At 33.8% G+C, this 53,889-nt stretch carries 32 protein-coding genes and 1 pseudogene; 10 read left to right on the top strand and 23 right to left on the bottom strand.

Annotation, left to right across the window (positions count from 1 at the left end):
* Nucleotides 1-199: 199 nt before the first annotated feature.
* Nucleotides 200-802 (top strand): hypothetical protein, encoded by a 603-nt coding sequence (locus DKT72_RS16795; protein WP_111309911.1) that lies wholly within the window; start codon nt 200-202, stop codon nt 800-802.
* A gap of 91 nt (nt 803-893) precedes the next feature.
* Here the strand turns inward: DKT72_RS16795 and DKT72_RS16800 are convergent, their stop codons facing one another.
* The gene (locus DKT72_RS16800) at nt 894-2,471 is read right to left on the bottom strand and encodes an IS1182 family transposase (RefSeq protein ID WP_235841753.1); all 1,578 of its coding nucleotides are present in this window, start codon (nt 2,469-2,471) and stop codon (nt 894-896) included.
* Nucleotides 2,472-2,710: 239 nt separating this feature from the next.
* Between DKT72_RS16800 and DKT72_RS16805 the strand changes: the two genes are divergently transcribed.
* The gene (locus DKT72_RS16805) at nt 2,711-3,016 is read left to right on the top strand and encodes a hypothetical protein (RefSeq protein WP_111309912.1); all 306 of its coding nucleotides are present in this window, start codon (nt 2,711-2,713) and stop codon (nt 3,014-3,016) included.
* An 859-nt stretch (nt 3,017-3,875) separates the two neighbouring features.
* On the opposite strand, the gene DKT72_RS16810 is transcribed toward DKT72_RS16805, so the two are convergent.
* Together DKT72_RS16810 and DKT72_RS16815 are read right to left on the bottom strand one after the other, a co-directional pair.
* A complete protein-coding gene (locus DKT72_RS16810) occupies nt 3,876-5,408 on the bottom strand; it encodes a PepSY-associated TM helix domain-containing protein (protein WP_111309913.1) in 1,533 nt (510 codons plus the stop codon).
* 3 nt (nt 5,409-5,411) lie between these two features.
* Nucleotides 5,412-5,714: a hypothetical protein gene (locus tag DKT72_RS16815; protein ID WP_111309914.1), complete on the bottom strand. Its 303-nt coding sequence runs from the start codon at nt 5,712-5,714 to the stop codon at nt 5,412-5,414.
* A 138-nt stretch (nt 5,715-5,852) separates the two neighbouring features.
* Between DKT72_RS16815 and DKT72_RS18310 the strand changes: the two genes are divergently transcribed.
* Nucleotides 5,853-6,011: a hypothetical protein gene (locus DKT72_RS18310; RefSeq protein WP_162623350.1), complete on the top strand. Its 159-nt coding sequence runs from the start codon at nt 5,853-5,855 to the stop codon at nt 6,009-6,011.
* A gap of 62 nt (nt 6,012-6,073) precedes the next feature.
* On the opposite strand, the gene DKT72_RS16825 is transcribed toward DKT72_RS18310, so the two are convergent.
* Both DKT72_RS16825 and DKT72_RS16830 read right to left on the bottom strand, forming a co-directional pair.
* Complete coding sequence (locus DKT72_RS16825) at nt 6,074-6,790, bottom strand: DUF4198 domain-containing protein (RefSeq protein WP_111309939.1); 717 nt, start codon at nt 6,788-6,790, stop codon at nt 6,074-6,076.
* A 190-nt stretch (nt 6,791-6,980) separates the two neighbouring features.
* A complete protein-coding gene (locus tag DKT72_RS16830) occupies nt 6,981-9,320 on the bottom strand; it encodes a TonB-dependent receptor (protein WP_220628147.1) in 2,340 nt (779 codons plus the stop codon).
* Between the two features lie 78 nt (nt 9,321-9,398).
* On the opposite strand from DKT72_RS16830, the gene DKT72_RS16835 reads away from it, so the two are divergent.
* Nucleotides 9,399-10,382 (top strand): helix-turn-helix domain-containing protein, encoded by a 984-nt coding sequence (locus DKT72_RS16835; RefSeq protein ID WP_111309916.1) that lies wholly within the window; start codon nt 9,399-9,401, stop codon nt 10,380-10,382.
* 416 nt (nt 10,383-10,798) lie between these two features.
* Here the strand turns inward: DKT72_RS16835 and DKT72_RS16840 are convergent.
* The 11 genes and pseudogenes from DKT72_RS16840 to DKT72_RS16890 all read right to left on the bottom strand — a co-directional run bounded on the left by DKT72_RS16840 (nt 10,799) and on the right by DKT72_RS16890 (nt 29,913).
* A pseudogene (locus DKT72_RS16840) lies at nt 10,799-11,345 on the bottom strand (IS6 family transposase).
* A 538-nt stretch (nt 11,346-11,883) separates the two neighbouring features.
* Nucleotides 11,884-14,046 carry a family 43 glycosylhydrolase gene (locus tag DKT72_RS16845; RefSeq protein ID WP_111309917.1) on the bottom strand — a complete coding sequence of 721 codons (2,163 nt, stop codon included), beginning with the start codon at nt 14,044-14,046 and terminating at the stop codon, nt 11,884-11,886.
* Between the two features lie 30 nt (nt 14,047-14,076).
* Nucleotides 14,077-15,054, bottom strand: coding sequence for a bifunctional Delta(1)-pyrroline-2-carboxylate/Delta(1)-piperideine-2-carboxylate reductase (gene lhpI / locus DKT72_RS16850; protein ID WP_111309918.1), 978 nt, complete (start codon nt 15,052-15,054; stop codon nt 14,077-14,079).
* An 85-nt stretch (nt 15,055-15,139) separates the two neighbouring features.
* Nucleotides 15,140-17,824 carry a DUF5695 domain-containing protein gene (locus tag DKT72_RS16855; RefSeq protein WP_111309919.1) on the bottom strand — a complete coding sequence of 895 codons (2,685 nt, stop codon included), beginning with the start codon at nt 17,822-17,824 and terminating at the stop codon, nt 15,140-15,142.
* A 16-nt stretch (nt 17,825-17,840) separates the two neighbouring features.
* Nucleotides 17,841-19,547, bottom strand: coding sequence for a DUF885 family protein (locus DKT72_RS16860; protein ID WP_111309920.1), 1,707 nt, complete (start codon nt 19,545-19,547; stop codon nt 17,841-17,843).
* Between the two features lie 41 nt (nt 19,548-19,588).
* Nucleotides 19,589-22,648 (bottom strand): beta-L-arabinofuranosidase domain-containing protein, encoded by a 3,060-nt coding sequence (locus tag DKT72_RS16865; protein ID WP_111309921.1) that lies wholly within the window; start codon nt 22,646-22,648, stop codon nt 19,589-19,591.
* Nucleotides 22,649-22,701: 53 nt separating this feature from the next.
* Nucleotides 22,702-24,951, bottom strand: coding sequence for a DPP IV N-terminal domain-containing protein (locus DKT72_RS16870; protein ID WP_111309922.1), 2,250 nt, complete (start codon nt 24,949-24,951; stop codon nt 22,702-22,704).
* 186 nt (nt 24,952-25,137) lie between these two features.
* Nucleotides 25,138-26,352 carry a M24 family metallopeptidase gene (locus DKT72_RS16875; RefSeq protein ID WP_111309923.1) on the bottom strand — a complete coding sequence of 405 codons (1,215 nt, stop codon included), beginning with the start codon at nt 26,350-26,352 and terminating at the stop codon, nt 25,138-25,140.
* A 119-nt stretch (nt 26,353-26,471) separates the two neighbouring features.
* Nucleotides 26,472-27,716, bottom strand: coding sequence for an NAD(P)/FAD-dependent oxidoreductase (locus tag DKT72_RS16880; RefSeq protein ID WP_111309924.1), 1,245 nt, complete (start codon nt 27,714-27,716; stop codon nt 26,472-26,474).
* A 109-nt stretch (nt 27,717-27,825) separates the two neighbouring features.
* A complete protein-coding gene (locus DKT72_RS16885) occupies nt 27,826-28,833 on the bottom strand; it encodes a 4-hydroxyproline epimerase (protein WP_111309925.1) in 1,008 nt (335 codons plus the stop codon).
* 168 nt (nt 28,834-29,001) lie between these two features.
* Nucleotides 29,002-29,913 (bottom strand): dihydrodipicolinate synthase family protein, encoded by a 912-nt coding sequence (locus DKT72_RS16890; protein WP_111309926.1) that lies wholly within the window; start codon nt 29,911-29,913, stop codon nt 29,002-29,004.
* 137 nt (nt 29,914-30,050) lie between these two features.
* Between DKT72_RS16890 and DKT72_RS16895 the strand changes: the two genes are divergently transcribed.
* The gene (locus DKT72_RS16895) at nt 30,051-30,896 is read left to right on the top strand and encodes an AraC family transcriptional regulator (RefSeq protein WP_111309941.1); all 846 of its coding nucleotides are present in this window, start codon (nt 30,051-30,053) and stop codon (nt 30,894-30,896) included.
* Nucleotides 30,897-30,937: 41 nt separating this feature from the next.
* Here DKT72_RS16895 and DKT72_RS16900 read toward each other — a convergent pair whose 3' ends face one another.
* The 7 genes from DKT72_RS16900 to DKT72_RS16930 form a co-directional block, all read right to left on the bottom strand.
* On the bottom strand, nt 30,938-32,344 hold the full coding sequence (locus DKT72_RS16900; RefSeq protein ID WP_111309927.1) for a DUF6055 domain-containing protein: 1,407 nt from the start codon (nt 32,342-32,344) through the stop codon (nt 30,938-30,940).
* A gap of 431 nt (nt 32,345-32,775) precedes the next feature.
* A complete protein-coding gene (locus DKT72_RS16905; RefSeq protein ID WP_111309928.1) occupies nt 32,776-36,861 on the bottom strand; it encodes an FG-GAP-like repeat-containing protein in 4,086 nt (1,361 codons plus the stop codon).
* A 141-nt stretch (nt 36,862-37,002) separates the two neighbouring features.
* Complete coding sequence (locus DKT72_RS16910; protein ID WP_162623351.1) at nt 37,003-38,436, bottom strand: DUF1735 domain-containing protein; 1,434 nt, start codon at nt 38,434-38,436, stop codon at nt 37,003-37,005.
* Between the two features lie 34 nt (nt 38,437-38,470).
* On the bottom strand, nt 38,471-40,153 hold the full coding sequence (locus DKT72_RS16915; RefSeq protein WP_162623352.1) for a RagB/SusD family nutrient uptake outer membrane protein: 1,683 nt from the start codon (nt 40,151-40,153) through the stop codon (nt 38,471-38,473).
* 17 nt (nt 40,154-40,170) lie between these two features.
* Nucleotides 40,171-43,218 (bottom strand): SusC/RagA family TonB-linked outer membrane protein, encoded by a 3,048-nt coding sequence (locus DKT72_RS16920; RefSeq protein WP_162623353.1) that lies wholly within the window; start codon nt 43,216-43,218, stop codon nt 40,171-40,173.
* A gap of 32 nt (nt 43,219-43,250) precedes the next feature.
* Nucleotides 43,251-45,023 (bottom strand): RagB/SusD family nutrient uptake outer membrane protein, encoded by a 1,773-nt coding sequence (locus tag DKT72_RS16925; RefSeq protein ID WP_162623354.1) that lies wholly within the window; start codon nt 45,021-45,023, stop codon nt 43,251-43,253.
* A gap of 16 nt (nt 45,024-45,039) precedes the next feature.
* Complete coding sequence (locus DKT72_RS16930; RefSeq protein ID WP_111309933.1) at nt 45,040-48,267, bottom strand: SusC/RagA family TonB-linked outer membrane protein; 3,228 nt, start codon at nt 48,265-48,267, stop codon at nt 45,040-45,042.
* 991 nt (nt 48,268-49,258) lie between these two features.
* On the opposite strand from DKT72_RS16930, the gene DKT72_RS16935 reads away from it, so the two are divergent.
* The 5 genes from DKT72_RS16935 (at nt 49,259) to DKT72_RS16955 (ending at nt 53,656) form a co-directional block, all read left to right on the top strand.
* Nucleotides 49,259-49,990: a helix-turn-helix transcriptional regulator gene (locus tag DKT72_RS16935; RefSeq protein WP_111309934.1), complete on the top strand. Its 732-nt coding sequence runs from the start codon at nt 49,259-49,261 to the stop codon at nt 49,988-49,990.
* A gap of 41 nt (nt 49,991-50,031) precedes the next feature.
* On the top strand, nt 50,032-50,442 hold the full coding sequence (locus tag DKT72_RS16940; RefSeq protein ID WP_111309935.1) for a VOC family protein: 411 nt from the start codon (nt 50,032-50,034) through the stop codon (nt 50,440-50,442).
* Between the two features lie 811 nt (nt 50,443-51,253).
* Entirely contained in the window at nt 51,254-51,748 is a 495-nt protein-coding gene (locus DKT72_RS16945) for a TPM domain-containing protein (RefSeq protein WP_111309936.1), read from the top strand.
* A gap of 155 nt (nt 51,749-51,903) precedes the next feature.
* The gene (locus DKT72_RS16950) at nt 51,904-52,344 is read left to right on the top strand and encodes a hypothetical protein (protein WP_111309937.1); all 441 of its coding nucleotides are present in this window, start codon (nt 51,904-51,906) and stop codon (nt 52,342-52,344) included.
* 400 nt (nt 52,345-52,744) lie between these two features.
* A complete protein-coding gene (locus DKT72_RS16955; RefSeq protein ID WP_111309938.1) occupies nt 52,745-53,656 on the top strand; it encodes a phage exclusion protein Lit family protein in 912 nt (303 codons plus the stop codon).
* Nucleotides 53,657-53,889 lie beyond the last annotated feature (233 nt).

The following is a 53,889-nucleotide window of genomic DNA, read 5'->3' on the forward strand; positions in this document are numbered from 1 at the left end:
AAAATAAGAACTTTCATCCAAAACTTAAAATTTTGAATTATATTTGAGAGGTTGTGCAACAGGCACATTGTATAAAAATAATGCGTAAGTTTATTCCTAAATCAAAAGTTAGTGCTTGTTTGCTTGCATCTGATTTTCCTTCGGAAAATCCTCGCACTCAAACTACGCACTATTCTTATACGAAACCGTTACCACACATTTGAGAAAAACAATCGTCATATCAATTATCTTTCTGACTTTATTAGTTGGATGTGGAACTTCAAAAAAAGTATTCCAAAATGAACGGATTTTTAATTATGAAAATCTGAATCTGAATTACGCACTAGAACTTGAAAAAAAACTAAAGTCCGAAGATATTACTCGAACACATAAAGTTGGACTTGGAGAAAATATTTATCCGAATAAGGACAATTATGAACTTGAAATTTCTCGAGATTTTAAGCGAATTATAAAACCGAATTTCTCACTCGAAGTTGGTTACTATTTCACAAAGGACAGTATAATCCGAGTTACTACTTACGAGTGGAATGACTTAAAAAAGAAAAGTTTCAAAACGGAGAAACAAAATTTGAGAACAAAAAAAGCGTTTAAGAAAAAATTTGCCGAATTGACTGAAATGCTAACTGAAAAGTACGGAGAACCAACCTTTTCGGAAATACAGTCTGAAAACCCAAAAGATGATGGAACTTATCGAGACGGAATAAAATGGCTGAATAAAAACGGAATGAATGCATATTTATTTGCTTTTGGAAACCCTAAAGGTTCTTATAATCAAATAAGATTATCGATTTATCCGAATTAAAAACGTGGCACAAACACAGGTAACCGTTGCACAAGCCCATAAATTATAAAAAACAGACTTCCATAGTTGCCTTTTAAGGCAGTTTCTTTTTTTACGTCACTTTATAATTAGGTGTTTTAAGGTTCATTAAAAACAACTTTTCGAGCTTGTATACACTCTTTTTTACTGAAAAAAATAAAGCTAGCATTCCTGCTCCACTTTTCACTCTTTTTTGGGTGAATTTCAGATACTTTTTCAGGTTATAGGCAATGGCAGATAGATGCATTACTTTGTTAGCCTGTTTTATTCCCAATGTATTTATTTTTCGAAGCCCCAGAAACTGTGTGAGCGTTCCAAATACGGGTTCTACCGTGCTTTGTCGTTTGCCCTTCATGTAGCGTCCTCTAGCACTGTTTACTCTGGTGTTATTTCGTTCGTACTCTTCTACATAATAGGTAATTGTAATACGCTTTTCTTGACTCTTTTTTAAACAAGAACTTCTTAATGGACAGTCAATACAGACTTTTTTTGAGGCTCGATATTCTTTCTTTTTATTATTATTTACGCCTTCATAAAAAACCTTTTTAAAGGGGATGATTTTGCCCTGAGGACATACGTAATGATCCTTCTCCTTGTTATAATTAAATCCATCTGTACCTCCTTTGTAAGTGCCATGGGGTGGAATATAACTCCGTAATCCCTTTGCTTCTAAATAAGCATAGTTCTCTCCACTACTATAGCCGGTGTCTGCTATACAATTATGCCATAATAAACCGTGCTTATGAAGGCGTTTTTCTAAGCGTTTACATATATCTGGTAGATACTGACTATCTCTTGAGTCTGCATGATACGCCTTGATATCCGTTATCACATGGTGGCCTGTATCCACACTTAACTGACTCATATAATTAAGCTTTCTTGCCTTGCCCGGTTTTACACTAATTCGGGCATCGGGGTCTGTTGGGCTGTAATGGGTTTTATTGGAAGTGTACTTGGAGCCTTTATTACCCGCACCTGGTCGCTGGTCTTGATCTTTACTCCATTTTTTATTTCTACTTTTTATGGATTGTAATTCACTAGCACTGGCACTTATTTCTTGTTGCGATTTGGGGGCTTTATTAGCTTTGCTTTGTCTTATAGGTGCAGCATCTTTATCCATAGCGCTCATATGCCTGATTCGATGTAAATGCAGATCTAAATCTTCTTTAGGGACCTTTAGTTCTAAAGTGTCCATCGAGGCATTTGCTTTTACTGGGGCGGAATCTATCGCTTGGGTATGGCCACTTACCATCCCTTTAGCTACACACATACCGAATACTTTTGTGAAAACTGATTCAAAAACCGGTTCTGGATATAATTGGCGGATCCTACTTATCGTGCTATGCCATGGTAGGGGCTCATCTATATCATAGCCCAAGAAATAGAGAATATCCAACCGCATGCTGCTATGTTGGATCAAATCTCTATCGCTGATGAGATTCTCTAAATAACCAACCAAGCACAGCTTAAAGAAAACAACAGGGTCAATGCTTTTTTGTCCGCTATCCCCATAATAAGGACGCGTGAGTTTATATAAAAATTCTAGATCTAGCTCCCCTTTTAATCGTCTGTAAAAATTGTGCTCGGGAACGCGTTCGCTAAGCTGAAAATGTGCGAATAGTTTCTCTTGATAGTCTTTTTTTCCTTGCATAAATAAAGATATGAAATTTATTAATATCTTAGTCTTGTGCAACAGGCACATTGTATAAAAATAATGCGTAAGTTTAATCATAAGTAAAAGTAAAGGGAACCGTTGTGCATGATATGAAAAAAACGAAATTACTGTTTATAATATTGAGTTTAATCGGATTAAATTCTTGTGCTCAACAACTGACTTGTGAGGATTTCAAAAATGGAACTTTCTATGTCCCAGAGGACGAATAAACACTTTTGACCTATAAAATAATTAGAAACGGAAATGAACAAAGAGAAATAGTAGAAGACCCTGAAAATACTCTTGGTACGGATTTTAATAAAAGTCCTTATGAAATAATCGAATGGATTGACGACTGTACTTACCGAGCAAAATATGACGAAACAAAAATGGAATTGTCTGAATATCAAAAATTCGTAAATGACAACAATGGAATTTTGACTGAAATGGTAAAAATAGAAGGAAAATGCTTTTATTTTAAAGCAACTTTAGACGTAAATGGACAGATTCAAGTTATGAATGGAAAAATCTGTAAAGAATAAATACTATGTACAACTCAGAACTGAGTTGAATTTTATATATTTTATAATGAGAAAAGTGCTTTCATAAATTCAATAGCCATTTACCTTGCTTTGGTTCTAAATAATATTTATCTTTATAAAACCAGTAAGTAAAGTGATTTACTTTAAGTTCATTTATAATAGCGTCAACAAATCGGATAACAGTTTGTTTTTAAAATTTATAAATGATTGATATATAATTCTTTATGGGATTAAGTGGTCTACCTGTCATCCCGACGAACCCTATTTTTATAAAATTAAAATACTGTTAATTATATGATTTTCAGTATTTTAATTTTTTTTGGTTTCAAATGAAATCAATTAAAATCAAATAAAAGGTGTACAATTCGGTGAATGGATTCTTATTAGAATTGTCGTAATTTCAAATAGCTTTTAAGAGCAATTTGACTTTAAATTTTTTACCGTAAAACTCGTAAAATGTAGACAAACAGTACGTTTTTAGTGAATTTATACATATGGGAGTTATAAAATTCCCTTTAAATAATTGCTGTGGTAGCTAGAAAAATATAAAAAGGGATTCCTTGAGATTTAAATAAGCAATTACCTTATTCTGGTAATATTTTTTAAGTAGCTTTTCTAAATACTCAATTTTATCCTTTTTCAGATTTTAAGAGTCTTCATGAAGTTCTACAACTTTATATAAAGGATTAAATAGCATTAATAGTTGAGCTATCGTTACTTTTAAATGTGTTTGAAATAATATTTAAGACAGGTTTATCCTAAAAATTCTCGACACCTTCTTTAGTAAGGCTTAGCATGTTTACGATCTGTTTCAGTTTGTCATCTTCAATGGTTTCTGACTGTTCAATTTTAGATATAACTACTTTCTTATTTTGAAAGTTATCCAAAGTGTTGTCAAAGATAAAATTATCCAAAAGGCATCAATAAAAAATATTTGAAACTGTCCATTGATAAATGAGTTCCATATCCAATTTTTAGTAATCAAACCATTAACGATAGGGATTAAAAAACCTATAATGCTCCCAGAAAGTAAACTATATTTATTGGTGACATGTATATTTTTTTTCAATATGAAGAAAAGGGTAAGTATGAGCCATCCAATAAAATAAAAACCATAAATAAAGTATTGTACTGCCGGATGCCAAATTTTAACGGCAATAAATGACAAGGCCGTAATGGGATACATACTCAAGCAAATAGCTAAGTAAATATTGATAACACCATTATTGAAGCGCCTTTTCTTTTCGGAAATGTTTGTTTTATCACGGGCAACTAACCAAATCATGACCCCGGATATGATAACAAAACAGGTCGCAATACCCAAAATAAAACTGATTATTTTTAAGGGATAACCTCCGTAATCTCCAAAATGCAGTCTTGATAGGGTGTTCTTTACACCATCCAAATAAGAGGTGCTTTCTGGACTTTTTTTGTAAATCAATTCATTTGTCCCCACCTTATAAATCGCCTCACCAATACCTGTGAACCTATGGTTATAATTTAAATGCCCATTAATCAATACATGCATGTTTTCATTACCATAATTAAAAATATGTATTTCTGTAACATTGAAATCCTGCCACATAGATTTGGTTTTTTCTATGTATGTAGCTAAATCAAAATCCGTTTCCAGGGTATCCTTTCCCAACTCATAATGTGGATGGCCATACCCTAAATCTTCATAAAATTTATCTTGGTCATTGTTGTATAAAAGCATCATACTCGGGGCGGCCAAAAAAGCATTAATCATAAAAAAAGCTCCCGTAATGGCATATACAAACTGAAATGGCAAACCAAGTATACCAAGTGCCGTATGTGCATCCGTCCATAACGTTTTCAATTTGCCAAAAGGCCTGAATATAAAAAAATTTGATATAATTTTTTTCCAATGTACCAACACGCCTGTTATGATGGCAAATAGAAAAAAGAATGCCACAAGCCCCGATAAATAATATCCAAATGGATATGGAATTTGTGCCAAGAAATGAAGCCTATATAAAAACTCACCTAGAGAATACGATTCCAAATACGTCTTTTTGGATTGATCTTTCGTGTTTAAATAAAAGAATTGCGATGCCCTAGATGCAGCAGGAGCTAAGGTGTCTTTTGACTCTGAAATAGACACGGCAACCCTTTGTTCCACATAATATTTACTAAACTCGATATCCCTGCCATATAAATCGTCTTCGGCATTCAGGGAATCCAAAACTTTATTGAAATTTAATTTTATATCATCTGTAACCTGTACAGATTCATTGCGTTCCCAATTAACTATTTCGTCCCTAAAAAAGGAAAAAGATCCCGCGAAAAAAATAACGTATAACACTACGCTGATAACAATACCACTCACCGTATGGGTGTGAAAAAGTATGTTGTAAATTCTATTGTTCATCGTTTAGTTTATTGTTATAGGGTAATACATTTTTCCTAGATAAATTATAAGAGAAAAAAACAGACCCAATAGAATGTATATGCCCCAAATTTTCCAGCCATTTTTAGACAAAAACGCTACAATCATTAAAGTGACCCAGAGTATGAATCCCGTAAAGGTTGAGGTAATCATGACATTCACATGGTCTAACCAAAAAGTTAAGGACAAATGACATGTTATTGTAACAAAATAACCTCCTAAAAATCCGGCAGTTATCTTAGCAAATTGTTGCCAGTTTGAAGATAAATATTTTGGGTTTGCAGGCATCGGTGTACTATTTAAAAAATTAAGAATTCGAAACAAAGAGACAGTATCAATATGATTAAGATAGATTTGGGGCTTAAAATTTTTACAGGCGTTAACAAGAGGACTAAACTTCCAAAAGTCATTAAGCTAATCATAAATATGAAACTTCCAGAACCAAACCCAAACAAGATGCAAAATGTCCAACAAGAAGCCAAGAGCATCATTAACCCCAATAATTTTGAAATTTCTTTCTCTTTTTTTACCCAGTTTTCAAAACCAAAGCTTGGATTTTTAATTGATTTTTCAGAGGTATTATAAAGTATATAGAAAGCAAAAAAAATGATTAGAAGTGTGAATGAAATCATTTTAATAATAGTTATTTATAAAATACAATATGTGCCGCAATGCCATATAAATTGATATGCTTCGCCTTTGTATGTTCCTGGAACTTCTTCTTTTATTGTTGCTTCAATAATGTATTTGGTATCCCAAGGCAATTTAAATAATATGAAGCCTTTTTCGTCTGTTTTTAAAGTTTTGGACCATAAATCGGATACGTATATGTGTACTTCATTTTCGGGCAGTAGTTTGTTTTTAAATAAAACTTGAAGTTTAATCTGGTCTTTATTTTTTGAAACATCCTTTATTGTTATGCCAATTTCATTTACTGCTAATGTTTCTGAATCAGTTTGCCCAACTTGGATTTTTGCCGTGGCATGGTAATGTGTCTTGAAAATCCCAAAATTGTATTTAGTATAATCCAATACATCAATCTCATTATTATTTAACGCTATCGTAAACGTTCCGTTTTTTGCTGGCTTAAATTTAGCAAGATAATAATCTTCAAAAGCCGTTGTTTCCATTGTTGTTCTGTTGCCTTTTTCATCAATAATCCAAAGTGTGAAATTTTTCACCTTTGGAAATGCTTCTCCATTTACTTTTTCAATTTCACCATATGTATATTCCCCATAATAAATTTTCACATCTTGTTCCACGCCAACCATTCCGGTTTTATTTGTTTCAATCCATAAATAATGGGCAAACATTTGTGATGTTGTAAATACGATTAAAAGGGCTGTTAAAATTATTTTTTTCATATGTAGATATTTATTTTCATTTGTCATATGTTATTTGCATATCTTAATTGCTGTTTACGACCAATTTTTCAGCCATGCTCATTTCACGTGTTTATATTTTATGATCCATTTAAAAAGCAGTCCCCTTTTATGCAGGGGACTGCTAACAACTAACTAAACTATTTGCTGAAAAATTCTGATATGATATTATTTAAAAATTATAGGTTACCGTAATCCTTCCATTCATTCCTGGTTCGGATTGCCAATATAAGTAGCTACCATAATTTGCCCCTGCATATAAATATTCATCCAATATATTATTTACATTAAGTTGCACCCGAATTTTTTCATTTTGCCAAGATAGTCCACCATCCAATCTAAAATAATCAGGTAGATCACTTTGGTTATTCGCTCCCCAAGACCAAGTTGAACGATCTACTTGATATTGATATCCTACCGATGCTCCAAAACCTTTTAATAGTGAAGTTTGGGCAAAATTATAATAAACCCATCCATTGGTTATATGTTTTGCAAATCCTGAAAGCTTTTGCCCAATATTAAGTGGGTTAGTGTCTTTTGTGATTTCCACATTGGTATTCGCATAATTTAAGACGATGTTAAGTTCTGGAGTAATTTCTCCCTGCATATCGAATTCAATACCTTTTGATTGAATTTCACCTAACTGAATAGAAAAGTTATTGTCTTCAGGATCCACTACCAATTCATTTTTTTTGGTAATCTGGTAGATTCCTAGAGATGCTTTTAAACGATTGTTGAAGAATGATTTTTTGATACCACCTTCAATGTCCCTGGCTTCCACAGGCTCAAAAGTCTCTCCCAATCTACTAACACCGGTTTGACCTAAAAAGGATTGGTCGTAAAGGGTATAAGCGGTAAGACTTGGTAGTATATCGACACTTAAACCAAATCTAGGGGTCCATTTGTTGTCACTTTCCGCTTTTCCAATAGTAATAAGCTCTGTATGTCTAGCTGCTAGTGTCAATCTGACTTTATTTTGTATAAAGCCTATTTCATCTTGTGCGTAAAAAGATTTTGCTATAAATCCAGTATTGGTAACACCAAAGCGATCCCGTACTTTTTGGGATCTGTCAAACACAGGTGTTTCTGTATTGCCATAAATGGGATTATATATATTAAAAGGTTGGTTTACATCTATAACAATGGATTGGTTCCAATCTGCCCAATACTCCTTTTCGCTGTAGTCAAAGCCAGCTAATACATTGTGAGTAATACCCAGAGTATTAAAGTTTCCATACAGATATGTTTGAAAATATTTCCCAAGGGATAACGCATCCCAAATACCAACATAACGCGTAGCATCACCAGTATTGGGCAAATCCCAAAGCCAAGTAGAGTTTCCTTCTTGGTCATATCTCAAATATGCAAATTGGGTTTCAAAGCTCCAATTTTTGGAAAGCTCATGTTTTAAATTCGTAAATAAAGTCAGTTCCTGAATATCGGTTACAGGATAGTTTGTATCAGTATATTTGAAATTTCTGTCCAGACTACCGTAGCCATCTGCAACTGGAGCAAAAACATAGGCAGAACCTACGAAGCTTTCTGCTTGCTGTAAATTTAATTCGGTGGTTATGGATGTTTTATTGGATAGATTGTATGTAAATGAAGGTGCTATACCATAACGTTCTGCATCTTCATTACCCCGATGCGAATCGGCCGTTTGGTACATTCCATTGAAACGATATAGCAGTTTTCCGTCATCTGTTAACTTGCCTCCAAGATCAACCGTTCCCCTGTAATAATCAAAACTACCGCCAGACAAAGAAATTTGAGCTACTGGTATATTGGTTGGTTTTTTGGTTACCACATTGTAAAAACCCCCTGGTTCTCCTGCTGACATCATAAAGCCTGCAGGGCCCTTAACAAACTCGATCCTCTCCACATTGTTCATGTCTTCCGATAACGGACCCCAAGTGTCCTCAACGTTAAAACCGTTTCTAAATGCAGGCAATCTAAAGCCACGCATGTTCACCCTTGCAAAATGTCCCCAATGCTCTAGCATGGTAACACCACTTACATTACGAATAACGCCCTCCATCATACTGGTAACTTGTTGATCTGCCAATAAATCACTGTTTATTACTTGAATGTTTTGCGGTAGTTTTACCAGTTCCGTTTTTAAACGAAGGGAAGATGAAGGAGTTCGTTCTGAATACTTATTATCTTTTGTGCCTTCAATTATAACTTCGCTTAAGCGTTCTTCATTTTCGATTAAAACTATAGGCGCCACTTTGGTCGTTTGATTGCTTGTAACAGTAACGGCTATTTCTTCGGCAACATAACCAACAAAAGAGATTTTTAATCTGTAATTGCCAGGCTTGATATTTTCAATTTTATATTTCCCAGAGTCATTTGTTTCCGTGCCATGGTTTGTGTTGTCAATAATCACGTTGGCATTTGTTATGGCATTTTTTTGTTTTGTAATGACTTGCCCCATAATGCTTCCATTCTGTGCATAAAGACAAGCCACAGAAAAAAGCGTTGTTGTTAATAATATTATTTTTTTAATCATTATGTTTGTTGTTTATAATTAGTCTAAATAAATTTAGCGCAAAAATAGTATGGTTTAGGAATAATAAAATGACGTGATTTGGAAAAAAAAAGACGTAAAATTGAAAATTTTGAGAACATTGATTTAAGGGATACCAATACTTATATTTATGAAAAAATATCATTAAAAAGACATACTAATAAAAAAGAGGGCCTCAGCATTGAATATTTTGATGTAAAGCCCAATTATGGTTCTGGATATATATATTGTATGAGGACTAAGGATATACATATCACATTGAGCAGGTATAGACTGAAAAAGGATCTTACATATATTCAATCATCAGAGAATGAATCCATACATATTAATTTTATGCTGACGGGGGAGAAAATCATCCAAATGGAAACCCTGGATGACTTATTTTTAGAAAGTAGGGAGACATTTATGGCGGTTATTACCAACTACAAAGGTTGCATTAAATTGTTTGGAAAAAAGCTTTTTACCGAAATAAAAATAACCTTACCTGTTACTTTCCTGTTGGCTCACGGATTTGTTAATAATTATAAACTAAAAACTTTATCGGATGAGCGTTTGATTTTACCTATTACGGATGAGTTGTTTTCCATACTTGAAAACTTGGAGCGTAAAGCAGTTTCAAAAGTTATTAATAAAATTTATTTAAATGCCAAAGTATTTGAACTGATGGCTTTGCTATTGGAGAGCTACAAAAACTCCAATGGACATGTTAAATGGCCCCATGATAAAATGCTTAAAAAATTATATCAAATAAAACAATTAATTACCTCCAATTTGAATAAAAACTTTTCGTTAGCAGAACTGGCCGGCCAAGTAGGTGTTAATGGACATACATTGAATAAAGAATTTATCCGAGTATTTGGATGCACGGTTAATGAATTTAGTATTGCCGAAAAAATGAACTATGCAAAGTATATGTTAGAAAACACCCAAAAAATGGTCTATCAAATTGCTGAAGAGATTGGCTATAAAAATGCGACACACTTTACGGCAGCTTTTAAGAGGTTTACCAATCTCACTCCGAAAGTATATAGAACGAAAGCTTAAAATTCATATTATGCATATAAATAGTTCAAAATCATTAGATTCTTTAATGCCTTTGGAGATATACTTTTTTAAAGTGATGGATTCAGTGGAAGGGAATAAAAACATATTACTGTAACTGTTCCTAATTGAGCGCAGGGAATCCATAGCTTTAAAAAGGCATCAAGCTCGCACCAAAGCGAGTGTGGTAGTTTTTGCGTAAATTTAGGATTTTATGAAAGGTGTTAAAGAAATTTAGACCTCATTTCCTCTATTTTTTTCTTTTGGAATATCCAGCCTATAATAATCTTTGCCAAACGTATTTTTAATATAGGACAGCTCATTTAAGATGCGGACAAAATCATTTTTAATTCTCTGCAATTCGCTTCGGTTCTGTTCCATCTATAAAAAGTAAAATAAATTATCCTTTAAATTTAGGATTAGGTAGCCAAAGATAAAAAAGATTTAAACATTGATTTTCTATTAGAAACCAACGGTTCTTTCTGAATTATATGTACTATTTGTATTCCTTTTAATGTTATTTTGGCAGACTCAAATTCTTTAAACCCTAATCCACTTGCAATTCGCTATTTTATAAATCGATGATCTTGTTCTACAACGTTATTTAAGTACTTGCATTGCCTTACCTTGATTTTCGAAAATGACCTTTTATTAAAAAAGATTGGGCACTCATACGTTGTCTTCTTTTGGTTAATAAGAAATCAACTGTATGTCTTTGGTTATCTAATGCTCTATACAGATAACACCATTGCCCTTTTACTTTTATATAGATTTCATCCATTCGCCAGCAATTACCAACGACTTTCTTTCTCTTGGTAAATTCCTTTTCCAGAAGTAGAGTAAACTTAAAAATCAACTTTGAACAGTGGAGTGTTCCACTTTAATCTCTCTAATAGCCAAGAGCTCTTCTATACTTCTATAACTTAATCCAAATCTTAATTTATAATAAACGGCTTGGATAATAATCGACTTTGGAAAGCAGTGACCTTTTGATGTTAAAGATAATGATTAGGTTTTTCTGATCTAAATGAGGCAGAACCAGTGGATGTTCTATAAACAAAAAAAAGCAAACCTAGCACAAACTTTACATTTCAAAAAGTTGGTGCTTTTTGTCATCCCTAAGCACATAAGACTTATCACCCTGACTCGTTTCAGGGACTCATCCCAATGTAACTAAGATGCAGAAACCAGTATCAGCATACCAAATCAATAACAAAACGATTAAACAACAAATAAATGTTGTTTTTAAAGGTCTCTTTTAACTTAAGTTTACAATTAGGTGAATCAATTAAAATCAACTAAAAGGTATATTGTTCGGTGAATCATTTCTAATCGGAATTGTCGTAACTTTAAAGGGCATTGAAGAGCAATTTGACTTTTGTTTGATAGTGTTAAGTGTTAAAGGGAGTTTCTAAAAAATGTAAAATAAAATACTCTTTTCTTAAGTCGAACTCAGATTAAATTAACATGAGTTTTGAGGAACAATTACTTTTTAAAAAGTAATTCATTTAGGGTTTGTGTTTTCCATTAGTTTTTTTATTTCACCAGTATCAAGAGCATAATCATATATTTGTAACGATGCTATGAAACCAGAAAAATTTTCTCCAATGTCAGAAGCCCCAATAATAATCTTGGCATTATCGATAGCAGAAGATAATAACATAATTTGTGAGTTATCTAAAACACCATTAACATAAATTTTCTCAAGAACGCCATCAAAAGTTAATACAATATAATGCCATTTGTTAGCATCGGGAAGATTGTTATAAGGCATATCAAAATGACCATCCAGGTGAGGGGCAGCTCCATAGTCTCCACTATTATAAGCTAAGGCATTGTAAGAGTTAGCTAAATTGAATTCATGCCTGTCACACCAAGATGCTATAATTTCTCCTGTTTCTGATATTTCCGGATTTTTCAACCAGGTTGCCACTGTGTAAGAACCGTTCCAAGCCAATGTTTTAGGAACAGGTTTATCTAATACCAAAGCACCTTTAGTAAACTTTATAGCTTTTACGCCTTCATTATCCGTTTCTAAAGTTAAGTTCCCCTTTTTTGTGAAAATTCCTCCTATAGATCCTTTGTTTTCAATGGTTGATAGAGGTTCATTATTAGAAATGTTAGATAAATCAAGGTTAACTAACATTTCTTTATTGCTTCTAATAGCTGGAGCAACATCAGATTTTTTGTTTTTTAGATGTAAAGGAATTTCAAACAATGAACTATAAACTTTAATGTTCCAAACTGCTGCATAAAGCCCTGATTTTTCTGTACCTGTAACCGTTAATTTAATAAAGCGGGCTTTAATATCGTTATTATCAATCATTGGGCTGCCAGGCGTTTGGTTCTTTGATTTGTCTGAGTATATTTTCCAGCTTTTGCCATCTTCGGAATATTCTAAGATATATTGATAATAATAACTAGCAAATTCAAATTGTGTGGTTACTCTTTTTATTTTTTGAATAGATCCTAAGTCAATTGTTAAATCTTGGGGAAGTGAGTTATCACCGGCTTTCCACATGGTGGCATTATTATTATCGGTCGCATAATCTGGTTTATACTTATAATCGTATTCTAAAGATTTTAAATGGTAATAGGTTGATGCTTTTACGTTAGCATTTAATGCAATATTTTCTGGAACCTTAGATTTTATAATATTTTCAATACCTTTTTGTGTGGGTACTACCTTTTTTATAGTAGAATCATTCTCAAAAATCATTTTATCTATACATACTTGTCGCGAAAGACCACCACGAGTCATAGGGAAATCATGCTTATGATAAACAATATAATAATCATGACCTTCTTGTAATATAGAATGATGTCCAGGGCCATGAGTAGATTGGTCTTCATTGGTACTTAAAATAGGATTGTTAGCTCCCTCGGTAAATGGACCATAAGGAGAGTCTCCATAAGAATATCTTACATTATAGGTTTCATCATGACAAGAATCACCAGAATACATTAATATGTATTTATTTCCTTTTTTCATCATGTAAGCTGCTTCAAAGGGATCTGGTGTTTGATCTAAAGGAATATTTTTTGAATTTACCATGTTGGCCATGGTTTTGGTATCTAATTCACCAACGGCATAACCACCATTATAATGTACCCAAGTGCCCCAATAGCCATATATTTTTCCATCAGTATCTTTAAAGAATTGAGCATCTAATGAAGGAAAACCTTCTCTTGGATATCCATTGGAGATTACAGGTTTGTCGTTTTCGTCTAATTTGGTCCAAGGGCCAACTGGTGTATCTGATACATAACCATAAATATTACAGCCTATCTCACAATTACCAAAGTACAAATAATACTTGCCATCTTCACTTTCTATAATGTCAGGCGCCCAAAAATTTGTAATAGGCATGGATGAAAATGGAGGGATTTCCATGGTATAGTTATACCAATTTAGCAAATCTTCACTATACCAAACCGTTGGAGCCCCTGATGCCAACATTTCATTATCGGTAGTGGCATAGATATAATAAATATCCCCAAATTTTTTAATAGTTGGATCGGCAAAATAACCTGGTAAAATAGGATTGCTCACGGCTGTTAATGTGTTGTTATTTGTATCCTTTTTATAGTGTTTTGTGTTTTGGGCACATGAAAAAAGAATAATAAACATAATAATGATTGAGAATAGAGTATGCGTTTTTTTCATTTTATGTTTATGATATTTATTGTGTTGTTTTTATTGAAATGTTTGTTTGCTTTTTTGAAATAAACTATAAAAATATGATGCTGCAACCAAATCTTCTAAAGCATGACCTACCGATTTGAATAATGTGATTTCAGAATCGGAGGTTCTCCCTATTTTAGCATTGCTGCACAATTCAAATAAATCAGCTTTAATAGCTTCTTTAGTTATAATACCCTTTGATAAAGGAATTACAATATCACCACTTTCTTTTAAACCACCTTGGTAAGTATCTAGAAAAACACTTGATTTCATTATACATTCGTCATCAGCTTCTCGGGTATCTTTTTTATAAGCTCCAACCAAATCCAAATGCTGTCCCTTTTTTAACCATTTACCTAAAACCAATGGGGTAGGTGATAATGTTGCACATGAAATGATATCGACTTCAGAAATTTTATCCTCTATGTTTTTTATAGCAATACAAGTAAAAGATTCCATTTTTAAATCATTACAAATTTTTTGAGCCTTCTCAAAATCACGTCCCCAAACATAAACCGTGTCTATAGGCCTCACACTGCTATGCGCTTTAATTAAATTGATAGATAGAGCTCCTGTTCCAATCATTAACATAGACGACGCACTCTTTTTTGAAAGAAAATAACTAGCTAAAGCAGAGGCGGTGGCCGTTCTTTTAACGGTTAAAGATTTTGCTTCTAAAATGGCTTTTAAACCACCTGTATGTCCATCTAAAAACAGGTACATGCCTTGAATGGCTGGAAGATTATATTTTCCGTTATTAGGACTTACAGTGGCAATTTTTACACCAAATTCTTTTCCCGGATTAAAAGCAGGCATCAGTAATAAGGTAGAATCGATGCCTTCTTTAGGATTTGCGAAATCATGATGGTGACGCATAGGTACTTCAATGTTAGAATTTGAAAACCCTTCTTCAAGAACTTTTATTAATCCTTCAAAACTGCAATTTTTATTTATAAAATCATCGGTTATATACGGAATGGTTTGGTTCATGTATTAATGTTTTAATATTTAACCCCAAGAAAATCGTATATCTTGGGGTTAAGTATTTGTTTCTAATAAGAAAGTAATTTATCTCTTATAATTTAATAGTAAGACTCTTTTTTTGTAATGGAATTTGAAAAGCACCATTAATCTTGGTATAGGGAAGCTCTAAATCCTGATTTGCTCTCAAATAAGCGTTTGGGGTATAATCATCTTTAGCATTTAAGGTAATTTCTATACTATCCGTTTTTGTATTGTAAGTCACTTTTTCAAAGGTTCCGGCATCTAATGTTAGCCATAATTGTTTAGGAGCAATATAAACTTTAGATTTTGCGGCTGTTGTTATTTTTACTTCAATAATATCTTTTTTAGTGCTTAAGTTACCACCAAAAGCTAGCCATCCTAAATCATCATCTTTTGTGATATAGGATGCTGTATTAACAGCATATCCATAAAACCCCGAACCATAATCTCCCGAAAGATAGTCTATTCTTAACTCCGTTGGGTAAGAATGAAATGCTGCTGGACCAAATCCGTCTTCAGTAATATTGGATATCCCTCCTAAAAGACCACCATAGCCCACTTTTAATAAGTATAAATCATTTGTTTTTCTATATTGTTTAAGTACAGGAATGGCATTTAAAGAAGATCCATAATGATGGATTTGTCTTTCAACCCTCGATAATTTCCCACCGTATAAAAAATCCCAATACCTACGGGCGTTGCCGTTGTATGCCCAATGTGGCATGGTTGGCATATAGGCTAAAATGGCGTTTAATGTAATATCAGCTTTGTGGTTATATCCAAAATAATCAGACCACATATAAACTTCTTCTTGACCTGTAGAATCCCAAGGCATTTCACTACCAAAAGGATAATCTAAAGCTCTCCAATGGTCTGCTCTTTCTTTCATTCTGGCTTCTAAATCTGTAGCCATGTCTTTAAATTTTTCGATTTTTAAATCTTCAAGAATGTATAAAAACACAGAACCTTCCATTTGTCCAAATTGTGCATAATAAGGTGCTTGTTCTACCATGGCTATAGTGGTATGGTACGCTTGTTTTAAGTACCAATCCCAAGTTTTGTTGTCCACTAAGCCTTCATGATATCTTGCTAACTTATACATGACCCAATAAGCGGCGGCAACATGTGGATAATTATATGATCTTCCTGGGTCATTTGCATGTTTATGATCCCAAGCTGCCCATGTTTTATAGTTGATGTCATCGCTATAAGTTCCTTTAGGCAAAGAATCTGGCTCGTAATAAAATACACTTTTCTTAACGCCATATTTATATTTTCCTTCGCTATATTGAATATTTCCCCAAAGCGTTTTATCAATAAACGCTTCCAGTTTTTTAATCTCATCTTTGTCAGGTTGAATAAGCTGTTTCATTATGGCGGCTAGCCAGCCTCCAGCACCACCTTCATCACTTAAACCGGCCACCCAAGCACGACTATCTTGTGTTAATTGTTTTTTAGTTTCGTAATCGTAACTGATCACAGAGGGATTTCTTTTAAAAATAGGATCTGATTTGTCAAACCATTGCTCTGTCATTAAAAAGTGACCAAAATCTTTAACGACTTCCGTTTCAGGTTTTATAACCTTATAATTTATCGTTTGTTTTATGCCATTTTTGTAAGTAACGGTTAGTCTGGCACGTCCCCATTTTTTACCTTGAACTGTATATTTTTTAAGACCTTTATCTGTTAATCCTTCTGCTTTTATTTTAAGTGCATCTTTAGGTTCTATATCGAAAGAACTTACATCACTTTTATAATTCAAAAACAATTGTGATTCAATGTCTTGAGGAAGTACATAGCCAGGTATGCTTGTCGCTATGGGTTGCTCTTCTTTTTCAAGAGTTTCTTGAATATTTTTAATGCTTTCTGAAAGTACAAATTTTAAAGCAAAGTTTTTAGTTTCTTTGGGTTTTAGTATTAATGATGTAGGTTCATTCCATTCATTCACCCCTTTCCATTCATTATCGCCATAGGCTTTACTGTAAACCATCCATTCATGGAATCCTTCAAAAACGATACTTCTTGGTGTGGCATCGTCTAGTAATGGACGATACGCTTCAAAAGCCATATTTTCTTTTGGTAAAACCAATAATACTGGGCCTTGGCCACTTAACCGTTTTACTTCCAAATAACCGGCATCCATACCAATGTAAGGATCGAAAAACACATTTTGGGCATGGGTTTCATTTAGTGATTTTCCCTCTAATATATTGTTGAAAATCATGGGGATTCCTAAAGCACCTATTTCAATGTTTTTATTTGTTTTATTGGTTATCTCAAATCGTAATACTAATTCATTATTATCTATTTCATAAAAACGTTTAATAGTAACGGGGATATCACTAGGTAAGGTGTTTGCCAAATCTGCACCGGCTAAAACGTTTCCAGACGTTTCTATGGGTGTTACAGTAGATCGTTTGGTAGCAGTTGAATAACTTTTCCAATCACTTTCTGCTTCTTTAATTCTTAAATTTATATCTCCCAAATGGTATAATCCATCTTTATCTCTAATTTCTAAACGATCTCCGGGTGTAAAATCAAAATTTAAATCCTTAGCAGGCCTTAAAGCAGCCACCGTTTGAGAGGCTCTTACTAATTTTAATTGAAAATCGGGGGTATCAAATTTTTGGTAAATATCGGCAATCCCTAATGTAGGTTCTTTTTCTTCAATTTTACTCCAATAGCCTTGTGCCTGAATTGTTGATACTGCTAAAAACAGTACGACGCACAAGTTACTTTTTAGATTTATATTCATTATTTGTTGTTAATAGTTAGTATTTAAATTCTGTTGAGAATTTCCATTGTGTTTTATAGTTTTTATTCAATGGCAATTCCTGTATCAAGCTTCTTAGCAACTCAATAGGCATCATATTTTCCTTTAAAACACGGTCATGAAATTGTTTTTCGGTCCAGCCTTTTGCCAACATTTCATTTTTTAGAGCATAAAATTGTAATCCTCCGGTCATATAAGCCATTTGGTATAAGGGCGGTGTGTAACTTGTCGCAAAGGAACGTCTAACTTCAGCTTCAGCATTGGCATATTCATGCCCCACTTCATTAACCAACATATCAATACATTGTTGAGGCGTCATTTCTCCTAAATGGAACTTTAAGGAAAAAATTATTCTTGCACATCTGTGTATTCGCCAAAAGAGCATCCCAAGTTTTTGTTCTGGAGTCTGAGGAAACTCTTTATTCCATAAGTTTATTTCCCAATATAGTGCCCATCCTTCCATCCAAAAAGGCGTGTCAAATACTCTTCTGTAACTTTTATTACGAGCGTTCATAAAAAATTGCAAGTTATGACCTGGTAATAATTCATGCTGTACCGTTGCTCTGGAAAAATTAGGGTTATTACCTCGCATGCTCATCATCTTATCATCTTCACTCATATCTTGCGTAGGGTAGGAGATACTAATTTCCCAACCCCCGGTAAAGAACGGATTCACTTTTTGACGTTCTGGAGTCATCATGATCATGCCCCAAGTTTCCTTTGCCATTTCCGGAAGGGTAATCAAATCTCGTGCTTCTATGAAATCTACAGATTGCTTATAGAGGTCTGTGATGGCTTGGGGTTGTTCTCCAGCAGGAACATAAGTGTTTTTTACATGTTCTAAAGCGGCTTTCCAATCATTACCATAACCTAATTCTTGAGAGGCTTTAATCATTTCTTTTTTGCACCAGTCAAATTGCTTTTCAGCAGTTTTTATCATGTCTTCTGGAGTGTAAGGAACAAATTCAAAATTTAAGCTTTCAATTAGCGCATCTCTACCAATAGGTTTACCTATAATACCACTACCATCATCTTTTAGGCTTGTTTTTGAGTAATTGTCTTTGAGCAATTTGGTATATTCTTGTAATTGACCTGATAATTTTTCATAAGGCTTTTCAACCCACCAAGTAAAATCAGGGTCGTAACTGAAATAAAAAGAATAGGCTTCTTTTAGAGCATTATTGAAAGATTCAACAACTTTAGAAGCCTTTTCTGCCATTAACCAGTTCTCAAAAGGGTTTTTACTAATATTTTTAATTTCTTTTTCTACACTATTACTTGCTGTAGTTAACGTTTTTGCAAGAACTTGTGCATTTGGTTTTTTACCGCGTCTTCTTTCAACTATAAATGGAAGAATATCTTTAGTGAAATCTGCTATGTATGCGACTTCTTTAAATGCTTTATAGTCCAAATCTAAAAAGTAACTTTCTTTTTTAATTAAATTTTTTAAAAGTAAATAATCAACTTTTTCTTGTTGTGTCAGTTTTTGAAAATCTATACCATCAATTTTTTTATCCCATTCTTTATATAAATCTATGGAACGCTGATAGTATTCCTCAGACTCCCTATTATTGTAGAATGTATTTATGGCACGTTTGTCTGCCGAATATGAATTTATTAGGTCTATTAAATTGCTTTGCGCCGTTATCGTCATGGTTAGAAAAGATATAATTAAGAAGCTGGAAGTTTTTAAAGTTTTATTCATGCTTTATTGTTTTTCATATGTGGTTTTGATAATCGTATGAATCACTTCAACGAAACATCCAGATAAACAGAATGACGTCCATAAGTTTCATAAAAAGGTTTAAATACAGTGCCATCAATAATAAATTCCAACGTTTCAGGATTGCCAGTTATTGATTTACTAATATCATTTATATCTAGTGTTACTTTACGCCAGTCTTTGCGTGGTTCAGTTTCTTGAGCGGCTAACAGAACAGGCCCATAAAACAAACTAGCTATATTCTCTTGATCCATTATAGGATCTAAATGAAATTGAAACGGCATATGCAACTCAATTGTATCGCCATCTTTCCATTGGCGGGTTAAAGTAAGGTAGCTACCTGGTACCGCTTCCACTTTTTCATTTTTGCCATTTATTTTTACAAAAAAACCTTTGGTCGCCCAATGCGGTACACGAACATTAATATCGAATGTTCCTTTTCCCGTAATAGTTAACATTGTATGGTCTTCTTTTGGAAATGCGGTTGTTTGTTCTACAGTTACCTGTTTTTCAGTCCATTTTAATGTTGATGGGACATATAAATTAACATACAGGGCTTTGTTGTCTGCACTTTTAAAATAAATTGAATTCTGAAGTTTCGTACTGCTCTCCAAAGCTGTACCGTTACAACACGTAAATCCACTCATATCTGCATTGTCAAAATGTTTCACAGAACCAGGTCTTAATGGCACATGATATGTGTTACCAGCATTATTTTCCGCTACAGAAGCAAGGATGTGATTGTAGAGACCCCGTTCATAGTAATCCATCAATTCTGCACGTTGATCAAAAAGGAATAGATTTCTACTTAATTTGAGCATGTTATATGTTGCACAGGTTTCATTTTGTCCACCAGAAGACAGGCCGTTTTCATAAAGAGTTGCGGGCTGTGCAATAAAGCATTCTGCATTAGCAGGATTTCTGGCTCCTGCAACACCTCCAATACTGTACATATAATCATTTACGGTTTTATACCAAAAATTATCAGCTATACGGTAGTAGTCTGATGTGTCAGAATCACGATATATTTCGAGGGCACCCATAATTTGAGGAATGTGCTGATTGGCATGCAGTCCTCGAAAAGTGTCCACATTTTTTGCCAGTCCACTTGAATGTGCAACATCACCATAAAACATTTTGATATTGTCGAACAATTGTGCGACCTCTAGATATTGACGTTCGTTGGTTATTCTGTAGAGTCTAGCCATAGCTTCATTCATGCCTCCAAATTCACCAGCGATATATCTATTCCACATACTAATAAGTGTTTCGGTAGGTATTTGACTTAAGCGGGCGTGAACCCAATCTCCCATACCTTTAGCAATTTCAAGAGCTTTTTCATTTCCACTGACTTCGTATACGTCCATCAGCCCAGCAAGAATTTTATGCAATGTATAGTAGGGAGCCCAAATTTGTTTTTTTTGACCACCATAAGTTGCACCATGTTCTAGCATGATAAATTGATCTGGTGGATAGGCACTAATGAATCCTTTACCCCAATTCCAATAATCTGTGCGAATACCTTCTTCACTTAAATCTGAATCATAGTCAGATTTATTAGGTCCTGGAGGCACATCTGTTGGATCTGAAACACAGGCTCCTCCCACTTCTTTTGGTTGTCCGGACATCTGTGATAATTGGTAAAGTGTTTGAACCATATATTCCATTTTATCAGCAAAATTATCCTGAAGTGATTTATCATAGGCCGTACTAGCATAAGCTTGTGCAATAGCTGTTAGATAATGTCCTGTAGCATGCCCCCGTAATTTTGTTTCTTGACTATCCCATACACCTAAAGGTTCGGCTCCCTTAGGCTGTTCTTGTCCAAAGGCATTGCGAAACATATAAAGAAAGTTGTCAGGATTAGTTTGGGAAAGACCTGTTATGAATTTATTACGATTCTCAATAAATTTCGTCTGGTGTCCATGAATATCAGTATTTAATGATACTTGATCCAGATTAAAAGCTTCTAGTTTACGATCTGGTGTGCCTGCATGTTTGGAATCTTTTACAGTCACCGTGGCTTTTGGTTTTATATCCGATCCGGCAATGCTACCAACTACGGTGTATTCACCAGCTTTAAGAACTTGGTCATTGTTTGTTGGAGCTGGCCACAATACTCGAACTTCAGTATCTTTAATGCCATTACTGTAAATACCTTTTATATAGCGTGGTAATCTAGGAAGATATCCAATTGTAGTTTCTACGTGAATGTCTGGTGCACTCATTAAGTATTGATTATACAATTGGGGCGTGGTTTTGGAAAACAGGGGCAGATCATCTACAGGTCCTTTGGTTTCATTGACAACCGATTCCCCATCATGCAAGGCATTGTGATGAATCCTAGCGATTTGTTTTTCACTCAAAGCAATTCTATAAATTCGAAAATCATGTAATTTAGCGTTGAGATACGAAGGTTTAGAAGATAAGGACTTACCGATGTAAAGCTTATTGTTTTTTGCAGAGTTCTCATCGAATATGTCTGTTAATAACGCCGACATGTTTTTAGTTTCGCTTATTAGAGCTCCATTTAAATACATGCTCATTGTTTTGGAAGGGATATCAATAACAACTCCTACGTGATTCCATGTGTTGGCTTTCAATTCAGGAGAATTAATTTTATAAGTGTCGCCCGATTTGGTTGTAATTCCAACGACACACCCTTCTTCTTTTTGTATTCCCGTAGGTGCCATAAAGAAGTGGGTTTTGCTATTTCTTCCAAAATCAAAAAATAGTTGGCCAACTTGTGTAGAACGCAAATAGATCCATCCTGTAACACTCAATGATTCTTCTGAGTTAATGGCTTCTCCAGGAATTGAAACAAACGCTTTACTATCAGAAGACAAAGAAAGTACTGTGCCAAATTGCTTATCATCAATGAATTTAGCATGTGAAGATTCGATGGTACTATGTAGATTATTTCTTGACCAGTCCTTGGTGTTACCTTCAAATAAATAACGGGAAATCAATCCTGTTTCTCCAATACCGTCTAAAATCTGATCACCATCTTGTGCTAGTACTGTCGTTATGCCACTTGCCAAAAAACTTAACATAGCACAAATTAATAGTCTATATGTTTTCATAATTAAATTCTTTTTTCAAATTTTTTTGTACTAAATATAAATTTAAGAGTTTTCTAATTGTAAATTTTTTTCCAAGAAGGTGGCGTTACACCCATTAAATGTTTTACAAAAAAGTCTTTACGTTTACGTTCCCCAAAATCCCCTCCCGCAGAGTGAGACATTCCAGGAATAGTTACTAACTCAAAATCTTTGTTCGCTTTTATTAAAGCATTTGCAAATTGCATGGTCGAAGCAGGGTCTACATTATCGTCTACTTCCCCTAAAATAAGCATTAAATGACCTTCTAATTGTGCTGCGTTTTCTACATTGGAACAAGCAGCATAATGTGGGCCAATGGGATAGCCCATAAACTGTTCATTCCACCACATTTTATCCATTCTGTTGTCATGACATCCACATGAAGCTACGGCCACATCATAAAAATCAGAATTAAAAACCAACGCGGCACCAGCGTTTTGTCCCCCAGCAGAAGTTCCATGTATGCCAACTTTATCTATGTTCATGTAAGGATATTTTTTTGCAGCAGCTGTCATCCATAACTTTCTATCAGCGAAACCGCCATCTTTTAAGTTTTTCCAAGATACATCTTGAAAAGCTTTAAAGCGATTTGAAGTACCCATACCGTCTATTTGTACCACAATAAATCCGAGTTCAGCTAAAGAAGTCATAGACCAATAGTAGGCATGAAAATCTTTAGGCACGAACGAATCATGCGGCCCAGCATAAATATATTCTATAATAGGGTAGCTACGATTAGGGTCAAATGTTGTAGGTCTTACAATAATGCCCCAAATATCCGTTTTACCATCCCTCCCTTTAGAGGTGAAAACTTCAGGCGCTATCCATCCTTGTTTTATTAATTCAGAATGATCTCCTTTTTGAAGTTCTAAAATGGTTTTAGCATTTTCAGTCGTTTTTAAAAGCGTTACTGCCGGCATATCTACTCTAGAATATTGGTCTATATAATGGCTGTAATCTTTTGAAAAGGTTACTTGATGATTACCGTTTTCAGAAGTTAAACGTTTCATATTTTTACCATCAAATCCAATTTTACAGTAGTGTAAAAAATAAGGATCTTGATTTTTGTCTAAACCGCTGGCTGTAAAATAAATGTCTTTATTTTTCTCATCCACGTGAATCACTTTTCTAACAACCCAATTTCCTTTGGTTAATTGCTTATTCAAAGTGCCATCGCCATTATAAAGATAGAGGTGGTTCCATCCATCCCGTTCTGAAGTCCAAACAATTTGTTTGCCATCTTCAATATCATATCTGTATTTTTTACTGCTATAATCAATAAAAGTGTTGCTTGTCTCGTTTATTAAAACATTTATTTTACCTGTTTCAGCATTCACTTCTATGACTTTAAAAGCCTGATGCCCACGTTGGTTATATTCAAATGTAAAGGCTCTGCTGTCTGCTCTCCATTCAATTTTAGAAATATCATATTGACTGTTAAATTCATCAGTAGGAATTTGGATATGTTGCTTAGCATCGACAATGAATAATTGGGGACTTCTAAATGGAAGTTCATCGCCTGGTTTTAAGTAATCTCTGGATTGCAATATGGGTTGTAATTGCTCTTTAGGGCTAGATTCTACAAAATAAATTTTATGATCTTCACCAGGTCTTACTTTATATGCCATTATTTTTTTGCCATCTGGAGACCATTTAATATATGAAGAATAAAAATTACCCTTAGTACCATCATAACTCAGTTGTGTTTCAATGTCTGTTTTATTATCTTTTATATAAAGATTTGAATTTTTTATAAAAGCCGTCTTAGTGTTGTCTGGAGAAGGCACCGGTTTGCCAGATGATTCATTAAAAAAATCTCCCCAATAAGCACGATCTCTATTTTTTCTATCATTAATAGTGTCTAAAACTTTTAAAGAATTGGTATTCAGGTTATATCTAAAAAGAAAATTTTTAAAACTAAACTTCAAATCATTTTCATCGGAATTGAATTCTAAATCTCTGATATTTATATTGTTAGGAGTGATTTTTTCTTCTATTTTTTCTGATAGTAGTTTTGCTAATTTTGTGTGGTCAAAGAATGGTTTTTGTTGTTGTTCCGCAACGTTTACCAAAAGATATTCCTTTCCATTTTCGGAATTATTAATATACCAAAGTTCATTATTTGGTAACCAGTTGAATTCTGATGGCGTATTAAAAACGGTGTCTCTAAATAAAGAATCTACAGCCACAGCTTTTTTATATTCTGTCAAAGTACCTTGACCATATACTGAAATACAGCAAATAAATGTCAAAACAAGGCTTACTTTCTTCATGATCTGTTTCATAATTTGATTTATTTATAAAAATAAATATTATCTGGACAGACATGACACGCAATGTTAGCTGAAAGTAATATTATATTAACCTTAACATGTTGTTTGGGTATTGCGTTGTGGGAATTTAGTATGTAGCCTTTTAAAAATTAATAAAAATTGAAGTGGTATTACTGTATAAAGAGAAAAGATTATGAATTAATAATTAAATGGGTTTTCAATAGAAAGGGCAGGTTGAGTAAACCATTTGGGACCTTGGTTCGTCATATAAATATGGTCTTCTAATCTGATACCAAATTCATTGGGCACACAAATCATAGGTTCTACACTGTAGCACATTCCTTCCTTTAGAGCCATGTTGTTTTCTTTTAATATATAAGGATATTCATGTATGTCTAAACCAATACCATGACCAGTTCTATGTGGACACCCAGGGAGGTTATAATCGGGGCCAAGTCCGTGGGATTCAATTGTTTTTCGTGCGGCCGTGTCTACAGCATGGCATGTGTTTCCTATTTTTGAAGCATTAAAGGCCGCTATTTGAGCTTCTTTTTCTATATTCCAAATGGTACGTTGGTAATCGTTTGCTTCGCCAAAAATATAGGTTCTTGTAATGTCTGAAATGTAGTTATATAAAGAGCATCCAGTATCCACCAGAACAATATCATTAATTTCCAAAGGCTTTGGTGTTTTAACACCATGTGGAAAGGAACTATCTTTTCCAAACAAGACAATACAGAAATAGGAACCCGACGATACACCATGTCGTTTGTGGGCTTCATGAATAAAATCTTCTACTTCTTTAGCGGTAATACCGACCCTTAAAATTCTAGCTGTTGCTTTATGAACCTCAAGCGTGATGTTCATTAAAGCTTGCATGATGGCAATTTCGGCTTCAGATTTAACCATTCTACAAGCCGAAATAATAGACTTAGCATTGTTTATTGTTAATGATTTTGATGCGTTAACAATACCTTCATAAATAAAAAACGGCGTGCTTTCATCAATTAAAATTTCACCTTCAGCAATGTTTTTAGATTTAAGAATGGTATTGAATAATTCAAAGGGGCTTTCATGTTCTTCCCAACTATGGATCTCGCCTTCCATCATCATAAAATCTCTAATAGTGCCTTCTTCAAATTTAGGCGCTACATAATGAATCTCGCTATTTGCCAATAAAATAGCACCCACCATACGTTCACTTGAATGCCACTGAGTTCCTGTAAAATAAAGTAAATTTGTGCCTGCGTTTAAATATATAGCTTTAACATTTTGAGCCTGCATAAGACCGCAAGCTTTGCTAATTCTATTTTTATATGCTGCTTCTTGAATAGGTTGAATTAGTTGTGCTGTAGGTTTAATGGCATTTAATTCAGTTTCAATGTTCGAACCTCCTATTCCAAATGTATTCATATTTTATTACTGTTTTTCTTTGTAGAATTTAAACGTATTCTACTTGTTATTATTCTTTTATTAAATAAAAAGCTAAGATGTTAATCGAGTATTATCTTAACTTAAACACAGTGTATCCTTTATTTAAAACGCTCCGGTGAGAGTGGATTTAAATTTACTGAAGTGTGTTTATTTTCTATTAACTCTGTAACAAGTTTTCCTGTAATGGGACCTAAACTCCAACCCATCATGGCATGACCCGCAGCAATGGTTAAGTTATTATATTTACTTGTTTTTCCTATAAAAGGAACACCATCTGGAGATACAGGTCTTAATCCAGAAGTGGCATTAGCACGCTCAGCTTCATTAATTTCAATCGCTTTGTAGTATTTTTTTGCCGCATTAGCTAAAGCTTCAACACGTTCTTTTCTAACTACTGTATTATTTCCAGAAAACTCCATAGTTCCTGCAAAACGAGTAAAACCATTCATGGGTGTAATAGCTGCTTTAGCCTCTAATAAAATGGTTGGTATGGTGATACCTGTAGGTCTATGTACATCCATACTATAGCCTTTACCACCTTGTATAGGCACATTTAGGTTTAATTTTGAAGCTAAATGTGATGTCCAACTACCACTAGCCAATACAAAATCGTCTGCTTCATAAACATCATTTTGGGTAGCGACAGAAATGATTTGATTGTTTTTTACAGTAAAGTCTTTAACTTCTTGATTGATTTTAAACATTACTCCATTATTTTCTAACCATGTTTTTATGGTTGCCATAAAATGGTTGGGCGTCATGTGTGAATCACATTTGTAATGCACGGCTCCAATAACATTATCTGATAAAACGGGTTGTATTTTATGTAATTCTTCTTTGTTCAAACACGTAACATCCAATCCTTCATTTAACGCACGATGTGCTATTTCATGTTCTTCCTCCTCGCTTTTCGGATTGCTATAGGCCATTAAAACCCCTTTTTTTTCATAATGAAAATCGAAATCCAGGGATGCAAGCATGTCCTCGAATAAGGCTTGGCTTTTCAAGTTTAACTCCTTTAAAACAGGAATTGATTTTTCAACATTCGACTTGGTGGACGATTTTTTAAAAAGCCATGCCCATTTAAAAAAATCCAGGTCTAGGCGAGGTTTGATATAAAAGGGACTTGCACTGTTGAACATCCATTTGATGCCTTGGGTGATAATACCTGGTGCAGCCAATGGTATAAAATGACTAGGTGTTAAATAGCCAGCATTGATAAACGAAGCACCAGTTGATATATCACTTTGATCTAAGACAGTTACTAAATATCCTTTTTTTGTTAAATAATAGGCACTGCACAGTCCTGAGATACCACCCCCAATTATAACTACTTTTTTCATTAATTGTTAGTTTGTATGATGTTTAAAATAAAATGCGCCAGTAAAATCGTTTTAAGGGTTGATTTTTTCTGTGCGCATTTTGTATGTTTATTGTTATTTATTGTTCTATTTATATCACTTGAAATCCGTGAGCGTAAGGATCATCATCATCTATGATAATATTATTATAACCTGTTACTTGTGCCCATCCTTGAATACTTGGTATGATAGCTTTTTTGCCAGCAAGCGTCGTTTCTTGTTCAACTTTTCCAATAAATTTGCTGCCAATAAAACTTTCATGGATAAAGGCTTCGCCTATTTTCAACTTGCCTTTTGCATATAATTGTGCCAAGCGAGCAGAAGTTCCAGTGCCACAAGGAGAACGGTCAATAGCCTTATCACCATAAAATACAGCATTTCTCCCTGACGAATTTGGATCTATAGGGTTGCCAGTCCAAAGCATATGGCTTACATCTCTAATCGTGCTATTTTCTGGATGGATGAACATATTAGGATATTTTTCATTAATACGATGTCTAACAACTTGAGAATATTGAATGATCTTACTAGCTGTAAAATCATGGATTCCACTAAAGTTTTTTTGCGGATCTACAATGGCATAATAATTTCCACCATAGGCAACATCAAAAATTAATTCCCCTAATTCTGGGCATTCAATAGTTAGGTTTTCGGACGCTAAATATGATTTAACATTCACTAATTTAACCCAATCCACCTTTTTTCCGGTTTGTTGATATTCAATTTCAACCAATCCAGCCGGAGCTTCCATTTTAATTTTGCCAGGTATTTTTGGGGTAACCAAACCTTCTTCAATGGCAATGGTTATAGTACCAATAGTACCATGACCACACATAGGTAAACACCCAGAAGTTTCTATAAAAAGAATAGCAAAATCATTTTCCAGATTGTGTGGAGGATATAAAATACTACCACTCATCATATCATGACCTCGTGGTTCAAACATGAGCCCTTTTCGAATCCAATCAAATTCTTTAAGGAAATGTTGACGCTTTTCACTCATAGTATTACCTATCAAGTTAGGGCCACCACCAGCAACAACACGCACAGGATTTCCGCACGTGTGAGCATCTACACAAAAAAAGGTTTTTCTTGCCATGTATTATTAAGAATGCTTTTTAAATTTCGAAATTAATTGTTTTTAGAATTCCTTCAATAAATACCAGATAGGTATTAATATTCATTTATGACTAATCATTTTATGACTATTAGTTACTAAAGTAATCAGTTGATTTCTAATTTAAATTTTATCTATAATCATTATTTCTTATAGATTTTTGTATTCTGGTAATGTTGGTCTGTTCTTCATCGCAGTGTTTATTATATTCAAAACACGTTCTCTTTCTGCTCCCTGTAAAGGTAATCTTGGAGCTCTTACGTTTTCTGTACCAATACCAGTAGCAACTTCTGCTAGCTTAATGTTTTGAACTAATTGTGCGCTAATATCCAATTCTAATAAAGGCATAAACCATCTATAAATCTCTAAAGCTTCTTTCATTTTTCCTGCTTTAGCGAGTTTGTAAACAGCTACCGTTTCGGCAGGATATGCACACACTAAGCCTGCAACCCAGCCATCGGCACCAATAACGGTACTTTCTAGCCCAAGGGTGTCAACACCTGTGAATATTTTGTAACGATCACCAAAACGATTTTTTAATCGAATGATATTGGTAATATCTCTTGTTGATTCTTTTATCGCTTCAATGTTTTTACAAACCATCATCTCTTCAAACATATCCAAGGTTACTTCAATTTTATAATCTATAGGATTGTTATAGATCATGATTGGTAATGAGGTACTGTTCGCTATGGCTTTAAAATATGTTACCGTTTCAAAATCGGTAGCTTTGTAGCGCATTGGAGGTAATAACATTAAACCGTTTGCACCAGTTGCTTCGGCATGTTTTGCGACGGCAATGGCATCTTTAGTACTTTGCTCTGCGATGTTAATAATTACAGGAATTTTTCCATCAACAATGGATAATGTCGTTTTAATTAAAACTTCTTTTTCATCCGGTGTTAATGTACTTGCTTCACCTAATGTACCACCTAGAATAATTCCATTTACACCAGCTTCTATTTGTGCCTTGATGTTTTTTTCGAACATTACAAGGTCTAATTTATCATCACTTGTAAACTTTGTTGTGACTGCAGGCATGACGCCTTCCCATTTTATCATAAAATTTAATTTTGATATGCAAATTTAAATCATGTTTTGAAAAAAAATACGACAATTATTAACACATTATAATACTATATTACCTAGCAAATAGATTCATGTTATTTTTTTTAGTAATATTAGCAAAAACAACTGAGATGAAAGCACTGCCATTTAAAATTCCAAAGCCAGAAAATGAGGCTCTTGTTTATCAAGAAGAACGTTTAAAAGTATTGTATGATCAATTTCACCAACATAGTGAAATACAGATTAGCTATGTGGAAAAAGGAGCTGGCACATTGCTAGTGGGCGATACTATTAGCGATTATAAACCTAATGATATTTTGGTTCTCGGAGGTTATGTGCCACACGTTTTTAGAACAGACACTAATTTTTCTGATTTGACTGTTGTATATACCTTGTTTTTTGACAAGGATTGTTTTGGAAAGGATTTTTTTAAATTACCGGATATGGAAGGCTTGAATACTTTTTTCGAAGAATCACAATATGGGATTAGAGTGCATTCCAAAAAAGGAAAAATAATAAATCAATTTGCTAAACTGAAAAACCAAAATAAGGTACAGAGAATAGCAACCCTTTTAAAGATTATAGATTATATTAATTTGGCAGAAAAAAAACCGTTGTCTTCTTTTATTTATAAAAAGAAATATACCGATGACGAAGGCAAGCGTATGAATGATGTGTTTAATTACGCTATGGAAAGGTATTATGAGCCTATTACTTTAGAAGAAATATCGGAAAGAGCAAATATGAGCAAGAATGCATTCTGTCGGTACTTTAAAAAAAGGACTAATAAAACTTTTTTTCAGTTTTTAATTGAGATTCGTATCGAGAATGCATGTAAGCTTATTTATAATAGCCCAGATATGTCGATTGCTGCTATCTCAGAACAATGTGGATTTCAAAATACAGCTAACTTTAATCGAAAGTTTAAAGAAATTAAAGGTGTTACACCTACCAATTTTAGATTCAAGCGGTTTTAAAAACCATTTATTTAAGATTAAAGTATTTCTGTTTTTTTAATCTATTCAATAGAGGTATTAGTAAATTTTAGTTTGTAAGGAAATTTTTCATCGTTAGATGGTTGGTCATCCCATATATGGTTTATGTGTTCAGTAGGAGCTCCAGTTACCACTAACCATAATGTTTTTGTGTTTTCTGGTATTGATATGGAGGCAGTACCCTCTTTTGTTTTCTCCATAGTACCATATACAGGGGTACTGTCTTCTTTTACAGCTACAAAGCCATAACGCCAACCTTCAATAGTAGTATAATTACCTTCTAAACCTACAAAATCCACAGATACCATCGTGCCTACCACAGGAACACTAAGTTGTATAGCATTATAACCATATGATTGAGGAATTTGATTAGATGATATTTGATAATACTCATCAGCAACAGCATTTAATAAAGTTGCGTGCTGATAATTTTTTTGTTCGAGTGAGGGTAAATTTTTAATATAATTTTTATTATAAATTCCTAACGGATAATCCCATGTGATGTTTTTACAAGCATATTCAAAAACTTCATCATTAAATTGATCTTGAGAAATTCCAGTAATTCTTTTATAGGTTTCTATAGGATGTTCTGGGGTTAAGGCTCTTCTCCAGAGTTTTCCTAAAAAGTCTATACCATGTTTTTCTTTCCAATATTCTTGTAAGTACATGGATTGGTATCTAATATCTTCATGCGAAAAATTTTTATGAACGTTATCTAAGAAATAAGGTAACTCGCCTACAAAATCATCATTATTTTGTTGCCAAGACATGTATTGTGCGCATTGCTCCCAGAACGATCCAACATAAGATTGATCCCTAAAGCCATAATTACCATCACAAGCAACTTGATATTGGAAAGAATGTCCAAACTCATGAGCTATAACTGATTCACTTTTTGTAGTCGTTGGGTTGATCCATAAGGCACCAATAACATTATCATAACCTGATCCCGTAGCCAACCATTCTTCTTGATAGAGTAACATAAGAATCATTCTATAATTATCAGACTGAGAGTTTCCTTTAATAACAAATTTCATAGTGTCGCGGTAGTAAGTATAATAACTTTCAGCCATTGTTATTAAATTATTTATATCCACTCTTAGGTTTGTTCGAGATGTTTTACTGGGGTATTGTCCAAAACCTTTTTCCCAAAAAACAATAATATTATCAGAAGAGGCACTTCTTTGATAGCTCCATTTACTTTCGTTAGAATCAAAGTCATTATTTTTTAATTCATTAGGGATGTAAATCCCCTTGCCAGAAGTTGGTTTTTCTGCGAATATATATTGAAAATTTTCTGGAGGTGTGATTTTCGTCTCTTTAGGAGGGTCAGGTAAATCAGGAGTTTCATTGGTATTGTCAGAAGAACAAGCCACGCATAAAACAAGGCTAAGTATAAAAATTCTTTTATAAAAAAATAATAGATTCATGTTATGTAATTTTATCGTAATGGTTAATGACTTTGTAAAAATGTATTGAATCAATTTTATTGTTTTTTTAGATTTTGTTGTTTTAAATATGGAACCAAAGAAATTTTAACATCTTTGGCTCCATTCAAAATTTAAACAACTAAACTCAACTAACTAATTCAAATAATAATTTTTAAACTTGTAATAATAAGTTATCTATATAAATATGGATTTATAGTATTTTAATATATGATAAAGGTAGGATGTTATAATATCTAAAGGAATAATATAATTATCTGAAAGTCATATTATATTATCTAATTTTGTGTTGAATACTTATTTTAATCTTATCTGGATACATTTTTGGTTGTCATTCTCTAATCTTTAAATAATTATGGTGGTGTAATAATTAATACAAAATAAATTATAAGATGATTTGGATTATAGATCCTTTAGTTATTTAATGCGATTTTTTTGGTTGTGTTGTTAATTTTTAAAATATAGATTCCTGAGGCCATTGTTTTTGGAAGTTTAAGGAGGGTTGTTTTTGTTGATTCAGAATAGTATTTTTTTAATAAAAACAGATGTCTTCCATTAATATCAAAAAGACTAAATTCATCCGAAATATTAGTATTGGTAATAGAAAACTCACCAGACGACATTCTTACAGGATTTGGATATACCATACTTTCCATATTCAGACCAGTGTCTTTACCTTGAAAATATTCATTAGCAAAATAAAAATCGCTTTGCCCAATTTTTTCACCGATTTTCCTTCCGGGAATATCGTCAGCAGGGGGGTGTATGCCACCCCATATTCTAGAAAGACTACATTGGTCTGAAGCGTCACGATAGGTTGCCCATTGTAAAATGACATCTGTTGAGGGGCCTTTTTCAAAAGCTAAAAATTCATCTTTTTTTGCCACAAACTCACCCATCCCTCCTGGAAAGTATTCACTTCCTGTTAAGAGGGTCATCACCTCGGCAGCGGCTCTAGAAAAAGTGGAATGCCCTGAGACATACCCCGCAAAAGGCGGTGTTACAAAAGAAGGTCTTTGATAAGGCCACCAATTTTTTGCTAAAATCCAGCCTACACCAGCTTCGTCCGTTTTAGCATCTTTTATATAATCATGTCCTCTCCAAACAAAGACTTTTATGTTCCCTACATTTTCATTAGAGTTTCCTGCTAATGGGTCTCCTTCTTCTATGGTTTCAATATAGCCTTCTTTTAATGGAATACCTGCGACATTATAGTTTGGCTTGGAAGGGTCTGAACTTTGTCCTTTTTCTGCCATAAATCTAATGGCTGAAATAGGTCTTATATAATCATACCAGCCTTTAATACTCCAGGCAGCTATAGCACAATCATGCATGGTGCCTCCTAATATAAAGTACGATTTCACATCCCATTCTAAATTATCTAGTGTATCTCCTGTTCCATTTAATTTTTTAACAAATAATTTGTGATCACTTACATAATTGAGAATGGTAAACCAATGTCCTGGAGGTGTTTCTGAATCGGGACCATCTGCCCAAAACTCAGCAAGAACTCTCGTATAATCACCTCTTGGTACTATTTGTTCTTGATATGGAGCTTTGGTATATGGGTTTATATCATGCCCTAAGCTAATATCGCCTCCTTTTTCTAATTGATAAAAATCCTTATAATTTTCTGGGCTGTTAGGAAGCGATTCAAAATCAATATTACCAATGGATTTGGGAGATATATCCCACAGGACATTATCATAAGGATTAAGGTGTGAACTCCATATAGAAACTAAGGAAAAACTCCATTTATAAGCATCACTTGAAGGTGTTGATGTTGATAAGTCGAGTAGAGGAGGGCTGCCAGGATCGTCATAAACAATATATTCATCTCCAGAACGTGTATGGGTCGTTTTTTCTGTTTTATTCAAATTAAAAGGTTTTACATTTCCCCATTCAGGACCTAAAAAAGGAGGGGTTGCCCCTTCAATAAGATTACCACTCTGGTCAATAAAGGTATTAAAACTTAGAGGTTGCCACCTGTTGGGATTAATTAATAGTTCATTAGTTTCATCAGGATTGTTTAGTGGTAATGCGGGATTTGTTGGAGTATAATATTGGTTTGTATACTTGTTTAACTCGTTTGATCCATCAGTATGCCCATAATCAATCACGATTTGCGCTATATAATTTCCTAACGCTATAGGGTTTCCTGTTGAATAGTCTGTGGATGTTTCATTAATACTATAGCCTAAACTATTCATTAAATCATTAAACCGTTTCATAGTTATATCTAAATTAGGGGAATTTCTAAAACGATACTTTAATAAATTATAGGCAGCATAGCTTATGGTTTTGTTTCGAGCTTCATTAAGAGGTTCTGAAGAGATGAAACCATTAAATTTACTAGAAAAACCATGGATATCATTGCCTATAAGATATGGTTTTGCATTCCCATCATATATTGCCCAGGCATCATACATGGCTATACTAGTATGGAAAAGGTTTCTTGCATGTACGGTTGGTCGAGCATAGTCTTTTCTAATGGCATCAAGCAAGGCTTCATTCCACAATCGGGCAACAGATTTTTTATTTATAGGGGGGATTGGATCTGATGAATTTCTTATAGAAACATTTAGTACAATACTTTGACTGGCACAATAATCATTTTTTTCAATAATACTTACTGAGCCTAGTGTATCAGTTCCCCATTTTATCTTTATCGTGTTAGTGTTCTCGCCTTCTATTATGGAACCACCTGTAACGCTCCAACTAACCGTATTTCCAGATTGTGGAGGATAGGAGTAAGCCTCTGTGCTAGATTGAAACACATCACTATTTCCGTATATAGTCGATTCTGTTTTAAGATAAGTACAATTACCAGAGCTAATTGTGGCATTAGGATTGAAATTACAAGCATTAGGATCCATACATCCATATATTTTAATACTAGGCTGATTTGATGAAACAGTATAATTAGATCCTTCTACAAAATTGATGGTTTTATCTAAAGGTAAATTGGTGTATGTCTCAATTTTTCCTGAAGGCCAAGTTATTTTTAATTCTTGAATTTGTGTTGCATTAGCCAAACCAAAATGAACGGATTTTAAATTTTGAGATAAGAATCCTTTACCAGTATAATATCTGGAAAATGTGTTTTTATTTGTTTTTAATACTAATTTTGTTCCAATAGCATCTCTATTAGAAATGGTACCTTCTAAATTAACTTTTAACCAATGTAACTCTTTTGCTGGATTAGTAAAGTCTGTTGTAGTATTTTCATAGAAATATGAAGCTCTATCAGCATTGGTCACAAAAATATCTTCATCACCATCATTGTCAAAATCAAAAACGCCAGCACCAACACTAATGGTTAATTCTCCTAAATTTGAACTTTCTGATTTATCAATAAATTTAGAGCCTCCATTGGCATGTAAATTTTGAAAATATATGTTTTTTTCTGTGCTATGACCTTTATATTCAAAACCATTAAGTACCAATAAATCTTCATCACCATCTAAATCAAAATCAGTAAAAACGGTATCCCAAGACCATCCACCAGATTGCACCCCTTGTTCTTTAGCTAAATCAATAAACGTGTTGTCTCCCTTATTGGTTAATAAAGGATTCATTAAAACATCTGTGATATACATGTCAAAAAAGCCATCATTGTTATAATCTCCAAATGCAATCCCCATATCGTTTCTAGCATGGTTTAAACCATATTTGCTAGCTTCTTCGGTAAAACCTTTGCCTTTTTGATTTATAAATAAATCGTTAGTTCGATTTATAACGTCATTGCCTAAATATAAATCCATCCAGCCATCATTATTAAAATCGAAGGGAATACTCATTAAGGAGTGTTTATGTTCAACGGCTCCAAATAAATCTATTTGGCTAGTGAACGTTCCGTCTCCATTATTTGTGTAAAAACTATTACTATTACAACCTTTCCAATCCGAAATATATAAATCTAATAACCCGTCATTATTATAATCAAACCAAGTGGCTCCCGTATTAATACATCTGCTACCTGTGGTTATGCCTGATTGACCTGTAACATCTTTAAACGTGCCATTACCTTCGTTATGAAAAAGATAAACTTGATAAACGTTGGTCATGAATAAATCGGGGTAACCATCATTATCATAATCGCCCCAAAAGGCGCCATGTTTTACACCTTCAAAAACTTTATCATACGTAGTTCCGTCTTTTTCTAATGGAAATAAATTCAATAATAAGCCTGCAGCTTCTGTGGCATCAGTAAAAGTACCATCATTATTGTTTTTGAATAATCTACTATGGGATTTGGCTATTCCATCTTGATCTTTTCCCAAGGCGACAACAAACATGTCTAGAAAACCATCATTATTATAATCTGCAATGGCAATACCATTATTTTCTTCTAAAATACTTAGGCCGGCAACAGATTCAATTCGATTAAATGTTTGTGCTTTTAAATAATGACAATTGACTATAAAATGAAAGAAAAACAAAAAAACAGCTTGTTTTAATATTCGATTATTTTTTATTTTATAAGTTTCTAGGGGCATTTTTAAAAGTTTTATTTTAAAGGAAAGTTTATAAATAGGTTATAAAATTAATTCCCAATACACACCGAAATTTCAGTACATATTGGGAATCTTAAAGTCAAAAATTAAATATTAATTCTTGAATTATTTTTTTATATAAAATTAGGGTCTCCATTCGTTTACGCCATCTCTAATTCTATTTCTCCAAACCATTTCTGTAGAAACTTTCGTTGTATAGTCTTCAAGAGCGTAATTGACTGTATAATTTAAAATAAAGGTTCCTGTAGCGGGGTCATAAGTATTTGGACCGTTTTCTACTATTGAAGCTATAGGTGAACTTTCATATCCTGTGGGAGCAGGAGTACCAAAAACACGCCATTCATGAATAGCGGTAAATGTAGGTGATGTACAGTATATTCTAATTTTATTAGTATTAATTATATCAAAACTAGTTATGTTAAATTTATCTATAGCGTTACCTATATTGATAACACCATAATCAGTTTCAGAAACTGGGACTCCGTTAACAACGTTGTTATTGTAAAGTAATTTCCATTCACCTAAATTTAAATCCCAATATTCAAGATAAGAAAGGTTAGGTAGCTGAACGCCACCTCCATCCTGCATCCAATATACTTCTGAACTTGTAATGAAAAAATTTGATGCAAAATTATACTGAATCCAATTCTCTGACCCTTCTCCAGAAGGAGCACCATAGTTCCCCCATGATTGGGCTTGCCCCCCTTCGCTATCTGGATAATAGCCAGAACTAGCAACAGCTTTATCATTGTTAACTGCTAATTCGCTATTCCAAGCAGTAACATATGATGAGGTTACTGTAGCATCTAAGGCGATGTTTTTCGGAGAATTATCAGGATTTAAATTTGGGCTATATTCTAAAGAAACCGTATTATCAGGATTAACCTTTAATTTTATTTTATAGTCTTCACCAATTAAATTCATGGATCCATTCATTTCAAGAGAATCTTGATAGATAGTAGAACCTTTAATAACATTACTAATATTGCCACTATTTAAGATTTCTCCGCCAGGACCAATTGTTTTAAAATTACCCTTTTGATTATAAAAACCTTCCTGTTTATTAATGTACTTTAAAACAAGTATTTGAGTCTTTTGAGTGCTCAAAATACTATCTTCAGAAGTTTCAATTAACCTAAAAGGGATTGCATAATTCATTTTTGTTGTCAGGGGGTCGTTCAGAAACTTAATAGAATCTAAAACAATAGATACCTTGCCTACAGTTTCCCCAGCAGGTATTACAAATCTACTTGAATTGCTTAATGTATAATAATCTGAAGGAAGCATAGTATAGTCAGTTCCTATAAGAAGAGCAGGATCCAATTCGTAATCAGCCCATCTTTCGTTCTTATTATCTAAGATACCAGCCAAATAAATACCTGCATCAAGTTTTAAGCCTTCTCCTTTAACAACCGTTCTCCATAATACTCCTGACTCATTAGAGCCTCCATCAGCACTTGAAAAAGCCACCGAAGAAAACTCGTTATCTAGCCTAAAATCATCATAGCAGCTCGTTAAAACGCTAATGAATACTAAAAATATTAATAATTTTTTCATATGTTTCATGTATTAAATCTTTTCAATTAAAGGGTTACCAACCCGCATTTTGTTTAAGATTATTCATTATTAGTGTTTGTGAATAAGGTAGTGGTGCATATCTCATATAATCTTGATACGTATGGTTTTCTACATTAAAATAATTATACATATCACCATTTACCAAATCCTGTGTAATTTTAACCCCTTCAATAGTATGGTTTAAATCTTCATTCCATCTGCGAATATCCCAAAATCTGAATCCTTCAAAACACAATTCAATACGTCTGTTATTTTGAATAAATTCTCTAAACGATTCGGTACCCGCGTTGGCTTGGTTTAACATATATTGATCTTCATACCCTGGAGTAGCCGTATTAGAATCTATACCAGCTCGCATTCTTATTTTTGCCATAACATCTGCAGCAGAGTAACCAAATGTGTTACCATCTGGCCCATAAGCCTCATTAGCTGCTTCTGCAAAATTAAGATAAAGCTCAGTCTTACCAAGGTATACATAAAACTTAATATCATTAGTAGGATTGCTAGGATCTAGTTTCACGCTTTTGCTTAATAGTTTTTTCATGTAATATCCCGTTCTGGTTCCTTGTTGGTTTAAACCACCTGGAGCATCTGCACCGCCAATATATGTTTTTATAGTCGTGCCATTATAGACATCGCCATTAAAGAAAATAAATCTATAGAAGCGTTCATCACGATTTGAATATGGATTTTCTACATCATATAAAGTACTAGTATCAACAGGATATCCATCTGCTGCGGGGAATATATCTACCAAATTTTGAGATGGATTACATAATCCGTTTCCATACAAAGATGGAGGATAATAAGTTCCTTCTAAACCATTTCCTTGTGTTGTAGGTTGTATCCATATGTTATCAAAACTTGTAGCGTCATTAAAATTGTTATAAGGAGCCAAATCTGTTAATCCGCCAGAAGCATCAATAGCCGCGGCAGAGGCGGAGGCAGCTCGTTCCCATAAAGCTTGGGTAGACGGGCCATAAGCAGGACTCGCAGCATTTAAATAAATCCTGGCTTTTAATGCCATGGCAGCTAATTTTGAAGCTCTTCCTCTATTACTTAAGCCTGTAAAAGGATCATTACCCGTATATCTTAATGGTAACAAAGCTATGGCAGCATCACAATCTTGTGCAATTTGAGCAACACATTCTTCATAAGTATTTCTCGGAAGATCTAAATTATCTCCTTGTTCTAAAGCTGTTGTTACAATAGGAAAACCAAGTACTTCAGAGCCTCCAGCTTCTGGTTTACCAGCATAGGTCTTTAGTAAGTCAGCTTGATACCAAGCTCTTAAAAAATAAGCTTCTCCCAATCTGTTAGATTTAAGTGTTGAGTCTCTAACTTTATCCGATACACTATAAATTAAATCTTTACCATTTGCAATGTATAAATTAAGATACTTAATTTTATCGTAGTTATATCCCCAATTTCCTATAGGGCTACTTTCTACATTCCAGCTACCTAATGCTAATAAGTTAGTACCAGGTTGTGAGGGAACGGCATTATCTGTATAATAATCCATTGTAATAGGATAGGTCGTATTCAAACCGGCATAAGCATTTGCTAAAATGCCTTCACCATAGGTTGAGTGGCTCCAAAGATCTTCCGTTGTTTGATCCTGTATGGGAAGGGGATCTATTTGACAAGCAGTCAAGGAAAGAACGAAAATTAAATAATAATATATTTTATGTTTCATAATCATGTTGTTATTGATTAAAATTTGCATGATACCCCTAAAGTAAAGGTTCTATATATTGGAAAACTATTTACACCTGCATATATATTCTCTGGATTTAAGTTGTATTTTGATGCTTTAGAATTAGAAAAAGTGGCGATATTTTTACCTCTAACAAAGAATTTTAAATTCGGTAATATAAAATTAGTGTCCGCAGCTTTTGGCATCGTATAACTAAGTTCTATATTTTTTATACTAAAGAACGCCGCATTTTCCAACCAAAATGTAGAACCTTGGTAATTGTTTTGAGATTGCGTCGTTAATCTTGGGAGATCGTTAGTTACGGGATACCTGTTTAACATAATCTCAGAATAATTATTTCTTGGATTACTTCCATTGAAATAACTAGTATTCAAAGATCTTACACCATCTGCGATGCCTTGACCTACAACATAAAGACCAAAGCCTTTATATTTTAGGTTTAGGTTAACCCCATAATAAATTCTAGGTGCATGGTCGCCAGTGATATGAATATCTTTCTCATCTACAATACCGTCGTTATTGTAATCTTGATATCTTATATCCCCTGGTTGTACATCTCCCCAACTTTGGTTAACACCTCGAGCGTCTATTTCACTTTGAGATTGGTATAACCCTTCAGCTACATATGTTCTGTACAAATCTGTATCGGTGCCAGCTAACTTTCTGTAATCTTCAAGTGCCACTGGTTCGTCAACATCTACATATTTAGATCTATTGTACATGATGTTTCCACCAAAGCTATATTTTAGGTCACCAATACTATTTTTATATTGCAAATAGCCTTCAAGTCCCCATTGTTTTGTTTCTCCATAATTGGTTAATGGAAGGAAGCCTCCTGAACCAAAAATGGAGGGCGTTAAAGAGCTTCTTTGTGATATTTGGTCGTAATATCTACTTCCGTAGTAGTTAGCCTCAAATGCCACAGTTTTATTTAATAACTCCCCTTGTAAACCTATATTTAAATTACTCATTTTTGGGAGGTGGTAATTTGTGCTACCTTCTTGTTGAATAGCATATACATTAACACCGTTACCTCTATTCCCTTCAATACCAGATTGCCATCCACCAATATTTTGCCATAGGGTGGTACTTAGATAATATGGATTATAATAGGTGTTAAAATTTTCATCCGCAATCATACCGTAGGAGCCATAGAATTTTAAATAATCTATAAAAGAATTATCTTTCAAGAAAGATTCATTGCTAATAACCCAACCAGCTCCTAATGTTGGATATATATTATACCTCTCTCCTTCAGGTAGTTTGGTGCTACCCGAATATGCCAAATCAAGCTGTAATACATATGTATCATTATAAGCATAGTTTGCTCTATAACTAAAATCTTGTTTTTTTACGGGTTGGTAATTGGAGAAACCACGTGTTTCAACAAGTGCTGCATAATAAGAGGCATTCATTGTTAACGCATGTTTTCCAAAAACTTTGCCGTAATTAAAGCTTAAAAGCGCTGTGTTACTTCTGGTGAAGTTATCTACAAGAGGACTTAAGTTCGGACTAATTATTTCTTCTTGTGTTCTTTCTAATTCATAATTAGGTAATAACCTGTAAAGTTCAGCGGTGCCACCTTTGCCATTGCGCACATTACTGTAAATATCGAAAGCAGCTGTACCAGTAAATGTAAGCCCATCTGTTATCGCATCTAAATTCAATAATAAAGAGGCAGAATTTTGAGAATTAAGGTTGGTTCCTTCTGAGTAGCCTGTAGATAATAAGTAATTTTCAATATTTGAATTGAAATCGTTGCTTATTATATATTTACCATCATAAGAGATGGCGTGTGCATTGGAAGGTGTATTTGAAATATAGTTGAATAAATCAAAATTACCATTTTGTCCTGGACGATATTGCTCTTGATAGGTTCCAGATAAATTAACATTAAATTGAATTTTTTCTGTTAATTTAATATTCACACCACCTCTAACTTTAAATCGATTTGATGATGATTCTTTACCAATCTTTTCTAAGCCTTTGGTTTGAACAAAATCTAAAAGTGAAAAATAGTTAACTTTTTCGTCACCACCACTAAAGTTAAGATTGGCTCTTGTAAAGGTTGATGCTTTTTTTACGTAATCATTATAATAATCTACATTAGGATAATATACGGGATCCGATCCATTTTGGTAGGCCGCTAATGCAGTAGAGGAGTACAATGGTGCTAAACCATCATTTACTAAAGCCTCATTATATAAGTTTGCATAATTATAAGAGTCTAAATACTCAGGTTGCGATGTGGGTGAACTAAAACCGCTCTCTGTAGTTATAGAGATATCTCTTTTATGATTTTTACCCGTTTTTGTTGTAATCCAAATTACTGGATTATAACCAGATAAACCTAAAGCAGCTCTTCCTGCCATATCTTTAATAACTTGTACTGTCTCAATTTCATACACAGTAAGATCTGAAGGGTCTCTTTGTACACCATCTATGTAAAATGATACATTTTGATCTCTTATGGATGCAAATATGGCTTCTCCGCCACTAGTTACAATACCTGATGTAGAATAAATAGTGGTGCTACCTGTAGCATCATTGTCAAATGTGCTAATTCGTAATCCAGGAATTCTTCCAGAAAGTGTTTCTAAAAAGTTACTAGCTGGGTACGATGCCAATTCGTCGCCAGTTATGGTATATGTTGAACCAACACTTCTATTATTAGAAAATGTTTGGTATGGTAATCTTACCACACCATTTTCCATATATCCAGCATTAACTAATATAATATTTGGATTTTCAAGTTTACCTTCCGTTAGTTCTGTTACATGTAATAAGTAACCTTCTTGATCAATGGTGAGTTGGTCTTTTTCAGTATAAACTTTAATTGAAAAAACACCATCTCTATTTGTAACACTTTTGTCTTTTGCTTCAAATGACTTTACAAGCACATTTGAAATAGGTTGCCCATCGCTGTTCAAAACTTTACCTGTAACGAGAGATATCATAGTGTCTTCTTGCGCTTGTAAAGATGTAGAACAGAATATCCCGATGGCTGCAAAAAACATCAACATGTTTAAGATTTTTCTATACATAATTGTTTTATTTTTTCGTATTAATAATAATTTTACCATCCTGGGTTTTGTTTAAACGCATCAAACATGAGCGCATCGCTTAAAGGAATTGGCCATTTGTAATGTTTTTGATCGAATGTTCTTGTAAAATATGGTTCTGTAGCTCTTTCAATTTTATAACCCGTAGGTGCAGCAGCATCTTCTGTGAAATTATCTGCGAAATATTGTTTGTATTCCTGTTTGCTGGCATCACCCCATCTCGATAGATCAAAAAAGCGTTTGCCTTCTAAATAAAGTTCTACAGCTCTTTCATTTTTAATACGATCTCGGAAGGTCTCTTTGCTTGTTAGATATATAGCACTTATTGGAGGCATTTTAACACGTGCCCTTACAATGTTAACCGCTTCTACGGCACTAATGGAAGCTCCTGGTAAGGTGTGGTTAGGGCCTCCAATCTCATTTGCAGCCTCTGCATATTGTAAAAGGATATCAGCTAATCTAAAATAAATAACATGTGTAAATGGTGGTGCAGATCCAGACCACTGATCTACATTTTTACCCCAGAATTTTCTAGCCATATAACCCAAATGAGCATCACCAGGCTGACTATTTCTTTCGGAGCCACCTTGGTATAATTCTAAATATTTATCAGACAAACTGGTCCATCGTTCCCCATTAAATAAAATAGAATGATAAAATCTAGGGTCTCTATTTACAAAAGGGTTTTGAGAGTCAAAGCTAGGGTCATCTTTTATAGATAAACCATTCAAAGTTTCAAATCTATCCACAAAGGTTGCAGATGGTGTGAATCCTTGTGTGACATTCTTACCTTGAATACTGGTCGTAGTTAATACACGATATGCATCACCAGCGCCATTCATAGCAGCATAGTTTTCCCAAATAATTTCATCATGATAAGGTTGGTACATAAAAATACTATCGAAACTAGCCGCATATTCAATAGTTTCAATACCTCCTGACGGTATTTTGTAGGTTACTTTATCCTTTCCTTTAGATTGAATTAATTTATATCTGTTGTTACCAAAAGGACCTAATTTAGACAATAAGTCCCATGATGCTTGTGCAGCAAGTTCCCATTTGGCAATATCGTTTGTGGGATTGTTGCTTGGGCTTGCGCTAAATAAAAGGGCAGACGCTTTAACAGCCAATGCAGCCCCCTTTTCTGGTCTACCTAGATTTTGTATATCCCATCTTTCAGGTAACAATACAGCTGCAGAATCGCAATCTGCAGCAATTTTTAATGCTGTCTCATGGTAAGAAAGGCGAGGCAGTTCAAAATTATCAGATGCATTGAAAGATTTGGTAATATATGGCATGCCCCCTTGACGTTTAAGCATCTCATAGTAATACCAAGCTCTCATAAAATGTGCTTGACCTTTCAGTTCATCTAATTCTCCTTGCGTTGCGCCTTCTAAACGAGGAAGGTATTCAAGGGTTTTATTAGCGATACGTATGCTCGACCAAGCATTCCAAACACCATAAAACTGAAGTGCTTGACCTGTATTATAAGATCTTAACCAATCGCCACTTTGTGCAATAGGCATGGTCTCCCAGTTAATAGAGTTAACATAACCCTCGTCGCTCAAAGCTGCTATATAACTATAATCTGCAGCACTTAGATAGTTTAGTAAATGTTTATACATACCATCTTCATACTCTCTAAACTTAAAGTAGTCTTGTAGTAAGTCCTCTTCTGGGATTCCAGCAGAGTCCTGAACTTTATCAAGGTAATCTTCACAACCAGTAAAACTAATTATTGCAGAAAAACCTAGGATAACCGATAAATAATTTATTGCTCTTTTCATGTTTCTGATTTTTTTATTAGAATTTTGCACGAAGTTCTAAAGTGTATCTTTTCATTTGAGGATAAGCCCCAAAATCAACTCCAAAATTGGATCCTTCTGGATCACCACCCCATTTACGTTTTCTCCAAGTCCATAGGTTTGTTCCAATTATGCCCAGTTCTAAACTTTTAATACCGATGGCTTTTTTAATGCTTTCAGATTGGATGGCGTAACGAAGGTTTGCACTTCTTAAGCGTATATATTTGCCTTCAACCATTGAAAAGTCGCTAATTTGATAATTGTATTGTTTACTAGCTTCAGCATGAACAGCAGGAAACTCAGGATTAGTATTTGTAGGTGTCCAATGGTTTGCATGAGCCGTATAAGCATTGTCTTTATTTTCAGTAAATGGATATAAGTAAAATAACCCCCCTTGACGCATTGGTGTTTGCACACTGCTAATACCATAAAAGTTTAATTCCACAGATAAGTTTTTATAACCACCACTTAGCGTACCGTTCCAGGTAACATTAGGAATTGAAGGACTTTCCGCAACCACACGGTCTTGACCATCTATAGTACCATCACCATTAAAATCAAGGAATTTAAAATCTCCAACAATTGGATTGCCGCCACCTACTTTAGGATATAAAAATAAGTCATCAAAGTTTTGATAAAAACCTTGTGTGACGATGCCGGTAGCAGGGGTATAAGAACCCATTCTTCTGGCAATATCAACAGGTTTTCCTTCTGCTTTAAGATTAAAAGGAATATTGTCTGATTCATCATAATAGACCATTCTGTTTTCTGAAGCAGAAATATTACCCGTAAACATAATATAAGACCCATCATTAAAGGCTTTGTTAAAGCCTAATTCGATTTCAAAACCATGACTTTTAGAAGACCCAATGTTTGCTTGAATAGAAGGAACACCTACCCAAGATGGAACTCTTTGCCTAGATTGAAGCATATCCTCTCTACGTTCATCAAATAAATCCACATTCAGAGTTATAAGATTATTTAAAAAGCCTAATTCAAAACCTAAATTTTGCTTATACGCTTTCTCCCAAGTAGCATCTAGTATAGGAAGATTGCCTTCGTATATGTAATCATAAGGTTGTAATGGATAACCAAAATTGGTTCCAATGATGTTTCCATAACTATCAAGACGTTTAGAGTATTCAGAAAGATATAACCACCTGCTAATGCCTGCATCACTACCTACAACACCATAAGAATATTTAATCTTTAACATATTAATGGACTCTTTAAGGTTGCCAAAAAACTTTTCGTTAGAGATAACCCAGCCACCTGCCGCCGCAGGAAAAGTACCAAAACGAAGTCCTGGCGCAAATTTTTCAGAGCCAGTATGAGCCACACTCGCTTCAAAGAAAAAGCGATCATCATAATTGTAATTAATATTCCCTACCCAGTTTTCTTCGTAGCTAGGAAAATAGTATAATTGATCTCCAATAGATTTTCTACGGCTAAAAAGTCCTAATCCAGATATGGTATGCTTGTCAAAAGTGCGAGTATAACCTAAAGAATATTGAAAATATTGACTTCTCCAACCCTTAAAAATATTTTCAGAATTATTCACCTGCAAAGATGGCTGAGGAGTATCTAAATCAAGACCACCAAAATTGTCATACCTAGACCATTCTTGGGTGTCTGGATCTAAATAGTAACCAAAGTATTGTGGTAACCAATAATTTTTTTGATAAACCACATTGGAGTTATAAGAATATAAAAAATTTGTAGATAACCCTTTAGTAATAAAATCAAGCTTTTGGTCAAACTTAATATCAACATTAAGTTCATTGGCCTTAAATCTATTAAAACCTTGTGCCCCTAACCAGTTCATTTCAACCTCTCCTTGTGCTGGGTTAATATAGGGTCTAGGTCCTGTTTGATTGTAAGGGATTACATTATCAGGGTATTGAGCTAAAGCTTCAGCAGGATAAAAAGGCATGGAAGTTACTGGTTCATACCATATAGGTTGGGTAAAAGTATCTTCTGGTTTTCCCCAAGCTTTAACATTACCACCTAAATTAACAGACAGTTTTGTGGTTTTAGAAATATTAAAATCAAGATTATTTTTAAAATTATACCTTGTACTACCATAATGAGCATTTTGTTTATCATAGTCATAAGGGAATTTATCACCAACAGCCCAAATATCACCTTCTTTAAGAAACCCTATAGAAGCATAATATTGCACAAAGTTATTACCACCGCTGGCATTAAGATTATAAGTTTGGTCAAAACCAGGCTTAAAATAATAATCCATCCAATCGGTATCAGAATATAAATAAGGAAGGTCCTGTGTTCTATAATGCTCTAAAATTTCATCAGAAACCATTAAGTTCCACAAACCATCATTCGCCCAAGCTTCATTTCTTAATTTCATGGTGTCGTAAGCATTCATATATTCAGGAAGTATGGCAGCTTCTTTCATAGAAAAACTTGTGGAAAAATCCAGTTCAATGGCACCTTTTCTACCTCTTTTAGTAGTAACTATAATAACACCATTCGCGCCCTTCACACCGTAAACGGCTGTAGAGGAAGCATCCTTAAGAATAGAGATAGACTCAATATCATTAGGGTCTAAGTTGGAAAAAGTTCTTTCAACACCATCAACAATAAAGAGTGGGGTATTATTTCCCATGGATGAGTTCCCACGAATGGACATCTGTATAGGTGAAGCAGCATAATAACCTCCTAAGGCCTCTTCCCCAGGTGTAGGATCAGTCATTATAACAGTTAAACCAGGTAATCTTCCCTGCAAACTGTTTTCTACACTACTACCCATGCGTACCGACATAAGTTTATCTCCTGATATTTTGGAGATAGCACCTACAACCGTTTCTTGTTTTTGAGCTTTACCGAAAGCCACAATAACAACATCATCGAGGGTTTCTTGATTAGGGACTAACGTTACATTGATGTTCGTTTTTCCATTAATAGGAATTTCTTGAGTTTTATATCCCACATAGGAAAAAACTAAAGTTTCGTTGTTAGATGCCGAAATAGAAAATTTGCCATCGAAATCCGTAGATGTACCACGATCAGAGGCTCCTTTTACCAAAACGGTTGCACCAATTGCTGCTAAGCCATCAGAATCATTTACTGTACCTGTTATTATTTGTCGCTGCGCATACACTGCGAAACTAAAAATAAACAAGAAAACAAATAGTATTCTGTTGCGAAGCAAACTGTATTTACCTGGTATTCCTCTACTAGGGATAAAGTTGATTTTTTTCATAAAATTTGGTTTTTCAAGGTTTGTTAGACCATTTCAATTGCTAAGGTTAGACTTCAAAGGGTTAAAATTTTTATAAAAAGATTATACTATAATGTTATTTTTTTGGTTGAACTCTATGTTATAATTTTCTGTGATAATTGTCTTTGGTATTTTAAATTCTTAAAAAGAATTAGTTCTGTTTTAAAACTCTATTAAACATTATTGAATAATTAATTTTATATTAATTGGCATTGAGTGTTATCTTAAAATGATTATTATCTCGATTTCGTCAAAACGATATAACAAGCATATTTTTAACCAAGTAGTTTTTTGTTTAATTGATGATGGTTTGGGGTTTGGTAAAATTAGAATGTTAATATTTTATTAAATAAACATAATTAGCAGAAACTAATACTATATTAACTTATTTCAGAATATTTGCCGGAATGTTGAATAAAATACACGTGTTTGTCAGTTTTTATGAATATATCGTAAGAATTTAGTGTTATTGATTAATTCTAGTCAACATGCTTTAAACCCCATGTTAAATTATTGTAATGATAATATGATATTAATCATATGAGTTTCAAATAATAGATTCACCAATGCCTTAACTGGTTATTTTACCCAACAACTTCTTTCTATAATTTATTTAGTCATTAAAAACCTATACAATGTTTTTTTGCCAGTCTGTATCATAGAAGCTTATTATACTTCAATACATCGGCTATAGATGTGTTAAGAATTTAATTAATAAAGCGTGCGCTCTCAAAGTCTGTAATGCTCCGCTCCCCGAAGTTTGCAACTTCGGGCTAATAAAAAAATAAAAGCCAGTTCTTCGAAATCTGTAATGCGCTGTGCAAAGTTCTCCAACAACCAAAAACCACCAACCAACAACCAAAAAAGTAATATATTGCATACATAAACAATATAACTACAAAAGGGTTGATATTTATTGTGGTTATACAATTCTTGGAGATAATATGAAAAAAAATAAACCGTCACACCTATAATGAAAGATCATGACATTAAGAGAATTTCAAGACTAACTGCAATTCTAACCCAAATGCAAACGAAACGCCTGTTGACGGCCACAGAATTGGCGGACAAATTTGCGGTCAGTGTACGCACCATTTACAGAGACATCAAAGCATTAGAACAAGCAGGTGTACCTATCCTAATGCAAGAAGGGAAAGGCTACACTTTAATGGAAGGGTATAAAATACCACCTGTAATGTTTTCGGAAAGTGAAGCCAACGCATTGATTACAGTAGAACAATTAGTGAATAAAAACAGAGATAGCTCACTTATTAAAGAATACACGGGAGCAATCAATAAGATAAAAGCTGTTCTACGATATTCCACCAGAGAAAAAATAGAACTGCTATCAAAGCGAGTTGCTATTAGTCCTGCCATATCGGGCTCAAATACGAGTAATTCATTAATGCTAATTCAAAATGCCTTAACAAAGTTTCAAGTGCTTAACATCACCTATCAAGGAGAAAATTTAAAAGGAAAAACTGAAAGACCAATAGAACCCTTTGCATTATATTACAGTTTACAAGAAAATTGGACGCTTATCGCTTATTGCAGATTAAGAATGGATTACCGGATGTTTCGGTTGGACAGAATTTTGAAAATTCAACAAACCGATTTAAAGTTTCTACCACATAAACTGACACTACAGGAATATTTAGCAGAAAAAGAAAAAAAGTTCAACACCCCTGACAACCCTTTGTCATAAAGTGAATTTATTTTTGCTAAATAATTTTAAAATTTAAGCATATGAATTTAGTATCCATTCGCATTATTACTGCCGATATAAACGGTTTGGTGAAATTTTATGAGCAGGTAACCAGAATAAAGATAGTGCAATACACACCAGATTTTGCAGAATTGCAAACAAAAACAGCAACCTTAGCCATAGGAAGCACAAGAACATTGCAGTTTTTCGGTGGAGAAAATGTCGCTCAGGCTTCACAAAATCGCAGTGCTATTATTGAGTTTTTGGTAGAGGACGTAGAAAAAGATTATGAAAGATTAGCCGATTTCCTGAAACCCTATATCGTTCAGGAACCAACAACAATGCCCTGGGGAAACAAATCACTTTTATTCCATGACCCTGATGGCAATTTAGTTAACCTGTTTACACCTACAACACCAGAAACAATCAAAAAATTTGAAAGTAAAAAATAAGCACTAACCACTAACATTTTGTATCAGTAATGACAGACGATGTGGTAAATATCAACGTTTGTAGGCCGCCCAAACTTCATAGCAGTTTTACAAGAAGTTACTATATCGTCTGCCACTACTCATACGATTTTCCCTTCCCAATATTTAAAAATGACCCACTTTTACCCGCTGTTCCCTAGTATCGCTACCGCCAGTTTGCAACTGGTGGGGTAAGAGTAAGAAAAATAAAGAATAGCCCCACTTTTCACTGTCTTTTGGGAATATTAGATACCTTTTCAGGTTACAAGCCATCGCGGTAAAACAATGTTTTATAAAAGTAAAGGTAATCCCATCATCCCAAACTAAAAATTTACGCTACCGCCAGTTTGCAACTGGTGGGGCAAGAGTAAGAAAAATAAAGAACAGCTCCACTTTTCACTGTCTTTTGGGAATATTAGATACCTTTTCAGGTTACAAGCCATCGCGGTAAAACAATGTTTTATAAAAGTAAAGGCAATCCTATCATCCCAAACTAAAAATTTACGCTACCGCCAGTTTGCAACTGGTGGGGTAAGAGTAAGAACAATAAAGAATAGCCCCACTTTTCACTGTCTTTTGGTGAATATTAGATACCTTTTCAGGTTATAACCTATCGCGGTAAAACAATGTTTTATAAAAGCAAAGACAATCCCATCATCCCAAACGAAAAAAACCAACAACCACCAACCAACAACCATTGAAAAAGTAATATATTGCATATATAAACGATATAACTACAATAGGATGGGTATTTTATTGTGGTTATACAAGTGTTGGCAAGCATTAAAAAGACATGAAAAAAACGAGCTCAATTTTATTAATGGTATTCTGCTTTGTCCTGACCGCATGTGGACAGACGAATAAAGAAAACTCAAACCTTCCGCAGCCAAAAGGATTTGTAAACGATTTTGAAAACTTGCTGATGGATCGACAAGAAGAATATCTTGACAGCCTTATCATTGACTACGAAAAACAAACCAAGATAGAAATTGCCATTGTTACTTTAGACAGCACCATGACATCAGCAGAAACGTTTGACAACTACACATTAGAATTAGCAAATTATTGGGGAGTCGGAAAAAAGGACTTAGACAATGGAGTTCTAATTGGCGTTTCATCGACATTACGAAGAATCATAATCCAGAATGGTCTTGGTATTGAAGAGATTCTAAGTGATGAAGAGACTAAGAAAATAATAGATGCCTTTTTCATACCTAACTTTAAGAATGGAGACTATTTCGAAGGTATCAAACTAGGATTGATAGAAGTAATGGAAAAATTAAAATAAAAACGCTTGCCAACAAAAACTATAAGCAAGCGGGGCGACAGTGAATAACGAAACTATAAAATTATTAACCAACTTTCGGCTTGGCTGACATGAAAGAGTATCTAAAGCCCGCCAGCTCATAGTCAAACTGTTGTAGGTAATATTGATAAAACGAAATGGAGTTTGAACCTGAATATTTTAGCGGAATTTTAAAAGTCCTGATTTTGACTTTACTAATCTCAATTTTGCCGATTTATTTTATGGCAAACCCAATATTGATTATTGGAATATCAATATTTGCATTTATTGCAATCTTATCGATAAATAAAAAATGGATAAAAAAAGTGATATTGGATTCTAAGAGGGAAAAAATTATTGTGAAATATCCTCTATCTATAATCGGACTTAAAAAAACAGAAATTCCATTTGACAAAATAGACATTGTTACTTATTACGAGTATATGTCTCGAACACCAGCACATTTTAAAATTGAACAAAACGGAAAAAAATTACGATTTAATTGTAATGGACTTGATTCTAAAAAAGTAAGTTCTATTTTAGAAAACTGCGGAATTAAAACAAACTTTTACAATAGAAAAGAAGTTGGATTTAGATAAAAATACTACCTACAACACCAGTAACCGTTCCACAACCCCATAATTTCAAAAAAACAAGATACAAAAACGTCCTTTTTTAAGGGCGTTTTTTGGTTTTAATAGGTTATTATCTTGTACATTGAAAGATGATGATATGAGTTTAAAATGGCGTTTATAAACGCCTTTTGAGGCAGTTTCTTTTTTTAGTTGACTTCCTGCTGTGCGAAGTTTTCAACTTCCCAAAACCATTGCCATTAACAATAAAACCATTACAAGCCTATAGGATACCTTGTTGAAAAGTAATATATTGCATATATAAACGATATAACTACAATAGGATGGGTATTTATTGTGGTTATACAAGTGTTGGCAGCAACCACAAAAGATATTTATAAGTTGAATAAATTAAGATAAAATTAATATGCTATGTAATAATTTTACTAATGGAATTGATAATCAACATGGTGATCAACCAATAAGAGTTTTTTATAATCTCATTGAATCTTATTTCATTGGTATTAAGGAAGCATTAACAAATTTAAGACCTAATGACAATGTTTTAAGTAAAGTAAGACTTGAGTACTTAACAGAAAATATTAGAGTTATTGGCCCATCAACAAATGGACTAAAAATAACATTACATGACAGCTTTTTATCATTCTTGTGGACAAATATTTATAGTATAATTGTAACGACTCCTTCTGGCGGAAAGGAAGTTACATTAGACGAAAACAAACAAGCAAGAGAATTAAGGAAATATGGAATATCATTAAAGCAACAATATAGTGCATGGGACAAAGAAACCATGCCAAACCCTGAACTTCATCCAAAAGACCCAAAAAGACTTATCGGAGTTTCTAACGCTGTATTTCTTTCTGCAGTCCAATTTATATTATTGCATGAATTTGCACATGTTTTTTTAGGACATCCTTTTGTACCCTTAAAAGAAAGAACGAGCGAAAATTTAAGAAAAATGGAAGTTGATGCGGACAATTTTGCAATTATGTGGGCTATGGATTCTTCAAGTCCAGACAACAAGTTCACAGATAATATTGCATGGATAGCCGCATTAAATAGTTTAAGTTATACTCCTAATAAATTCTCGGACACAAAAATTCATCCGGCACCAGAAGACAGGATTATATTGTGTTTAGAAAGACTAAATTTAAAAGAGGACGATTATTTATGGAGTTATGCTCTATGGTCTATAATGGAATGGCAAACTAACTTTGAATTATTCCATATACCGAAATACAAAGTTGGTGATAACTTCAAAAAACATTTTTATGACATGATTAAAGAACTTAAAGAATACAAAAAAAAACTGGTGTAAGTAAGTTAAAAAGAAACCAAAATTGAATAATAATTTAAAAAACGGCAGCAGGTAACACCGGTAACCGTTGCACAACCCCATAATTTCAAAAAAACATGATACAAAAACGCCCAATTAAGGGCGTCTGTTGGTTTTAATAGGTTATTATCTTGTACATTGAAAGATGATGATATGAGTTTAAAATGGCGTTTATAAACGCCTTAATACGATAAAAACCGAAGAATAGACTTATC

This window comes from Confluentibacter sediminis (genome assembly GCF_003258355.1).
GTDB classification, from domain to species: domain Bacteria; phylum Bacteroidota; class Bacteroidia; order Flavobacteriales; family Flavobacteriaceae; genus Confluentibacter; species Confluentibacter sediminis.

Bases quoted from the DNA above. Each gene is read 5' to 3' on its own strand.
- DKT72_RS16800 (WP_235841753.1), bottom strand. From the start codon at position 2,471: ATGCAAGGAAAAAAAGACTATCAAGAGAAACTATTCGCACATTTTCAG.
- DKT72_RS16810 (WP_111309913.1), bottom strand. From the start codon at position 5,408: ATGAACAATAGAATTTACAACATACTTTTTCACACCCATACGGTGAGT.
- DKT72_RS16815 (WP_111309914.1), bottom strand. From the start codon at position 5,714: ATGCCTGCAAACCCAAAATATTTATCTTCAAACTGGCAACAATTTGCT.
- DKT72_RS18310 (WP_162623350.1), top strand. From the start codon at position 5,853: ATGAAACTTCCAGAACCAAACCCAAACAAGATGCAAAATGTCCAACAA.
- DKT72_RS16825 (WP_111309939.1), bottom strand. From the start codon at position 6,790: ATGAAAAAAATAATTTTAACAGCCCTTTTAATCGTATTTACAACATCA.
- DKT72_RS16830 (WP_220628147.1), bottom strand. From the start codon at position 9,320: ATGATTAAAAAAATAATATTATTAACAACAACGCTTTTTTCTGTGGCT.
- DKT72_RS16845 (WP_111309917.1), bottom strand. From the start codon at position 14,046: ATGAAAAAAACGCATACTCTATTCTCAATCATTATTATGTTTATTATT.
- lhpI (WP_111309918.1), bottom strand. From the start codon at position 15,054: ATGAACCAAACCATTCCGTATATAACCGATGATTTTATAAATAAAAAT.
- DKT72_RS16855 (WP_111309919.1), bottom strand. From the start codon at position 17,824: ATGAATATAAATCTAAAAAGTAACTTGTGCGTCGTACTGTTTTTAGCA.
- DKT72_RS16860 (WP_111309920.1), bottom strand. From the start codon at position 19,547: ATGAATAAAACTTTAAAAACTTCCAGCTTCTTAATTATATCTTTTCTA.
- DKT72_RS16865 (WP_111309921.1), bottom strand. From the start codon at position 22,648: ATGAAAACATATAGACTATTAATTTGTGCTATGTTAAGTTTTTTGGCA.
- DKT72_RS16870 (WP_111309922.1), bottom strand. From the start codon at position 24,951: ATGAAACAGATCATGAAGAAAGTAAGCCTTGTTTTGACATTTATTTGC.
- DKT72_RS16875 (WP_111309923.1), bottom strand. From the start codon at position 26,352: ATGAATACATTTGGAATAGGAGGTTCGAACATTGAAACTGAATTAAAT.
- DKT72_RS16880 (WP_111309924.1), bottom strand. From the start codon at position 27,716: ATGAAAAAAGTAGTTATAATTGGGGGTGGTATCTCAGGACTGTGCAGT.
- DKT72_RS16885 (WP_111309925.1), bottom strand. From the start codon at position 28,833: ATGGCAAGAAAAACCTTTTTTTGTGTAGATGCTCACACGTGCGGAAAT.
- DKT72_RS16890 (WP_111309926.1), bottom strand. From the start codon at position 29,913: ATGATAAAATGGGAAGGCGTCATGCCTGCAGTCACAACAAAGTTTACA.
- DKT72_RS16895 (WP_111309941.1), top strand. From the start codon at position 30,051: ATGAAAGCACTGCCATTTAAAATTCCAAAGCCAGAAAATGAGGCTCTT.
- DKT72_RS16900 (WP_111309927.1), bottom strand. From the start codon at position 32,344: ATGAATCTATTATTTTTTTATAAAAGAATTTTTATACTTAGCCTTGTT.
- DKT72_RS16905 (WP_111309928.1), bottom strand. From the start codon at position 36,861: ATGCCCCTAGAAACTTATAAAATAAAAAATAATCGAATATTAAAACAA.
- DKT72_RS16910 (WP_162623351.1), bottom strand. From the start codon at position 38,436: ATGAAAAAATTATTAATATTTTTAGTATTCATTAGCGTTTTAACGAGC.
- DKT72_RS16915 (WP_162623352.1), bottom strand. From the start codon at position 40,153: ATGAAACATAAAATATATTATTATTTAATTTTCGTTCTTTCCTTGACT.
- DKT72_RS16920 (WP_162623353.1), bottom strand. From the start codon at position 43,218: ATGTATAGAAAAATCTTAAACATGTTGATGTTTTTTGCAGCCATCGGG.
- DKT72_RS16925 (WP_162623354.1), bottom strand. From the start codon at position 45,023: ATGAAAAGAGCAATAAATTATTTATCGGTTATCCTAGGTTTTTCTGCA.
- DKT72_RS16930 (WP_111309933.1), bottom strand. From the start codon at position 48,267: ATGAAAAAAATCAACTTTATCCCTAGTAGAGGAATACCAGGTAAATAC.
- DKT72_RS16935 (WP_111309934.1), top strand. From the start codon at position 49,259: ATGAAAGATCATGACATTAAGAGAATTTCAAGACTAACTGCAATTCTA.
- DKT72_RS16940 (WP_111309935.1), top strand. From the start codon at position 50,032: ATGAATTTAGTATCCATTCGCATTATTACTGCCGATATAAACGGTTTG.
- DKT72_RS16945 (WP_111309936.1), top strand. From the start codon at position 51,254: ATGAAAAAAACGAGCTCAATTTTATTAATGGTATTCTGCTTTGTCCTG.
- DKT72_RS16950 (WP_111309937.1), top strand. From the start codon at position 51,904: ATGGAGTTTGAACCTGAATATTTTAGCGGAATTTTAAAAGTCCTGATT.
- DKT72_RS16955 (WP_111309938.1), top strand. From the start codon at position 52,745: ATGCTATGTAATAATTTTACTAATGGAATTGATAATCAACATGGTGAT.